51 protein-coding genes and 1 tRNA gene (2 of these 52 only partly in view) are annotated in these 56,773 nt (G+C 62.9%); 26 read left to right on the plus strand and 26 right to left on the minus strand.

The window, feature by feature from the left end:
* On the minus strand, positions 1-1,820 hold the 5' portion of the coding sequence (locus ACYU81_RS08580; RefSeq protein ID WP_460987214.1) for a lytic transglycosylase domain-containing protein. Its footprint begins 220 nt before the window's first position; 1,820 of the gene's 2,040 nt are visible here — the first part of the coding sequence; its start codon is at positions 1,818-1,820; its stop codon lies beyond the left edge, outside the window.
* 154 nt (positions 1,821-1,974) lie between these two features.
* Here ACYU81_RS08580 and dapA point away from each other — a divergent pair, with 154 nt between their 5' ends.
* From dapA to recA, 6 genes are all read left to right on the plus strand, one after another.
* Positions 1,975-2,853: a 4-hydroxy-tetrahydrodipicolinate synthase gene (gene dapA / locus ACYU81_RS08585; RefSeq protein ID WP_460987216.1), complete on the plus strand. Its 879-nt coding sequence runs from the start codon at positions 1,975-1,977 to the stop codon at positions 2,851-2,853.
* Between the two features lie 45 nt (positions 2,854-2,898).
* On the plus strand, positions 2,899-3,381 hold the full coding sequence (smpB, locus tag ACYU81_RS08590; RefSeq protein ID WP_196225111.1) for an SsrA-binding protein SmpB: 483 nt from the start codon (positions 2,899-2,901) through the stop codon (positions 3,379-3,381).
* A 17-nt stretch (positions 3,382-3,398) separates the two neighbouring features.
* Complete coding sequence (locus ACYU81_RS08595; RefSeq protein ID WP_460987218.1) at positions 3,399-3,989, plus strand: DUF2062 domain-containing protein; 591 nt, start codon at positions 3,399-3,401, stop codon at positions 3,987-3,989.
* Positions 3,990-4,032: 43 nt separating this feature from the next.
* Complete coding sequence (locus ACYU81_RS08600; RefSeq protein ID WP_460987220.1) at positions 4,033-6,456, plus strand: hybrid sensor histidine kinase/response regulator; 2,424 nt, start codon at positions 4,033-4,035, stop codon at positions 6,454-6,456.
* Between the two features lie 80 nt (positions 6,457-6,536).
* Positions 6,537-6,893, plus strand: a complete 357-nt coding sequence (locus tag ACYU81_RS08605) for a response regulator (RefSeq protein WP_460987221.1) — start codon at positions 6,537-6,539, stop codon at positions 6,891-6,893.
* A 102-nt stretch (positions 6,894-6,995) separates the two neighbouring features.
* A complete protein-coding gene (gene recA, locus ACYU81_RS08610) occupies positions 6,996-8,069 on the plus strand; it encodes a recombinase RecA (protein ID WP_449470841.1) in 1,074 nt (357 codons plus the stop codon).
* A 163-nt stretch (positions 8,070-8,232) separates the two neighbouring features.
* Here recA and ACYU81_RS08615 read toward each other — a convergent pair whose 3' ends face one another.
* The gene (locus ACYU81_RS08615) at positions 8,233-9,603 is read right to left on the minus strand and encodes a sulfotransferase domain-containing protein (protein WP_460987223.1); all 1,371 of its coding nucleotides are present in this window, start codon (positions 9,601-9,603) and stop codon (positions 8,233-8,235) included.
* 160 nt (positions 9,604-9,763) lie between these two features.
* Here ACYU81_RS08615 and ACYU81_RS08620 point away from each other — a divergent pair, with 160 nt between their 5' ends.
* The 4 genes from ACYU81_RS08620 to ACYU81_RS08635 all read left to right on the plus strand — a co-directional run bounded on the left by ACYU81_RS08620 (position 9,764) and on the right by ACYU81_RS08635 (position 16,335).
* Entirely contained in the window at positions 9,764-10,579 is an 816-nt protein-coding gene (locus ACYU81_RS08620; protein ID WP_460987225.1) for an ImuA family protein, read from the plus strand.
* Positions 10,476-12,071 carry a Y-family DNA polymerase gene (locus ACYU81_RS08625; protein WP_460988146.1) on the plus strand — a complete coding sequence of 532 codons (1,596 nt, stop codon included), beginning with the start codon at positions 10,476-10,478 and terminating at the stop codon, positions 12,069-12,071. Before ACYU81_RS08620 ends, ACYU81_RS08625 begins: the two co-directional genes overlap by 104 nt.
* The gene (locus ACYU81_RS08630) at positions 12,068-15,682 is read left to right on the plus strand and encodes an error-prone DNA polymerase (RefSeq protein ID WP_460987227.1); all 3,615 of its coding nucleotides are present in this window, start codon (positions 12,068-12,070) and stop codon (positions 15,680-15,682) included. Before ACYU81_RS08625 ends, ACYU81_RS08630 begins: the two co-directional genes overlap by 4 nt.
* Before the next feature lie 191 nt (positions 15,683-15,873).
* Positions 15,874-16,335: a GFA family protein gene (locus ACYU81_RS08635; RefSeq protein ID WP_460987228.1), complete on the plus strand. Its 462-nt coding sequence runs from the start codon at positions 15,874-15,876 to the stop codon at positions 16,333-16,335.
* Here ACYU81_RS08635 and ACYU81_RS08640 read toward each other — a convergent pair.
* Entirely contained in the window at positions 16,329-20,543 is a 4,215-nt protein-coding gene (locus ACYU81_RS08640) for a translocation/assembly module TamB domain-containing protein (RefSeq protein ID WP_460987229.1), read from the minus strand. The genes ACYU81_RS08635 and ACYU81_RS08640 overlap by 7 nt on opposite strands.
* Positions 20,543-22,645, minus strand: coding sequence for an autotransporter assembly complex protein TamA (locus ACYU81_RS08645; protein ID WP_460987231.1), 2,103 nt, complete (start codon positions 22,643-22,645; stop codon positions 20,543-20,545). The genes ACYU81_RS08640 and ACYU81_RS08645 overlap by 1 nt, the downstream gene beginning before the upstream one ends.
* Positions 22,646-22,774: 129 nt before the next feature.
* Here ACYU81_RS08645 and recJ point away from each other — a divergent pair, with 129 nt between their 5' ends.
* The 5 genes from recJ (at position 22,775) to ACYU81_RS08670 (ending at position 26,989) form a co-directional block, all read left to right on the plus strand.
* Positions 22,775-24,541 carry a single-stranded-DNA-specific exonuclease RecJ gene (gene recJ, locus ACYU81_RS08650; RefSeq protein ID WP_460987232.1) on the plus strand — a complete coding sequence of 589 codons (1,767 nt, stop codon included), beginning with the start codon at positions 22,775-22,777 and terminating at the stop codon, positions 24,539-24,541.
* Positions 24,542-24,641: 100 nt separating this feature from the next.
* Positions 24,642-24,716, plus strand: a tRNA-Glu gene (locus tag ACYU81_RS08655).
* 105 nt (positions 24,717-24,821) lie between these two features.
* Positions 24,822-25,589 carry a histidine phosphatase family protein gene (locus ACYU81_RS08660; protein ID WP_449470854.1) on the plus strand — a complete coding sequence of 256 codons (768 nt, stop codon included), beginning with the start codon at positions 24,822-24,824 and terminating at the stop codon, positions 25,587-25,589.
* Complete coding sequence (locus ACYU81_RS08665; RefSeq protein WP_460987234.1) at positions 25,586-26,476, plus strand: NAD(P)H-hydrate dehydratase; 891 nt, start codon at positions 25,586-25,588, stop codon at positions 26,474-26,476. The genes ACYU81_RS08660 and ACYU81_RS08665 overlap by 4 nt, the downstream gene beginning before the upstream one ends.
* 45 nt (positions 26,477-26,521) lie before the next feature.
* On the plus strand, positions 26,522-26,989 hold the full coding sequence (locus ACYU81_RS08670; protein ID WP_449470858.1) for an MgtC/SapB family protein: 468 nt from the start codon (positions 26,522-26,524) through the stop codon (positions 26,987-26,989).
* A 9-nt stretch (positions 26,990-26,998) separates the two neighbouring features.
* On the opposite strand, the gene rlmN is transcribed toward ACYU81_RS08670, so the two are convergent.
* A complete protein-coding gene (gene rlmN, locus ACYU81_RS08675) occupies positions 26,999-28,258 on the minus strand; it encodes a dual-specificity RNA methyltransferase RlmN (protein WP_449470859.1) in 1,260 nt (419 codons plus the stop codon).
* Between the two features lie 58 nt (positions 28,259-28,316).
* The gene (locus ACYU81_RS08680; RefSeq protein WP_460987237.1) at positions 28,317-28,787 is read right to left on the minus strand and encodes a hypothetical protein; all 471 of its coding nucleotides are present in this window, start codon (positions 28,785-28,787) and stop codon (positions 28,317-28,319) included.
* Here ACYU81_RS08680 and ACYU81_RS08685 point away from each other — a divergent pair.
* From ACYU81_RS08685 to ACYU81_RS08695, 3 genes are all read left to right on the plus strand, one after another.
* Positions 28,786-28,959, plus strand: coding sequence for a hypothetical protein (locus ACYU81_RS08685; RefSeq protein WP_196225143.1), 174 nt, complete (start codon positions 28,786-28,788; stop codon positions 28,957-28,959). The two genes, ACYU81_RS08680 and ACYU81_RS08685, sit on opposite strands and share 2 nt — an antisense overlap.
* A complete protein-coding gene (dnaN, locus tag ACYU81_RS08690; RefSeq protein WP_449470860.1) occupies positions 28,956-30,068 on the plus strand; it encodes a DNA polymerase III subunit beta in 1,113 nt (370 codons plus the stop codon). The genes ACYU81_RS08685 and dnaN overlap by 4 nt, the downstream gene beginning before the upstream one ends.
* 181 nt (positions 30,069-30,249) lie before the next feature.
* Positions 30,250-32,859: an EAL domain-containing protein gene (locus ACYU81_RS08695; RefSeq protein ID WP_460988147.1), complete on the plus strand. Its 2,610-nt coding sequence runs from the start codon at positions 30,250-30,252 to the stop codon at positions 32,857-32,859.
* 88 nt (positions 32,860-32,947) lie between these two features.
* On the opposite strand, the gene ACYU81_RS08700 is transcribed toward ACYU81_RS08695, so the two are convergent.
* Positions 32,948-33,367 (minus strand): response regulator, encoded by a 420-nt coding sequence (locus tag ACYU81_RS08700; RefSeq protein ID WP_460987239.1) that lies wholly within the window; start codon positions 33,365-33,367, stop codon positions 32,948-32,950.
* Positions 33,368-33,432: 65 nt separating this feature from the next.
* Positions 33,433-35,901 carry a TonB-dependent receptor gene (locus ACYU81_RS08705; protein WP_460988148.1) on the minus strand — a complete coding sequence of 823 codons (2,469 nt, stop codon included), beginning with the start codon at positions 35,899-35,901 and terminating at the stop codon, positions 33,433-33,435.
* A gap of 197 nt (positions 35,902-36,098) precedes the next feature.
* Here ACYU81_RS08705 and pip point away from each other — a divergent pair, with 197 nt between their 5' ends.
* The gene (gene pip, locus ACYU81_RS08710; RefSeq protein ID WP_460987240.1) at positions 36,099-37,040 is read left to right on the plus strand and encodes a prolyl aminopeptidase; all 942 of its coding nucleotides are present in this window, start codon (positions 36,099-36,101) and stop codon (positions 37,038-37,040) included.
* Between the two features lie 46 nt (positions 37,041-37,086).
* On the opposite strand, the gene ACYU81_RS08715 is transcribed toward pip, so the two are convergent.
* From ACYU81_RS08715 to uvrB, 5 genes are all read right to left on the minus strand, one after another.
* Positions 37,087-37,482, minus strand: a complete 396-nt coding sequence (locus ACYU81_RS08715; protein WP_460987242.1) for a hypothetical protein — start codon at positions 37,480-37,482, stop codon at positions 37,087-37,089.
* An 88-nt stretch (positions 37,483-37,570) separates the two neighbouring features.
* The gene (locus ACYU81_RS08720) at positions 37,571-38,149 is read right to left on the minus strand and encodes a hypothetical protein (protein ID WP_460987243.1); all 579 of its coding nucleotides are present in this window, start codon (positions 38,147-38,149) and stop codon (positions 37,571-37,573) included.
* Between the two features lie 13 nt (positions 38,150-38,162).
* Complete coding sequence (locus ACYU81_RS08725; protein WP_460987244.1) at positions 38,163-38,717, minus strand: demethoxyubiquinone hydroxylase family protein; 555 nt, start codon at positions 38,715-38,717, stop codon at positions 38,163-38,165.
* Positions 38,714-39,199 carry a disulfide bond formation protein B gene (locus tag ACYU81_RS08730; RefSeq protein WP_460987245.1) on the minus strand — a complete coding sequence of 162 codons (486 nt, stop codon included), beginning with the start codon at positions 39,197-39,199 and terminating at the stop codon, positions 38,714-38,716. Before ACYU81_RS08730 ends, ACYU81_RS08725 begins: the two co-directional genes overlap by 4 nt.
* 47 nt (positions 39,200-39,246) lie before the next feature.
* Complete coding sequence (gene uvrB, locus ACYU81_RS08735; protein WP_449474576.1) at positions 39,247-41,430, minus strand: excinuclease ABC subunit UvrB; 2,184 nt, start codon at positions 41,428-41,430, stop codon at positions 39,247-39,249.
* 55 nt (positions 41,431-41,485) lie between these two features.
* On the opposite strand from uvrB, the gene ACYU81_RS08740 reads away from it, so the two are divergent.
* The 5 genes from ACYU81_RS08740 (at position 41,486) to ACYU81_RS08760 (ending at position 44,419) form a co-directional block, all read left to right on the plus strand.
* Positions 41,486-42,328, plus strand: coding sequence for an acid phosphatase (locus ACYU81_RS08740; protein ID WP_460987247.1), 843 nt, complete (start codon positions 41,486-41,488; stop codon positions 42,326-42,328).
* Between the two features lie 88 nt (positions 42,329-42,416).
* Positions 42,417-42,953, plus strand: coding sequence for a DUF3617 domain-containing protein (locus tag ACYU81_RS08745; RefSeq protein ID WP_460987248.1), 537 nt, complete (start codon positions 42,417-42,419; stop codon positions 42,951-42,953).
* A gap of 4 nt (positions 42,954-42,957) precedes the next feature.
* Positions 42,958-43,236, plus strand: coding sequence for an HNH endonuclease (locus tag ACYU81_RS08750; protein WP_460988149.1), 279 nt, complete (start codon positions 42,958-42,960; stop codon positions 43,234-43,236).
* Positions 43,237-43,314: 78 nt separating this feature from the next.
* The gene (locus ACYU81_RS08755; protein ID WP_460987249.1) at positions 43,315-43,815 is read left to right on the plus strand and encodes a DUF3617 domain-containing protein; all 501 of its coding nucleotides are present in this window, start codon (positions 43,315-43,317) and stop codon (positions 43,813-43,815) included.
* Between the two features lie 130 nt (positions 43,816-43,945).
* Positions 43,946-44,419 carry a hypothetical protein gene (locus ACYU81_RS08760; RefSeq protein WP_460987251.1) on the plus strand — a complete coding sequence of 158 codons (474 nt, stop codon included), beginning with the start codon at positions 43,946-43,948 and terminating at the stop codon, positions 44,417-44,419.
* 1 nt (position 44,420) lies between these two features.
* Here the strand turns inward: ACYU81_RS08760 and ACYU81_RS08765 are convergent, their stop codons facing one another.
* The 8 genes from ACYU81_RS08765 to ACYU81_RS08800 all read right to left on the minus strand — a co-directional run bounded on the left by ACYU81_RS08765 (position 44,421) and on the right by ACYU81_RS08800 (position 50,675).
* Positions 44,421-45,641, minus strand: coding sequence for an MBL fold metallo-hydrolase (locus ACYU81_RS08765; protein ID WP_460988150.1), 1,221 nt, complete (start codon positions 45,639-45,641; stop codon positions 44,421-44,423).
* Positions 45,642-45,720: 79 nt separating this feature from the next.
* Positions 45,721-46,032 (minus strand): hypothetical protein, encoded by a 312-nt coding sequence (locus tag ACYU81_RS08770; protein ID WP_460987252.1) that lies wholly within the window; start codon positions 46,030-46,032, stop codon positions 45,721-45,723.
* Positions 46,032-46,928 (minus strand): iron-containing redox enzyme family protein, encoded by an 897-nt coding sequence (locus ACYU81_RS08775; protein WP_460987253.1) that lies wholly within the window; start codon positions 46,926-46,928, stop codon positions 46,032-46,034. The genes ACYU81_RS08770 and ACYU81_RS08775 overlap by 1 nt, the downstream gene beginning before the upstream one ends.
* Positions 46,929-47,063: 135 nt before the next feature.
* Entirely contained in the window at positions 47,064-48,104 is a 1,041-nt protein-coding gene (locus tag ACYU81_RS08780) for an ATP-dependent DNA ligase (RefSeq protein WP_460987255.1), read from the minus strand.
* Positions 48,101-48,889 carry an exodeoxyribonuclease III gene (gene xth, locus ACYU81_RS08785; RefSeq protein ID WP_460987256.1) on the minus strand — a complete coding sequence of 263 codons (789 nt, stop codon included), beginning with the start codon at positions 48,887-48,889 and terminating at the stop codon, positions 48,101-48,103. The genes ACYU81_RS08780 and xth overlap by 4 nt, the downstream gene beginning before the upstream one ends.
* A 59-nt stretch (positions 48,890-48,948) precedes the next feature.
* A complete protein-coding gene (locus ACYU81_RS08790) occupies positions 48,949-49,554 on the minus strand; it encodes an alpha-ketoglutarate-dependent dioxygenase AlkB (RefSeq protein WP_460987257.1) in 606 nt (201 codons plus the stop codon).
* Positions 49,551-49,841: a hypothetical protein gene (locus tag ACYU81_RS08795; RefSeq protein WP_460987258.1), complete on the minus strand. Its 291-nt coding sequence runs from the start codon at positions 49,839-49,841 to the stop codon at positions 49,551-49,553. Before ACYU81_RS08795 ends, ACYU81_RS08790 begins: the two co-directional genes overlap by 4 nt.
* A gap of 15 nt (positions 49,842-49,856) precedes the next feature.
* On the minus strand, positions 49,857-50,675 hold the full coding sequence (locus tag ACYU81_RS08800) for an alpha/beta fold hydrolase (RefSeq protein ID WP_460987259.1): 819 nt from the start codon (positions 50,673-50,675) through the stop codon (positions 49,857-49,859).
* Between the two features lie 169 nt (positions 50,676-50,844).
* Between ACYU81_RS08800 and ACYU81_RS08805 the strand changes: the two genes are divergently transcribed.
* A complete protein-coding gene (locus ACYU81_RS08805) occupies positions 50,845-51,462 on the plus strand; it encodes a hypothetical protein (RefSeq protein WP_196225163.1) in 618 nt (205 codons plus the stop codon).
* A gap of 85 nt (positions 51,463-51,547) precedes the next feature.
* Here the strand turns inward: ACYU81_RS08805 and katG are convergent, their stop codons facing one another.
* Complete coding sequence (gene katG / locus ACYU81_RS08810) at positions 51,548-53,767, minus strand: catalase/peroxidase HPI (RefSeq protein WP_460987260.1); 2,220 nt, start codon at positions 53,765-53,767, stop codon at positions 51,548-51,550.
* A gap of 313 nt (positions 53,768-54,080) precedes the next feature.
* Between katG and ACYU81_RS08815 the strand changes: the two genes are divergently transcribed.
* Entirely contained in the window at positions 54,081-54,881 is an 801-nt protein-coding gene (locus tag ACYU81_RS08815) for a DUF2189 domain-containing protein (protein WP_460987261.1), read from the plus strand.
* A gap of 51 nt (positions 54,882-54,932) precedes the next feature.
* Here the strand turns inward: ACYU81_RS08815 and ACYU81_RS08820 are convergent, their stop codons facing one another.
* The 4 genes in view from ACYU81_RS08820 to ACYU81_RS08835 are tightly spaced (at most 5 nt apart) and all read right to left on the minus strand, a layout consistent with a single transcriptional unit that may run on beyond the window.
* Positions 54,933-55,607 carry a c-type cytochrome gene (locus tag ACYU81_RS08820; RefSeq protein WP_460987262.1) on the minus strand — a complete coding sequence of 225 codons (675 nt, stop codon included), beginning with the start codon at positions 55,605-55,607 and terminating at the stop codon, positions 54,933-54,935.
* Between the two features lie 4 nt (positions 55,608-55,611).
* Positions 55,612-55,965: a cytochrome C oxidase subunit IV family protein gene (locus ACYU81_RS08825; RefSeq protein ID WP_449470896.1), complete on the minus strand. Its 354-nt coding sequence runs from the start codon at positions 55,963-55,965 to the stop codon at positions 55,612-55,614.
* A gap of 5 nt (positions 55,966-55,970) precedes the next feature.
* Complete coding sequence (locus tag ACYU81_RS08830) at positions 55,971-56,681, minus strand: heme-copper oxidase subunit III family protein (protein WP_460987263.1); 711 nt, start codon at positions 56,679-56,681, stop codon at positions 55,971-55,973.
* Positions 56,678-56,773 carry the 3' portion of a cytochrome c oxidase subunit 3 family protein gene (locus ACYU81_RS08835; protein WP_460987265.1) on the minus strand. Its footprint extends 504 nt past the window's final position, so 96 of the gene's 600 nt are visible here — the last part of the coding sequence; the start codon falls outside the window, past its right edge — the gene reads right to left on this strand; the stop codon is at positions 56,678-56,680. Before ACYU81_RS08835 ends, ACYU81_RS08830 begins: the two co-directional genes overlap by 4 nt.

The raw sequence follows: 56,773 nt of genomic DNA on the forward strand, positions 1-56,773 counted from the left end.
CCGGGGCCGGCATTATAGGCCGCGACGGCCAGCGGATAGCTGCCGCCATAATAGTTGAGCATGCGCTGGAAATAGGATGATCCGAGCATGATGTTGTAACTCGGGTCGTTGAGCGAGCCGGGATCATAGCCGAGGCCGAGCTTGCCCGCCTGTTCCCGCGCGGTGCCGGGCATCAGTTGCATCAGACCGCGCGCGCCCGCATGGCTGACGATCTGCCGGTCAAACTGGCTTTCCTGCCGCGCGATGGCATGCACCATCGTCCAGTTGGATTGCGCGGTGGGCGGCACGGGCACGCGGGGGAAAGCGCTTTCGCCATAGCCGGTGAGGCCGCTCGACACGGCGCGGCGGCCGACCATCACGCCCATGTCGGGCCTGCCGATGCTCTTGGCGAGTTCGGCGGCGAGATAATGATCGCTGTCGCTGTCGGCATTATTGGCGATGGCGCGGGCGAATTTGCTCTGATCTTCCCAATAGCCCATCTGCCCCAGCGCCTTCACGGCGCGGACGACCGAGCGATTGTTGAAGGACGTGCGATCGGCGGCGGAAATCTCCACGGCCCGTTCAACGAGGGCAGGTGCGGGCACCGGCTTTCCGACGCGTTCCAGGGCAAGTTGGCCGTAGAATTGATCCGGGAACACCGAAGCCTGGGCGAAATAGCTGGTCGCGGTGGCCGTATCACCGGCTGCCAGTGCTGCGCGGCCCGCCCAATAATAGCCCTTCGACTGGGTCTGGGGGGATTTGGCAGCCGTTGCGTAGCGGCGGAACATCGCCGCCGCGTCCGATGGGCGGTTCAGATTGTAGAAGGCGGTCGATCCCGCCAGCCAGGCGAGGCTGGTATAGTCGTCACGCTCGCCAATCGGGCGGCTGGAAACGTCGGTGCCGGGCGCATAGGCGTCGTCGAGCTTGCTGGCGATGCCATAGGCGAAGCTCCACTGGCTGTCGTTGGCGGCGGCGCGCGCCTGGCCGAGCAATGTTTCATACCATTTTTCCGCATTGCCCGGGCGGAAGGTCAGTTGGGGACGGTTGGCGAGATATTGGCGTGCGGCGATCCAATTGCCCGTGTTCAACAGCCAGGTCGCCTTGTCCGCGACGAAGCCAGCGTCGGATATGCCGACCGGCTCCGCGACTTGCATCCGGGCGGCGGCGTCCGGCGCCTTCTGGCGGAAGGCGATGCGCGCTTCGTAGACCGGCCGTCGCGTGGGCGTCACATAAGCGAGCATCCGTTGCGCCCCGGCGATGTCGCCGCCCCACAGCAGCACGTCGGCGCGCTGGTCATGGTCCGCACTCGTCCAGCTGCTGCCGAAGAGCGATAGCAGCCGAGCCTCGTCATCCGGCGAAAGTGTGCCGCCGACCCATGCGCTGCGTGCGGCGATGCGCGCTTCGGGCATGCGGCCCATCTGCATCATCGCCAGCGCATTGCGCGCATGGCCGGTGGCGGTGCGCGCGGGGAAGCGGGCGAAGAAGGCTGTAACCTGACGCGGATCATAGCTGTTGGGATTGATGCCGGTTTCCGCCAGCCGCCGCATCCGGTCCTCCCCCGGCCAACCCGGATTGGCGAGGATGAAGCTGGCATAGGAGGAGAAGCCCAGGCCGTCGCTCTGCTGCAACGCGCGCCACTGGCTGATCGTCGCGGAGATGGACGGATCGGACGCCACGCCGATTCGGCTGCTGACCTGATTCCAGGGCGACGGCTGAGGCGATGACTGAGTCGACGCGGACAGTTGCTGGACCACCGCGCCAGCCGGATAGGGCGACGCGACGGGGGCTTCAGTCTGGGCGCTGGCGCCGGCGGTAAAAAGAAGAAGAGCGATCAAGGGCATGCGGACCATTGCTGTTTCGAGGTGGCGAGCTGACAGCCTACTGGACATCATCGCAATTCCATCCTTATCAGGCCCTGAATGACGCGCTATAGCGCGCCGACGCCTACACTCGACAGTGTGCCCCGGAATGCCGGTGAATTGAAGGAGTTTATTGATGTTTTCCGGGTCGATTCCGGCACTGGTCACCCCATTTCGCGACGGAAGCGTGGATGAGGCCGCGTTTCGCGCCCTTGTGGACTGGCAGATCGAGGAGGGCAGCAGCGCTTTGGTGCCATGCGGCACCACCGGCGAAAGCGCGACCATGACGGTCGAGGAGCATAATCGCGTCGTTGCGATCTGTGTCGATCAGGCTGCGGGCCGGGTGCCGGTGATCGCGGGCTGCGGGTCCAACGACACGCGAATCGCTCTGGAGCATATGTTCGCGGCGCAGGCGTCTGGCGCGGACGCGGCGCTGGTGGTCGCGCCTTATTATAACAAGCCGAACCAGGAAGGCGTCTATCAGCATTTCGCCTATCTGGCCGAGCGCTGTCAGCTGCCGATCGTCCTTTACAATGTGCCGAGCCGCACGATCACCGACATTGGCGTGCCAGTGATCCACCGCCTGACGGAAGAATATCAGACGATCGTGGGCATAAAGGACGCCACCGGGAATCTGGGGCGGGTCACCGCGCAGCGGCTCGCCTGCCGCGATGATTTCTGCCAGCTGTCCGGCAATGACGAAACCGCGCTGGGATTCAAAGCCATGGGGGGCAAGGGCTGCATCTCCGTCACGGCCAATGTCGCGCCGCGTCTCTGCGCGGAGTTCCAGGCGGCTTGCGCGTCGGGTGACTGGGCTGGTGCACTGGCGTTACAGGACCGGCTCTACCCGCTGCACGACGCATTGTTCAGCGATTCTTCACCTGGGCCGGTTAAATATGCGCTCAGCCGCGTGCGGTCCGACATGCCGGGTGAGCTGCGGCTGCCGATCACCTGGCCTTCGGAATCGAGCCGCGCCGCTGTCGATCGGGCTTTGGAAATTGCGGGTCTCGTCTAAATGGGCTGCGGCCTTATATGGTGAAGTGAGTTAGTTAAGAGTCCCATGGCCCGCCCCCGTCCCGAATTGTTCGACAAAAAGAAGATCGTCGCCGAGAACCGGCGCGCGCGTTTTGAATATTTCCTTGAGGATGTGTTCGAAGCGGGCATCGCGCTGCAAGGCACGGAGGTGAAATCGCTCCGTTTCGGCGAGGGCAACATCGCCGAGAGCTATGCCGAGGTGAAGGGCGATCAGGTGTGGCTGGTCAACAGCAACATCCCCGAATTCAGCCACGGTAATCGCTATAATCATGAGCCCAAGCGGCCCCGCAAGCTGTTGCTGCACGAGCGGGAGATCGCGCGCATGCATGGTGCGGTCGAGCGCAAGGGCATGACGCTCGTCCCCTTGAGCGTCTATTTCAACAGCCGGGGCAAGGCGAAGGTCGAACTGGCTCTGGCCAAGGGCAAGAAGACGCACGACAAGCGTGAAACGATCAAGGAACGCGACTGGAAGCGCGATCAGCAGCGCATCATGAAGGACCATCGCTGATGGGTCCGAAGGCGAGCATGGGCCGTCTTGCCCGCTGGTGGCACGCCAACGCGCCGACCCGTGAATCGCTGGAAGACAACCGCTTCATCGCCCCCGTGGCGCATCGTGTGCTGGAACCCTCGCTGTGGCGCTTCACCCGCCGGTCGGTGCCGCGAGGCGTGGCATTGGGGCTGCTGGTGGGGATATTCCTGCTGATCCCTGGCGTGCAGATTGCGGGCGCGGCGCTACTGGCGCTGCCTTTCCGGGCCAATATTCCGCTGGCGGCAGCCATGACGTTTCTTTCCAATCCGGCGACGACACCGCTGTTCCTGATGGCGTCCGTCTATGTGGGTAACTGGTTCCTGGGCCGCAGCGCGGACGCCTCCGGCTTCATGGCGCTGGTCGATAAGCATGCATCCATCCGCGAATGGTGCGGCTGGCTCTTTTCCGAAGCGGCGCCCGCCATGCTGTTTGGGCTGGCGTTGATTTCGATCGCGTTCGCGGTGGTGGGATATTTCCTTGCCGACTGGATCTGGCGCCATCGGATGGGCCGGAAATGGCATGCGCGTAAATTGAGGATTGGCAAGGCACCCGAAAGCAGCGCATTGGAAGAAGTCGCCCGCGTCTGACGTCGGCGAATAGTCCAGGCGTTTTCAGGGGGAAGGCCGGCCGATGGCCTCGCGCGTCAAAAGGGATGAGGAAGCGTGGACGGGCGATCGCCCTTCCCGGCTGTCCCTGCCGCTGCTGATACTGGCGGCGCTGCTTTCGGCGGTTCTCGTCATCTATGCGACCGGCAACCCGGCTATGGCCACAGGGTTTGGCGCCATGATCCTTGCCATCGCCGCGCTGCTCAGCTGGTATCGGCGTATTTTCCCGGAAGAGGCGGCAGACGGCGAGGCGGTGCCGGATTGGACGGTAGCGCGCGCCGCAGCGGATGCGTCCAACATGGCGATTGCCGTGACCGACCGGGCAGGGCGGCTTGTTTGCGCCAGCGACCTGTTCGGCGAATGGTTTCCCGGATTTCCGACGCCCCCCAATCTCACCGCTGAGCCTGGCCTGACGGAAAGCCTGAGCACCGCCGCCCGCGCGGCCTGGCGCGATGGAGAGGCGCGGGTCGAAGGCGTGGCGCAGGGCGCTCTCCGGCTGGATGTCGATCTGTGCCGCACCGGCCGGTCGGAAGATTATCTGCTGTGGCGCTTTACTCCGGTTCGCCAGCCCAACGCGCTGGATGATGTGCACCGCCTGCTGACCGGGGACGCGGGGCGGCAGATGGGCGAGGCCGGGATCATGGCGGTGATGATCGGCGGTGAAGGGCGTATTCGCGCGGCGAACGGGGCTTTCCTGCTGCGTGCCGCTGGCCGGATCGACGCCAATATCACCGGCCGTGACTTTGCCGCCCATATGCGCGTCGATGACAAGGGGCGGCTATTTCTGGCGCGTGAGGAGTCGGGCGGGTTGCCGCTGCGGTTGTTGCAGGTCCCTTTGCGTCGGACGGCTCAGCCTGCTGGTAGCCAAGTGGGCCAGGATGGTCCGATGCTGCTGCTGCTGATCGATGAGCCAGCGGGCAGCGCGGGCGGTACATCGGCGCTTTCCTATATCGAAACGCTGCTGTCCCTGCTGCCCTTCGGCCTCGCCATGGCGGATCGCGATGGTCGGGTGCTGTTCCTCAACAATGCCTTCTCCCGCGCGGCGGGACTCAAGCGTAGCGAACGGCCGAGCTATCCCGGTGATCTGGTCGTGCGCGAGGATCAGGCAGCGGTTGCCGACGCCGTGCGCCGCTTTGCCGTTGGCCCGCAAATGTCAGGCGATATCGCCATCAGGCTGCGCAACGAACCGGAGGAGCCGACGGCGCTGAGCCTGGCGGGCGTCCGGGGCCTTGGCGAGGCGGCGGTGCTGCTCAGCCTCAAGGATAATAGTGAGGAAAGCAAGCTCAAGCGGCAGGTCGCGCAGGCGACCAAAATGCAGGCGATCGGCCAGTTGGCGGGCGGCGTCGCGCATGACTTCAACAATATCCTGACCGCGATCATCGGCCATTGCGACCTGATGCTGATGCGCCATACGCCGGGCGACAGCGACTATGACGATATTCAGCAGATCAAGTCGAACAGCAATCGCGCGGCCGGGCTGACGCGCCAGCTGCTCGCCTTTTCGCGGCAACAGACACTGCGTCCGCAGGTGCTGCAACTGCCCGACATCGTTGCCGACGTCTCCAACCTCTTGAAGCGCCTGCTGGGTGAGAGCGTGAAGCTGGAGGTGAGCCACGGCCGCAACCTGGGCGCGGTGCGCGCTGATCCGGGGCAGCTGGAGCAGGTGATCGTTAACCTGGCGGTGAACGCGCGGGACGCGATGCCGGAAGGCGGCATCCTCAATATCCAGACCTATGCGGTTCCGGCCGGCAAGGTACGCGAGATGCGGCAGGAGATATTGCCTGCCGCCGATTATACCGCGCTGCGGGTGTCGGACATGGGGCTTGGCATCCCGCCCGACATTCTTTCCAAGATATTCGAGCCCTTCTTCACTACCAAGGAACTGGGTAAGGGCACGGGGCTCGGCCTCTCCACCGTCTATGGCATCGTCAAGCAGTCGGGCGGCTATATCTTCGCCGAGTCTGAAATTGGCCGGGGGGCGAGTTTCGTTATCTACCTGCCCGTCTATCAGGGCGCGGACATGGAGCAGGCGATCCCCGCCAAGCTGCCCATCAAGCGCAGCGAGACATGGGGCACGGGCACGGTATTGGTGGTCGAGGACGAGGATATGGTCCGCGCCGTCGCCGAACGCGCCCTTTCGCGTCAGGGCTACAAGGTGCTGACCGCCAATGATGGCGAGCAGGGGCTGGAGGTGCTGGCGAGCGGTGAGAAGATCGACCTGCTGATTTCCGACGTGGTCATGCCCAATATGGATGGCCCGTCCATGGTCGCGCGGGCACGGGATACGCATCCCGACCTTCCCGTGCTGTTTATGTCGGGCTATGCCGAGGAGCAACTACGCAAGTCGATCGACCTTGCCAATGTCGCCTTCCTGCCAAAACCCTTTTCCGTCAGTCAGTTGGCGGAGGCCGCGCGTGACGCGCTGGCCATGGGCGCAGGGGTGGAATGAACTTCTTGAACGATCAGGCGTTTATGCTGGTCCGCGCGCCGATGATAAGATAGCGAGCGTAACGAAATAGGGGATCGCACATGTCGGACGGCAAGACCATCCTGGTGGTCGAGGATGAAGCGATGATCGGCATGATGCTGGAAGATTATCTCGAAACATTGGGATATCGCCTATATGCCATTGCCGTGTCGGTGGACGAGGCGTGCGACCATGCGCGCAAGGGCGGCTTCGACGCGGCATTGGTGGACTGCAATCTGCAGGGTGAGAAAAGCTGGCCGGTCGCGGACCTGCTGGCGCAAAGCGGCATCCCCTTTATTTTCGCGACAGGCGGCATGGCTGATGACGTGCCATCAGGACATTCGGATCGGCCCACTTTGGCAAAACCTTATACGATTGGCGCCGTTGAGCGGGCGCTGACGAAGGTTCTTTCCGCCTAAATAGGAAATTTCCGTTCCCCTCTTGTTCTTTGAGAACAAAGGGGATACATGGTGGCCAAGGCGCCACTTAATCGGCGCTTCCGCTTGACAGGGGATAGGCCGATGACAGCAATGCTCTCACTCATCGATTCCAAGAAGACAGGGACAATGGACAGACAGAAAGCATTGGAAGCGGCCCTTTCCCAGATTGACCGCGCCTTCGGTAAAGGTTCGGCCATGAAGCTGGGCAGCCGCGAGAAGATCGAGATCGAGGCGATTTCGACGGGATCGCTGGGGCTCGACATCGCGCTTGGCATTGGCGGTTTGCCACGCGGCCGCATCATCGAAATCTATGGCCCGGAAAGCTCAGGCAAGACCACGCTGGCGCTGCATGCCATTGCAGAGGCGCAGAAGACCGGCGGCGTTGCGGCTTTCGTCGATGCCGAGCATGCCCTCGACCCCGCTTATGCCAAGAAGCTGGGCGTCGATATTGACGAGTTGATCGTGTCCCAGCCCGATACCGGTGAACAGGCGCTGGAAATCGTCGATACGCTGGTGCGGTCGAACGCCATCGACGTGCTGGTGATCGACTCCGTCGCGGCGCTGGTGCCCCGTGCGGAAATCGAAGGTGAGATGGGCGATAGCCATGTCGGCCTGCAGGCGCGCCTGATGAGCCAGGCGCTGCGCAAGCTTACCGGCTCGATCTCTCGTTCTAAGTGTCTGGTGATCTTCATCAACCAGGTGCGCATGAAGATTGGCGTCATGTACGGCAATCCGGAAACGACGACGGGCGGCAACGCGCTCAAATTCTATGCGTCGGTTCGCCTCGACATCCGCCGTACTGGCCAGATCAAGGATCGCGACGATATCGTCGGCAACGCGACCCGCGTGAAGGTGGTGAAGAACAAGGTGGCGCCGCCGTTCAAGCAGGTGGAATTCGACATAATGTATGGCGAGGGGATTTCGAAGATCGGCGAGATACTCGATCTGGGCGTCAAAGCTGGCGTGGTCGAAAAGTCGGGCGCCTGGTTCTCCTACGACTCCGTCCGCATTGGCCAGGGTCGTGAGAATGCCAAGACCTTCCTCAAGGAAAATCCCGAAATGGCGGAGCGCCTGGAAAAGGTGATCCGGGGCAAGACCGAAGAGGTTGCCGAAGGAATGATGACCGGACCCGAAGCGGAGGATGATGGCGAATAAGCACGGCTAATGCCTGCGGCCGGATCAGCCGCAGGATAGCCGCGCGGCTCTGCTCGCCTTTCGTTTCACGCACTGAAAAGGCCCGCCCGCGCATTTTCGCGGGGCGGGCCTTTTACCGTTATAGAAGGGCGAGGCTTGCTCAACAGGGCCAGATGAACATTGATCAGCGGCTAGGGCTCACCATTCCTGCCGGTTTGAGGTCGGAGGGCGGATTTTTGGCGTGGGTCCGCTGGCGCCTTTTGCTCTGCTCGACGGCGAGCTTTTTCTTGAGCCGTACGCCCTGAAGACCCCAGTCTCCGAAATGTACGGCAGCCAGGAATATGAGGAGGCCGTTCATGAACAAGGCGATGGTGAGAGGCAGCGCGAGAAAGACGTCGAGTATTTGTTCGGTCGGCGTTTCCACAGGCCCCACCCGGTCGATCCCGAACAGGGCGAGGCCGTCTTCAAGGGAATGACCATCCCATTCTCGCCGGAAAAGCCATTCGCCTACCTCTATCGCCAGAATGGTCGGGGCGATGAGCATGGCGGCGAGGCCGATCATGACCATCGCTTCGCTCAAGAGCTGTACGCCAAGAGAGGGGAGGCGGCGCTTGGTTACAGGATCATGCACCTGCCTTTCGGGCGCTGCGGATTGCGATATCTCGATCGGTCTCACAGTGGATGACGAAGGCGGGTCCGAAAATCCGTATCGATCCAGCTTGGCCAACATTCGGGGGTTCAACTGAGACTTGCAGCTATCCTCGATGAATTTCTGCTGCTCTATCGTCAGCTCCTGCCGGAAGCTGTCGGATTGCCCCTTTCTGATCCGCAGGGCATCTGAATCCGATCTGTCATATTCATGGCCGGGAATGCCCTGGGCGAGTTCCAGTGCCTTGAGCTTTTCGAAGGATGAGTTTTCCACCGCATATCCAAGAGCACGGCTATTGACCGGCTCATCCAGAAAACTGAGCATCGTTTCGACTTCTACCTCCGTTTGAAGCAGTAGATCCTCATAATATATGATGTGATGATCATGCCGTTCGAGGCCATTGGCCCAGCTATTCATATATTTAATATAGTGCGGCAGGCCCCTATTCTCATCCATGAGAAAATCATCAACGCTGCCTTGAAACGACATCTTGTGCCGAGTCACATGGTGATAGTCGGAAATGAGTACGGCCCGCGGATCCCGGATCAGGAATATGATGGGAAGGCGGCCGGGCAGGGTTGGTTTGAAGCGCAGATGAGTGGAAGGGATCAGGGGGAAAGAGGCCTCCTCTGATCTCCGGACAAAGGCCGGTATGCCGCGCACCGGATCCAAGTCGAAATTGGGAGCAAAGGTGAACATGCTCTGGGTCGTAATGGGCGGATATGCACGCGACGCGAGGAAATATTGCGCCAGGATAAACCTGAGCCAGGTCCTGCCCGACTTCGGGTAGGAGGCGAGGAGCGCAGTCGCAGCGCTGGAAACAAGACGCAGGCTGCGAGCCGAAGCGATACGGCGCGCCAGAATGAAGGGCGCATGAGCCAGCGAAGCGATGTGGGGCGTGTCCATCAACACAGATTAGCTTGGCAGAAAGCCGGGTGTGAAACTTTTCCGGATGATGGCCAATGTGTGTAAGAAGCTGAAACCATCCTCCCTTTTTTTCTGATGGCAGCCAAGTTGATTGACAGGGGGTGCGCTATCGCCGAAAAGAACATATAGAGAACATTCTATGGTGGATTCGGTGAACAGGCTTGCAGCCCTCAGGCGGCACATTGCATCACTGGAAGGGATTCCGGCCGTCAAAACAGATGCGCGTATTGCGACCGGACATGCGGCTTTTGATCAGGCATTGCAGGGTGGCCTTGCCAGGGGTCGGGTGCATGAATTGTTCGGGAATGCTGAAGATGAGGGCGCCACTGCCGGTCTTTCCCTGATCCTTGCCCATCTTGCGGCGCGTGAGGCTCCTCTGTTCTGGTTGCGCCTTCCAGATGGAACGGCGGGACAACCTTATGGCCCGGGGCTTTCCGCGCTTGGAATAGATCCAGCCCATTTGCTGATCGGCGTGATGAAGGATGAGGCGCTGCTGCTGCGCGCGGCGGTCGATGCGTTGCGATGCCCGGCGCTGGGCGCGCTGGTCATCGAATTGCGCGGGCGCGCGCCGCTGCTGGACTTGACCGCGAGCCGCCGTCTGGCGCTGGCGGCGGAGACGTCGGGGGTTACCGCCTTCGTGCTGCGGATTGGTGGCGATCCGGTGCCGAGCGCGGCGGAGACACGGTGGCGGGTGGAGGCTGCTCCATCCGTGCCGTTGCCGGGCAATGCGCCGGGCATGAGCGCCTTCTCGCTTCACCTGTTGCGCCGCCGTTCGGGGGCAGACGGCATGACATGGCGGATGGTGTGGAATGCCGAGCGGGGAGATTTTGGAGAAGAGTGCGATGAACGCCATGAGCATGGATGGGCAAGCGGAGGACACGCTGACGAGGCGGCGCTACCTGGCGCTGTGGTTCCCCTTCCTGCCGGTCGATCGGCTGCGCATCGCGCGGCCTGACCTGTGGCAGGTGCAGGCCGGCGCCGCGCCGGTCGCCATCGTGGAGGCCGTGCGCGGGGCCATGCGCCTTGTGACGCCGGATGCCGATGCGCTGGCGCTGGGCCTGAACGCGGGCATGACGCTGGCCGATGCGCGGGCGCAAGAGCCTGACCTTGTCAGCTTCGAAGCGGATCATCATGCTGATCAGGATTGGCTGGAGCGGCTATGCGATGGGTGCGCGCGCTATACGCCTGCGGCCGCGATCGATCCGCTGCATGGGCTGATGTTGGACATCACCGGCTGCGCGCATCTGTGGGGCGGGGAGGACGCCTTGGCGCGCGAGGCGGTGGAGCGGTTCGAGCGGCACGGCATGGAGGTGCGCCATGCGATAGCGGGCACGCCGGAGGGCGCGCATGCATTGTGCCGCTTTTCCGCAGGGCCAGCGCCTGATGAGGAGGCCGCGCTGCGCCGCTTGCCGGTCGAGGCGTTGGAGCTGGAGCAGGAGAGCGGGGTGGCGTTGCGGCGCGCGGGGCTGCGCACCATCGGCGATCTTGCTGCCCGGCCTCCAGCGGCGCTGGCCGCGCGCTTTGGCGAGGAGGCGGTCGATGTGTTGCACCGCCTGCTAGGGCTGGGCCATCGCCCGCTTAGCCCCCGCCGCCCGCGTCCTGTCCTGCGGATCGAGCGCCGCTTCGCAGAGCCTGTAGGCAGCACCGCCTATGCTTTGCAGCGGGTCGAGGAGATGGCGGCCGAAGCGGGCGAGCGGCTGACCGAGCGGGGCGAGGGCGGGCGGCGGTTCGAACTGTTGTTCTTCCGCACCGATGGTCTCGCCTTTCCGCTGCGGGTGGAAACCGGCCTGCCGGTGCGGGATGCGCCTGCGATCATGCGGCTGGTGCGGGAGCGGATCGGCAGCCTGTCCGATCCGCTCGATCCCGGCTTCGGCTTCGACATGCTGCGCCTTACCGTGCCGCAGACCGAGCCGATGGCCGCGACCCAGTTGGCGCTGGAAGGGGGAGAGGCGCGTCGCGAGGAAGCGGTCGCGGCGCTGGTCGACCGGCTGTCCGTCCGCGCTGGCCGCAACCGCATCCAGCGATTGGAGCCGCGCGACAGCCATATTCCCGAGCAGGCGCAGCTTGCGCTGCCTGCGATCGAAAGCCGCACACCGTCCAGTTGGCCGCGTCAAGGAGAACCCGGCGATCCGCCGATGCGCCCCATTCATCTGTTCGACCCACCCCAGCCGATCGAGGTGGTGGCGGAGGTGCCAGACGGCCCGCCCCATCATTTCCGCTGGCGACGCAGCGCGCATGAAGTGACCCGCTATGAAGGGCCGGAACGGATCGCGCCCGAATGGTGGAAGGCGAAGGACGGTGCGCTGGCGGGCGAAAGCACAGGCATGACGCGCGACTATTACCGGATCGAGGATGCGCGCGGCCGCCGCTACTGGATTTTCCGCCATGGCCTTTACGGCACGGAGGCGCGGCATCCCGGCTGGTACATCCACGGCCTGTTCGCATGAAGCGCGGCAAGGGGCCTGATCCGTCCAAGCCCAAGTCGATGGATCGGCGGGAATTGGATGCGGTGGAAGCGGTGCGGGAAAGCGCGCGGATAAAGGAAGCACGACCTCCTCCGCCGCGCAGGGCTGGGTCCGCTTTTGCAGAGTTGGTGGCCGCCACCAACTTTTCCTTCCTGCGAGGCGCGTCCCATGCCTCGGACATGGTGGGGCAGGCGATCGACCTCGGCCTAAAAGGACTGGGAATCGCCGACCGCAACACGGTCGCGGGCGTGGTGCGGGCATGGTCTGCGCTCAAGCGCGCCCCCGAAAAGGCGCGGACCCGCTTGCTGGAAGCAAAGAAGGAGGCTGGGCAGCCGCTGGAACTGACTGAGGAAGAGGAGCAATCGTGCCAAACCGACCTCAAACTTGTTGTCGGCGCACGACTGGTCTTTTCCGATGGCACTCCGGACATCGTCGCATATCCCTCGACCCGGCGTGGCTGGGGGGAACTGACCAAGCTGCTGACGGTGGGTAATTTGCGATCGATGAAGGGCAACTGCATCCTCACCTATGAGGATCTGACCGCCTATCTCGATGATCTGCTGTTGATCGTCCTGCCGTCCTCCACCGCCACAAAGCAGGCGGCCCATCGAAAGCCGGTGGAGTATGAGTATGACGACAGGCCCTCCAAGGAGGCGATCCGGCAAGGGCATTTGAGCCTGGTGCCGCCGCCGCGTCCTGCCGATCTTAAATCCTATCTTCGGCGGCTGGCCCGATTGGCGCCAGGCCGGATCTGGCTGGGTGCGGCGCTATGCCGGGATGGCCGGGACGCGCGCCGGATCGCGGGCTTCAAGTGGCTTAGCGCACGCACCGGCGTGCCGCTGATCGCGACCATGGACGTGCTGTATGCCAAGCCTGACGAGCGGCCCTTGCAGGATGTGCTAAGCTGCATCCGCGAAGGCGTGACGATCGGCAAGGCTGGACGTTTGCTGGAGGCCAATGCCGAGCGGCACATGCATGCGCCCGAGGAGATGGCGCGGTTGTTTCGCGACTGCCCTGAAGCTCTGGCCGAAAGCATGCGCTTGCTTGGCAAAGTGCGTTTCAGGCTGGATCAGCTATCCTATGAATACCCCCATGAGCCTGTGCCCGAAGGTTGGACGGCGCAGCAATGGCTGGAGGAACTGACCGTATCGGCCGCCCATGCGCGCTATGGCCCGCATATTCCGGCCAAGGTGCGCAAGTTGCTGGATGACGAGTTCGAGCTTATTCGCGAGCGCAATTATGCTTATTATTTCTTGACGGTTTACGACATCGTCGCCTTTGCCAGAATGAAGGGCATATTATGCCAAGGGCGTGGATCGGCAGCCAATTCCATGGTCTGTTTTTTGCTGGGAGTCACTTCGGTCGATCCGGAACGGCATGAACTGCTCTTTTCCCGCTTCGTGTCGGAAGAGCGGGACGAGCCACCGGATATCGACGTCGATTTCGAGCATGAGCGGCGCGAAGAGGTGATGCAATATATCTACGATCGCTATGGCCGCCATCGTGCCGGGATCGCCGCGACCGTTATCCATTACCGATCACGCAGCGCTGTAAGGGAGGCGGCCAAGGTATTGGGGCTTAGCGAAGATGTGGTGGCGCGCCTGTCGAGTACGGTATGGGGCAGCTATTCGGGCGATTTTCCTGAAGCGCGGATAACCGAGGCGGGCTTTGACCTTCACAATCCGCAGATCGTGCGGTTGCGGGCAGTGGTAGATCAATTGCTTGACGCACCTTTTCCCCGGCATCTGTCGCAGCATGTCGGCGGTTTCGTGCTGACCCAGAACCGGCTCGATGAAACCGTGCCGCTTCATCATGCGGCGATGGCGGATCGCAGTTTCATCGAATGGGACAAGGATGACATCGATGCGCTGGGATTGATGAAGGTCGACATTCTGGCGCTGGGCATGTTGAGTTGCATCCGCAAGGCTTATGATCTGATGAGGCTCCATAGGCTGGGCGATCATGATCTGAATATTGACCTTAAATCAGATGACCCGGCCGTTTATGACATGCTGGAAAAGGGCGACAGCATCGGCGTGTTCCAAGTGGAAAGCCGGGCGCAGATCAACATGCTGCCGCGTTTGCGCCCCCGATCCATTTATGACCTGACGGTGCAAGTGGCGATCGTGCGGCCTGGGCCGATCGAAGGCGACATGGTGCATCCCTATCTGCGGCGGAGATGTGGGGAAGAGGCGGTGGAATTTCCCGCGCCCGATCCTGCATATGGGTCCTACGACGAACTTAAGTTGCTGCTAGGCAAAACCTACGGCGTCCCCCTGTTCCAGGAACAGGCGATGAAGCTCGCCATCGTCGCTGCTGAATTTACGCCATCGGAGGCTAACCAGCTGCGGCGGTCGATGGCGACGTTCCGCCATGTGGGTGGCATGGACAAGTTCAAGGAGAAGATGATCGGCGGCATGGTGCGGCGGGGGTATGAACGCGATTTCGCCGAGCGTTGCTATAGCCAGATCGAGGGGTTCGGCAGCTATGGCTTTCCCGAAAGCCATGCTCTTTCCTTTGCGCGGCTGGTCTATGTGTCGGCGTGGATCAAATGCCACCAGCCTGCCGTCTTTGCCTGTGCGCTGCTGAATTCTCAGCCGATGGGCTTTTATGCCCCGGCGCAGATTGTGCGGGATGCGCGGGAGCATGGCGTCGCCGTGCATGATGTGGATGTGAATATGAGCGGGTGGGACAATGCGCTCGAACCGCTGCTGCGGTCGCGCAATAGGAGGCGGGGTGAAGGGGAGGGTCGGGCGTTGGCGCTGCGGCTGGGCTTTCGCCAGATCGATGGTTTTCGCGAGGCTTGGGCTGCGCAGATGGTCGAGGCGCGGGAGGGGGGTCTGTTCACCAGCCTGGAGGATCTGGCGCGGCGGGCTGGGTTACCTGCGCGGGCGCTGCGCTTACTGGCGGATGCGGACGCTTGCCGGTCTCTCGGGCAGGACCGGCGGGCGGCGCTGTGGGAAGCGCGGCGCACGCCGTCCAATGAACTGCCCCTGTTTGCTGCTGCGCGAAAGCGGGACCAGAAGGCGGCGGGAGAATTGGGGGAGGAGCCGGATGCGATGTTGCCCGCCATGCCGCTCGCTGAACAGGTCGCGGCCGATTACCAGATGACGCGCCTGTCGCTCAAAGGGCACCCGATGCAGTTCCTGCGGCCGGTCTTTGCTGCTGAAGGGGTGCTGAGTTGCGCGCAGACGACGGCCGCGAAGAACGGGACGAAGGTGCGGACAGCGGGTGTGGTGCTGGTGCGGCAGCGACCGGGTAAGGGCAATGCGGTTTTCATCACGATAGAAGATGAGACGGGCGTCACCAACATCCTGCTCTGGGCGCGCCTGTTCGAAATGCAACGGCGACCGGTCATGGCGTCGCGGCTGATGCTGGTCGAAGGTGAGGTGCAACGGAGCAAGGAAGGCGTCGTCCACCTGATGGCGAGCCGGGTGCATGATCGCACCGCGGAGCTATCGCGCCTGTCGGATACGCATAGGCCACAGATCGCCTTGTCGAGGGCGGATGAGTTTGTGCATCCTCAGCATCCCCGGACGTCCAGCCATCCGCGCAATGTGCGGATATTACCGAGGTCTCGGGACTTTCATTGAGGGTGAGGATAAGAGCAAAATCCTCCCTGCGCAGAGCGTGGAGAGGGGGACCGCCGCGCAGCGGTGGTGGAGGGCAACTGGCATGACCTGCGGCGCCTACGGGCGCTCCCCTCCACCAGCCTGCGGCTGGTCCCCCTCCCCATCTGTCGATGGGGAGGATAAACTTTCATCCCGAAGCCAAGGAGAATCCCATGTCCATTCCCGATCTCCCCATCGAAGGCGGTTGTCGGTGCGGGCGTGTGCGTTTCCGGTTGAGCGAAGCGCCTTGGGGTGAGGCGGCTTGTCATTGTACCGGGTGCCAGAAGATGACCGGCAGCGCCTTTTCCACCACGATCATCATGCCTTCGGGCGGCTTTGAACTGATTGCGGGAGAGACTGTGATCGGTGGGCTGCATGGCGAAGACGTGCACCATCATCATTGCGACTGGTGCAAGAGCTGGGTCTTTACCAAGCCCGCCGCCGACATGGGCTTCGTCAATGTGCGGGCAACCATGCTGGACGATGCCAGCTGGTTCGCGCCGTGGATGGAGACGCAGACGGCGGAGAAGTTGCCTTGGGCGCAGACCGGGGCGGTGGTCAGCTTTGAACGCTTCCCCGGAATGGGCGAATATGAAGGGCTGATCGCCCGCTACCGCGCCGAGCGGCTTCAATAATCCTTCGAATAGCGCAGGTTCGCTGATGATCCGGCGTTGGTGCCGGTCTTCGACAGCAGGCTGAGCGTCTTTGACAGGGAGATTTCCAGCTGAGTGGCGGTGAAGCCCTTGGGATCGGTGATCACCTCCACATAGATATTGTTGGAAATGTGCTGACCCACAGCCAGCGATGCGCCGCGCCCCGTATCCTTGTCGCCGCCGACGATGCCGATGCGGTCGACCCCTGAGGCGTTCTGCAACTTGCCCATGGGGTTGAGGCCGCCGCCACCGCCGCGCAGGCCGTTGAGCGCGGCGGCGAGCTGGATCGCCTGCGTCGCGGACAGGTTCGCGACATTGTCGCCGAACAGGATGCGTGCCAATATCTCGTCCTGAGGCAGGGTGGGTGTCGAAATGAAGCTGATGTCCGGCTTCTGCGCCGTGCCGCCGACGGCGATGCCTGCCGCCACCGTGTTTATCCGGGTTTCGGCGCGGATCGCCAGCACCGGGTTCATCATCGGCCCGTTGAAGGTGATGATCCCCTGTTCAAGGTCGAACTGATGGCCTGAGAAGCTGTAGCGGCCGCGTATCACCTCGATCTTGCCGACTACGCTTGGGGCCTTGGTGGTGCCGGTCACCCGCATGTTGGTCTTCCATTCGGAATCGAGACCCATGCCGGTCAGGTAGATTTCATTGTCCGCGCGGACGCGGATGTCGAGCTTCCAGTCGGCGGGCTTGGCAGCCGCCTGCCGGGACGCGACGCGCTGGTCGAGCAGGTCGGTGCCCTCGCCCTTACGCCGAACGCCCTGAAGCTGGCGGATGTCGGCGCCGCCCTGCCAGGCGATTCGGTAGCGGGTTTCGGGAAGCGATAGGTTGCCCTTGATCAGTCCGCCGTCTGCCACGCTGTTCGTTACGTTGATCGTGCCGGTGACGACGCTGGTGATCGCTTCGCTGCGCGCGATGCGGGCGCGGTCCAGCTTGACGGCGATGTTCATGGGGTAGCCGCTTTCGGCCGCGAGACCGACCGAGCCGCTCGCCTGCACGGTGCCGTCGCCAGCGCGGCCGGAAAAGTCGCGTATCTCCAGCCGGTCGTTGGTGAAGCGGCCATCGAGACGCATTTGTGTCAGGCGCGTGCCGAATGTTTCATTCTCGTAGGTCAGCGCGTTGGCGCGGACGAGGCCGTTAAGGCGCGGCGCGGTGAGGCGGCCGCTGAAATCTGCTGCGACGGCGATGGGGCCGGTCAGTTGCTGGTCAGCGAGCCCCGCGAAGGAGAAGAGCACGTCGGCAGGCCCGGCATAGCGTATGCCGCCGCCGAGGGGGGCGGATTGGAGCTGCTCTGTCCAGCTTGATCCAGAGCCGGGAGGCGCGAGGGTGGCGATGAAGCGCCCTAATGGCGCGTTGCCGCGCCGGATGAGTCCGCGCAGGTCGCCGCCGCGGTTCGAGAGGCGGCCTTCGATCGCCATGGAGACCGGATCGGAGACGGCGGACAGGCTGGAGCGGCGGAAATCACTGATTGCTAAGCGCGTCGTGGCGTTGGGGAAGGCGTTGCGGCTCTGGTTGAAGTCGATCGCGCCGGTCGCCTTGCCGCTGATGCCAAGGCCGGGGCTGGCGATGTTCATGATGGCGAGATCGAAATCCTTGAATCGCGCCTGGAGGGCGGTCTGGTTGCCGAAGCGCCCGGCGAGATCAACCCGTCCTTGAGGCAGGACTAGGGTCGCCGGTTCCAGCCGGTAGCCTTGCGGTTCGATGCGGATGATCGCGGGCTGGGCGAAGCGGAAGGGGATGTTGCTTGCCTTGCCTTCCAGCGCGACGGCGTAGAGGTTGGGGCGGAGCGCCGCATTGACGGCGATCGAGAAGGGCACGCCCGTCGATCCGTCGGCAACCAGCTGCGCGCGGCCCCGACCGCCTTGATAATTGATCCGGGCGCGGCTTTTTCGCACGACATAGTCACCATAGGCAGCGTTCGCCATTTGGATATCCGCGATGATACGCGGCTGGTCGGTGAGGATGATGTCCGCCGTCGCGATCGCTCGGCCGATCACCACATCGGCTTCGCCGGGCAGGCGGGCGTTGCTGGCCGTGGCGTTGACGGCGATACCCTGAGCCTTCCCTACGGCTGCCAGTTGCGCGGCGCCGGTTATGCCAGAGCCATTCATGGCAAGCTGTCCGGCAAACGGTCCAGCGGCGGTCTGCTGGAGGCGTCCGTTCATATCGACGCCCGCGAAGCGCGCGCGCGTGATGTCGATCGTGAGCGGACCTTGAGCCGTGCGGATCAGCATATTGGCGAAGAAGGGGCCATAGGCGGAGCCGCCGGTTGCCTCCAGCCGGTAGCCGCCAGCCTCGCCATTCAGTTTTGCGACGACATTGGAGAGCTGCACGCCGACATTGGGCCGGGCGGCGCGCAGGACCGCTTGAGGCCTCTCCATTGTTCCGCGCACGCTGAGCGCCAGCGGGCCATATTGGTTCGACGTGGCGGAGGCGTCGAAGGTGATGGCGCCATTGGTGTCGTAGCTGCCCGATCCGGAATGGACGCGGAAATTGGGTGCCGCGCCCTTCAGGTCCGCAAGGGTGAACTTGCCTTCCGGCGTCATGCCGATGCGGCCCGATGCGACGGCATTGCCGCCCAGGAAATCGCGCACGGAGGCGCTTTCCCAGCGCGCCGTGCGGACGCCGAACTTGCCCGCAAAGCCCCAGCCGCCCTTCGGTCCGGGCACTAGCTTCACATCGGTGTTGAGGTTGACGATGCCTACGCCGTCGATCTTGTAGTCGTTTACTCGCCCCTTGAGCGCCCCCCGGTAGATGGCGTTGTCCAGGTCGGCGAGCACGATGGCGGTGGCGTCCACCCGGTCGCTGTCGATCTTGAGGTTGTCGCTGATCAGCTTGCCAGAAGCATAGGCGAAGTCGCCCTTGACGCGCAGGTTCTGAAGGAGCCCGCCCGCTGCGGCGTTAAGGCCGGTGACCCGCCGCGCGGTCGCGTTGACGGGGATGCGGATGCGATCGGCGTCAATCACCGCCCGGCCACTGGCTTTCAGCCCTTCAATGCCGGTCTGGTCGAAGGCGAGCATTGCGGCGCTCAGATCATAATCGATGAACGGCGTCGCCATCGGGCCGTCAAGGATGATCGAGGCGCGTACATCCTTTCCCCGCACCTTTTCCATGATCGCGCCGGGGGTCAGTAGCGCGGCGTCGATCTTGAGGCCGCTGAACTGGCTCTTGCCGAGGTCGATGAGGCCTTGCGCGGTGGCGGCGAGTGCTCTGGAGCGCAGCGTGCCCTTCAGCTTCACGCGCCGCTCGTTAAGCCCGGCGAAGAGATCGAAATCGAGGGCCGGAGCAGTCAGCCGGTCCACGGTTCCGGCAAAGACGAGGCCGGGGCGCACCGGACCTTTGGCGGTGAAGTTGCCGTCTCGCGCGGCGAGCGCGATGTTCGCAAGCTGCCCCTTGGGCGAGGTCGCAACGATGCGGCCGTTCCACGCCTGCCATGTGCCGCGACCATCGAGCGTTGCGGTCAGGCCATCCGTGAGCCCGCTCATCTTTGCGATGACGCCACCCTTTGGAGCGGTCAGCGAGCCCTTCATGGCGAGACGGTTCTGCGCGGGTACGGCGTCAATCGAGGCCTGGAGCCGGTCGCCGCTGTCCACGACGGCATTGGCGCTAAGCTGCGCGCGGCCATCGGCGATGTGGGTCACGCCGTCGATGGCAATCTCGCGCTTTTGGCCGATCACGGGTTTCGCCAGCACGAACTTGGCGATCTTCAGCCGATCGACATCGATGTTGAGGTCGGGGAGGATCGGCGCGTTGGGGTCGCTTTTCGTGACGTTGAATTGGGGGCTGCGGGCCAGCACGACCAGCGGGCTTTCCAGCAGCCGCACGGAAATATGATTGTTGAGGTAGCGGAAGGGGCTCCACACGACATGGACACGCGGGGATACGGCGAAAGGCCCTTTGGGATCACGCAGGACAAGATCGTGGATGACCATGTCGCTGTAGACCGATCCCTCGATACGGCCGACCTCGATCGCCATGCCGGATTCCAGCTTCAGCGCCGCGATCTGGCGGATCAGGAATTTCTTGCCTGGCTGGGTGTTCAGGAAAAGCAGCAATCCAGCGCCTAGCACGACGAGGCCAAGGATCAGGGCGGTGACACCCAGCACGATCTTTTGCCATAGCGGCCGTCCTTCCCGGATGACCACGGTCTGGCTTTCCGGAGCGGAAGGAGGCGTGTCTTCGGCCATCAAAAAGCCTGCCCAATGCCGATATAGAGGGTGAACTTGGACTCGCCGGGCTGCCGGTTGATTGGCATGGCTATGTCTGCTCGGAAGGGGCCAAAGTCAGTATAGAAGCGGCCGCCCAAGCCTACGCCATAGCGAATGTCGGAGAATTTCGGGATGGCGCTTTCATAGACCTGTCCCGCATCGACGAAGGCGACCACGCCATAATTGCCGAAGCGGTAGCGGCCTTCGACGGCGAACTCGTTGACGGATCGGCCGCCGATCGGGTCGTCATTGACGTCCTTTGGCCCCAGTTCCTGATAGCCAAAGCCGCGCACCGATCCGCCGCCGCCTGCATAGATCCGGCGCGAGGGCGCGATCTGGTCGCGTGATGCACCGCTGATCGTGCCAAGCCGCGTCCTAGCCGCGATCACCAGCGCATCGGAAACCGGATAATAGCCGCTAAGGTCGAAGGTCCCGCGGACATAGGGTGACAGATTGCCCTGCAACGATGCTTCGGGCGACAGGCGCAGATTGGCGCGGAAACCCCTGGTCGGATTGAGCAGATCGTTCGACCGGTCATAGCCAAGCTGGACCGGCAGCGAGCCGATGAAATAGGTCAGCCGCCGCTTTTCCGCCGTGGCGGGATCGACCGTCGTCTGCTCGTTCGACAGCAGGATTTCGGCGCCATAAGTGTAGGTCCAGCGTTTCTGGAAGATCGGCGTCGACTGGCGCGACCAGCTGATGTTGAGGCCCGCCGTAAAGGCTTCATAGGCATCATAATTTTGGTGGTTGAGCAGGGCGCCAGCCTGGAAGGTCTTGTCCCGCTTCCCCGCGTTGGAGCGGCGGAAGGTGCCGGAGACGCCCTGTTCCTGCGTACCCGCGATCACCTTCGCGATCAGCGCGCCTTCTGGCGGGAAGAGGTTGCGGTGCGTCCATGTGCCTTCGGCGCGGAAGCCTTGCCCCGTGCCATAGCCAAGCTCGCCCGCCAGCGTGCGGGGCGGACCTGCCTCCTGATCGACATGCAGGTCGACATATTCGGTGCCATCGGGGCCGGGCTCGTTCGTGCGCACCGGATCGACCGCGACGCTGGAGAAGAGGCCCGTCGCGACGAGGGCGCGGCGCAGGTCATCCACCTTGCGGCTGTCATATAGCTCGCCGGGTTTGAAGCGGCTGATGACCTTCATATGGTCAGCGCCAAAGGCCTGCTTGCGGCCCGAGGTTGTGATCCCACGGAACGACCCGCGTGGGCCGACCTCGACCGGCAGGGTGTAGTCGCCCGTGATGGTCGCCGGATCGAGCAATATGTCCCGTTCGCCGACCTTGGCGAAGGGATAGCCATTTTCGGGCAGCTTGACCCCGACATTGGCCTCCGCGCTTTCGACATCGGCGGCCACGATATAGTCGCCGGTCTTGAGCGGCAGGCTGTCGCGGACAAGGCTGGGCGGCACCGTTGGTCCAGCGTTGATGACGATGTCGCCGATCTTGTACCGCTTGCCCGGAGTGACGGACAATACTGCCTTTAGGGTGCCATCGCCCGTCTGGTCGAGCGAGGCGAGGGCGGTCGCGTCGTAATAGCCCTGCGAATAGAGCAGCCGCACGGCGAGCGCTTCATCCTCATGCGCGCGCGCCTGCACCATGGCGGCGGTTTCGGCGCGCCCTTTGCCATCGACCAGTGCTGACTCGCCCCGGAACTCATCTTCAAGGCCGGTCTTGCCGAAACCGTCCATCTCCACGGTATAGCGGATCTCGGGCGTCTTTTCGTGCGGACTGTCGCTTGCCACCTGAGGCGGCACGGTTACGCTGTCGAGCGGTGCCAAGGGCTGTACCAGTTCCGCTTCCGCTGGGGGTTCGGTGGCGGGCGGCAGTTCGGCGGGCGCGCTGGCCTGCGGCATTTGCTGATCGATCCAGCTGTCTATCGACGGTAGCGGAGTAGAAGGGTTGGCAGGGTCGCTTTCGCCAGCCTTGGGCAATCGCGCTTCGAATTCGTCGTCGGGCAGTATTGGCGGCTCCTGCCCGGCAGCAACCGTGCCTGCGGATGTCTGGGCCTGCAGCGGCAAGGGTGACGCAGCGATCATCAGAACGCCCAAGGCACGCCGGGCGCGTTTCGCCTGCCTGAAACCCATGTAAATTCAGCTGCCCCTTTCCATCCGCCGCGCACGCGGGGAAGACGAATACGCGCAAGGGCTTGTTTCGGTTCCGCCGTCGGCCGTGAACCGCTTCCCTCGAGCGTCGGCCCGGTTTAGGGATCAGAAATGACCATAGCGCTGAATGTATCCCGCTCTATCCTTGGACAACCGTGGCGCTGGCGGGGCGCAGGCGCGGATGCGCGCGAGCCGGGCTATCTGCCCGACGACCTGGTTACGCAGTTGCTGCTGGCCCGTGGCTGTCCGCGCGAAGCCGTGGAAGCGCATCGTAATCCGACCATCCGACACTTTATGCCCGATCCCAGCTTGTTCCGCGACATGGACAGCGCTGCCGAACGGCTGGCGGATGCGGTGCAGAGCGGCGAGCATGTCCGTATCTTCGGCGACTATGACGTGGACGGCGCAACCAGCGCGGCCTTGCTGATCCGCCTGCTGCGCGATCTTGGGCTGTCCGCGCGGCCTTATATTCCTGACCGGTTGATGGAAGGCTATGGCCCCTCGGGCGAGGCGCTGGTGCGGCTGGCCGGGGAAGGGGCAACGCTGATCGTCACCGTCGACTGCGGCGCGCAGGCGTTCGAGGCGCTTGCCATGGCGAAGGCTGTGGGCGTCGATGTCGTGGTGGTCGATCATCATAAATGCGCCGCCGCGCTTCCCGAGGCGTTCGCGCTCGTGAACCCCAACCGGCTTGACGAGGTTGAGGAGGCGGCCGCTCATGGCCATCTGGCGGCGGTGGGGGTCGCATTTCTCTTGGGCGCCGCGCTTATCCGCGTGTTGCGCAAGCGGGGATGGTTCGCGGCTCGCGCCGAGCCTGCCCTGATGGAATTGCTCGACATCGTGGCGCTCGGCACTGTGGCAGACGTCGCACAACTCAAGGGGCTTAACCGCGCCTTTGTCGCACAGGGCCTCAAGGTCATGGCAAAGCGCCGCAACATCGGCATCTCCGCGCTGATCGACGCGAGCCGCCTTAGCCGTGCGCCATTATGCCATGATCTGGGATTTGCGCTCGGTCCCCGCATCAATGCTGGCGGGCGGGTAGGCAAGGCCGACCTGGGCGTGCGCCTGCTGACGACGGAAGACCCGATCGAGGCCGCGAGCATCGCTGCCGAGTTGGACCAGTTCAACGAGGAACGTCGCGTGATCGAGGCGGCGGTACAGGTCGAGGCAGAGGAACTGCTCGCGGCGCAGGGCAACCGGGCCGTGGCGCTGATCGCTGGAGCTGGCTGGCATCCCGGCGTGATCGGCATCGTCGCCGGACGCATCAAGGAAAAGGCGGGGCGTCCCGCGATCGTCGTGGCGATTGATGATGCGGGTACGGGCAAGGGCTCCGGCCGTTCGATCTCCGGCGTTGATCTTGGCGCAGCTGTGCTGGCGGCCAAGGACAGCGGCTTGCTTGTTGCCGGTGGCGGCCACGCCATGGCGGCAGGGCTGACCGTCGCTTCCGACAAGCTGGACGCGCTGGCTGATTTCCTGGACGAAAGGCTCGCCGCCGCCGTCGCCCGCGCCCGCGATGACCGCGCATTGTTGATCGACGCCGTGCTTGCCCCGGCGGGCGTCAATCCGGACTTCGTGGCCGCGATCGAGGCAGGCGGCCCCTATGGCGCTGGCTGGCCATCCCCGCTCATCGCGGCTGGACCGATGCGCGTCATCAAGGCCGATGTCGTCGGCAATGGCCATCTGCGCGCCGTCATGGCGGGAGACGATGGCCGCTCCATCAAGACCATCGCCTTCCGCCAGGCGGAGAGTGAGTTGGGGCAAGCTATCCTTGGCGCACCGCGCGACCGCCGCCTGTGGGTCGCGGGCCGTGCAAAGATCGACGATTGGGGCAGCCGGCCCGCCGCTGAACTGCATCTGGAAGATGCCGCCTGGGTCGATTGAAAGAAGTGGTCGTTTTCCTGCCCCAAAGGGGTTGACCGCCGCAAGCTCCCCCCCTAAAGCCGCCCTCGCTTCGCAGCGCCGCCCAAGCGGTTCTGCATGTGGCCCCTTCGTCTAGCGGTTAGGACGCGGCCCTTTCACGGCTGAAACACGGGTTCGATTCCCGTAGGGGTCACCATTTTCCAAGCGCAGCCTTCATCATAAGCCGCGTTCCGCCGGGATCAAAGCGGCGACGCGGCCGTTCTTCATGCCTTAGCAACCGGCATGGAAGGCAGCAGGACTCGTGGCGTCACTTCATTGGCCGAGCCAGCTCATCATCGTACGTCATGGCCAGAGCGCCGGAAATGTGGCGCGCGACGCCGCCACCGAAGCCCAGTCCGATCGCATAGCCTTGTCCGTGCGGGATGCGGACGTTCCGTTAAGTGGATTGGGCCGTGAGCAGGCGCAGGCGCTAGGCCATTGGTTCGGCAGCGAGGAGGAAGATCAAAGGCCGGAGGTTCTGTTGTCGTCCCCCTATCTGCGGGCGTTTCAGACCGCGCAGATTTTCCGCGAGGTTGGCGGAGCCGCCGCCGAGGAACCGATCTGCTTCGATGAACGGCTGCGCGAAAAGGAATTCGGCATTTTGGACGGGCTGACGACGACGGGCATCCGCAATCTGGAGGCCGACCAGTATGAATTCCGCCAGATGCTCGGAAAATTCTATCACCGGCCGCCGGGCGGAGAGAGCTGGTGCGACGTCATCCTGCGGCTCCGATCGGTGATGGACACCATATCATTGCACTATGCCGGACGGCGCGTGATGATCTTCACGCATCAGGTCGTGGTGTTGTGCCTTCGCTATATCATCGAAGGGTTGAATGAAGCGGAAATACTGGCGATCGACCGGGCTGGCGATGTCGCGAACTGCGCGATCAGCGACTATGTTTATGACCCTTCCCACGGGCGCAATGGCGGGCTGGTACTGCGCCGTTACAATGTGACCGCGCCGATGGAGGAAGAGGAAACCCCTGTCACACGCGAACCCGATGCCATCGCCGGAGCACGGGGATGACGCCAGAGACTCTCGATAGCGCATGGTTGCGGACGCACCCCCTCCCGATTCCCGACCATGACTCCGACAAGGATGGGCGGGGTCGTGTGTTGGTCGTCGGTGGCGCGGAATTCGTGCCCGGTGCGCTGCGCCTGACGGGCGAGGCGGCACTGCGGGCAGGTGCTGGCAAGTTGCAGATGGCGACTGTCCGTTCTGCCGCCATGTCGCTGGGCGTGCTGGTTCCCGAAGCCGCGATGACGGCGCTGCCTGCGGAGGAGAATGGCGAGATCGCCGCCGGAGCAGCTGAGCGTCTGGCGCCGCAGCTCGCCCGCTGTGACGCGCTGGTTCTGGGGCCGGGCATGAGCGTGAGTTCCCAGACGGGTGAACTGGTCGCTGCCATATTGGCCGCCACCGATCCGCCGGTCACCATCGTCCTCGACGCCGCGGCGCTGACCTCTGCGCGCGAGTTGCGATCCACCGTCGCCGGGCATGAGGGGCATATCATCTTGACGCCTCATCATGGCGAGATGGCTATCCTGACCGGGCAAAGCGTCGAGGCCGTGTCGGCCGATCCCGCGAAGATCGCGCTACAAGCGGCGGCGGAATTTCAGGCGGTGGTCATCCTGAAGGGCGACCGCAGCGTGGTCGCGGCTCCGGACAGTGCCTGCCTGTTGCATGAGGGCGGTTGCGTCGGCCTAGCCACCGGCGGCTCGGGCGATGTGCTGGCCGGGATCGTCGGCGGTTTGGCGGCGCGCGGCGCGGAGCCGTTGCGGGCGGCCGCCTGGGGCAGCTGGCTGCACGGCCGGGCAGGGCGCGAACTCGCCCGCACCATGGGGCCTGTCGGATTTCTGGCGCGCGAATTGCTACCGCTGATCCCCGGCCTGCTGGAAGAGCCCGGCAACAGCTAACTGCATCGTTCCGCATCCGAATTCATCTTTGTGCGTTTCGGGTGGATGAGCGACAATTTTTCGGTGCTGCCGCATCTGGTCCCTATCGTCATCGCCTACTGTCTGGCTCTGCCTATCGGCTGGAACCGGGAGCGAGCGGAACGCAGCGCTGGCCTGCGCACCTTTCCGCTGGTCGCCGTCGCGAGCTGTGGCTTTGTCCAGACGGTGGAAGGAATGATGGCGCAGGACCCGGCGGCGCTTGCCCGGGTGTTGGAAGGCGTGATCGCGGGCATCGGATTTCTGGGCGGTGGTGCGATCCTGCAACAGAAACATTCGGTCAGGGGCACCGCAACGGCAGCCAGCCTTTGGATCACGGGTGCGATCGGGCTTGCAGCCGGGCTTGCAAAATATGATGTCGCGGTGGTGCTTACCGGCCTTACCCTGCTGACCTTCTGGGTCATGGCGCCATTGAAGCCCGCCGAGAATGAACGGGGCGATGAAGAGAAGATCAGTGAGCCAGAAACGCCGCGCTGATGGCGCTGCTTACCCCAGCGCTGCCTGCTTTTCCGCCGCCAGCCGGTCCAGTTCCGCCCGGCTCTTCTTCTCGCTCGCCGACTTGAGTTGCCCGCAGGCGGCCATGATGTCCCGTCCGCGCGGCGTGCGTACCGGGGCGGAGATGCCGCCTTCGAACACGATCTCGGAAAAGCGCTTGATCCGCTCGGGCGTCGAGCATTCATAGTCGGTGCCCGGCCATGGGTTGAAGGGGATCAGGTTGACCTTGGCAGGCAGCTTGTAGTGACGCAGCAGACGAACCAGTTCGCGCGCGTCCTCGTCGCTGTCATTCTTGTCCTTGATCATCACATATTCGAACGTGATGCGGCGCGCATTATTCGCGTTCGGATAGTCGGCGCAGGCTTGCAACAGCTGTTCGATCCCGAATTTCTTGTTGAGCGGCACCAGTTCGTCACGCACATCCTTGGTCACGCCATGGAGTGACACGGCAAGGTTGACGCCAATCTCTTCCCCCGCGCGCGCCATCATCGGCACTACGCCGGAGGTGGAGAGGGTGATCCGCCGCTTCGACAGAGCGAGGCCGTCGCCGTCCATGACGACCTTCAACGCATCGCGCACATGGTCGAAATTATAGAGCGGCTCGCCCATGCCCATCATCACGATGTTGGTCAGCATCCGCCCATCGGGGCTATATTGCGAGCTATCGTCCGCTTCGTCATCATTGGCGGACGCCATGCTGCCCTTGGGCCATTCGCCCAGCGCATCGCGGGCCAGCATGACCTGCCCGACGATCTCACCAGGCGTCAGGTTGCGCACGAGGCGCATCGTGCCCGTATGGCAGAAACGGCAGTTGAGCGTGCAGCCCACCTGGCTCGATACGCAGAGCGTTCCTCGGTCGGCATCCGGGATGAACACCATCTCATAATCCTGCCCGTCGTCCGACCGGAGCAGCCATTTGCGGGTGCCGTCGCTCGACACCTGCGCTTCGACGACCTCGGGACGCCCGACGATGAAGCGCTCCGCCATCCAGCCGCGCATCGGCTTGGCAAGGTCGGTCATCGCATCGAAATCGGTCTCGCCGCGATGATAGAGCCAGTGGAATAGTTGCTTCGACCGCAACTTTGCCTGCTTTGCATCGAGACCTGCTTCCTCCAGCGCGCTTTTGATCTGCGGGCGCGACAGGCCCATCAGATCGGTGCGCCCATCTTCACGGGGCGTCACCGCGCGCGGGACGGGCACAGGGTCGATAGCGCCGGGAATCGGCATCAGGGGGCTGGCGGATGAATGCATGGCAGCGCCCATAGCGGATTTTTCGAAAATTATAAAGGGAGCGTCGAGCGCCCGCCTGTCACCGCAGCCGTGCGCAGCCCAGAGCCGCCGCGTCGATCGCTGTTGCGGCGCCGCGCAGTGTGTAGGTGTCCGCGAAACCGCGCCCATTTGCGCCCTGCGTCTGTACGCTCATGCTGCCTGCTGATCGCATGGCCGCAATGATGGCCGCGTCCGCGCGAGGATCGGGCGCCCACGCGTCAGCCTGTCCCGCGACCAGCGGGAAGCGCCTGTCCCCAACATTCAGGATAACGGGAGAATCGTCTGCCCGCACCCGGCTCAGCCGGAAATGTACCTGTCCGCGTACGCGCTGGCGGGGCCAGTTGCCAACGGCGGCGAAACCATTGCCAGCGCGGCTCACGGGTTTGGAGATGGCATAGCAACGCGGTGCCGCCGGGTCACGGAACGCCCCCCAAGCCTCGAACATGCCGAGCGAGTCCCTTGCGAATGCCGGCGTCGCGATCAGCAGGAGCAGGAGCAAGGCGTGCTTCATGACGCTGGCAAAGCCCATCATGTCCTCTTTTGCAACCCTTGCCGTCACGAAACGATCAGCAGGTGCTTGCCGCCGCCGCAACAGTGGTTATGAAGGATCATCCATCATTGTCGCCCGGATTCGACCGCATCCGGGCTTTGCGCAGAAAAGAAACGGACAAACAGGGACATGAAGGCCACCATCGAACGCGCCACGCTCCTCAAGAGCCTCAGCCACGTCCAGTCGGTGGTCGAGCGGCGCAATACGATTCCGATCCTGTCCAACGTGCTGATCGAAGCGTCTGCCGATGGCGCGATCAAGCTGATGGCGACCGACCTCGACCTCCAGATCGTCGAAAGCGTGTCCGCGCAGGTGGAACAGCCCGGCGCGACGACCATTTCGGCCCACACCCTGTTCGACATCGCCCGCAAGCTGCCCGAAGGGTCGCAGGTGTCGCTGCAAGCGGCGGAAGGCAAGATGCTGATCCAGGCGGGCCGCGCGCGATTCAACCTGTCGACCCTGCCGCGCGATGACTTCCCGGTGATCGCGGAAGGCGACCTGCCGACCAGCTTCGAACTGCCCGCAGAGACGCTGAAGCAAATCATCGACAAGACGCGCTTTGCCATCTCGACCGAAGAGACGCGCTATTATCTGAACGGTATTTATTTCCACGTGTCGGATGATGGTCAGCCGGTCCTGAAGGCCGCGGCCACCGATGGGCACCGCCTCGCTCGCGTCACCGTGCCGCGTCCCGATGGCGCCGATGGCATGCCGGGCATCATCATTCCACGCAAGTGCATCGGCGAGCTGCGCAAGCTGCTCGACGAGGTCGAAGGTTCGGTGCAGATCACCCTCTCGGCGAGCAAGATCCGTTTCGGGCTTGGCAGCGCGATCCTGACCAGCAAACTGATCGACGGCACCTTCCCCGATTATAGCCGCGTCATTCCCACCGCGAACGACAAGCTGCTCAAGATCGACCCGCGCAGCTTCGAGGAGGGTGTGGACCGCGTCGCCACGATCGCGACGGAAAAGACTCGGGCGGTCAAGATGACGCTCGATCGCGACAAGATCACCCTGTCGGTCACCAGCCCCGAAAACGGCACGGCGGCCGAAGAAGTGCCGGGTGCGTTTCAGGGCGAGGGCTTCGATATTGGCTTCAACGCGCGCTATCTGCTCGACATTCTGGGCCAGATTGACAGCGAGACGGTCGAACTGCACCTTGCCGACGCGGCAGCGCCAACGCTCATTCGGGAAAATGATCGCAGTCCTGCGCTCTATGTCCTGATGCCGATGCGCGTTTAGTCGGGAACGGGGTGAGCGGTCCTGCGGGACCGCATGCCTCATCCTGCTCAGTCTGTTTTGGCCTCTGTTGAACGAATATTGAGGCAGTATTGGCGTCGCGAGAGGGGCCTTCCCTCTCCCGTCACGCTTTGCCAGCCGACCGGGTAAGTTTCTTTCAACATCTGTGCGTTACGCACGGCATATGGCCCCGTCGCGCACCAAGCTGAACGATACATCGTATCGACCCGCCGATCTTGCGGTCGCGCTGGGTCTGGCTGAGGGCGGGACGCAGGCGTCGGCCTTCTGGATATCCGGAGCCTTCGCCCATATCGCCCGCCTCTGGCCGCTGGTGCTGCTGGGCAAGCTGTGCACCATCACGCTGCTCCATGTGCCACTGTTCACCTTTGACAACATTCTCCATTTCATCACATTCCTGGCGATGTTGTTGATAGATGGCATGCTGATCGCCGCTCCGCGCGCGGAACGATTTCAGAATCTACGGCCGCATGTGCAGAAATGGCTGATGTTGCCGATGGTATTGCTGTCGAGCATGAGCTTCAGCATGTTGCTGGGACCAGCGCAATTTGCAGGACCATTGTCGATTTCTCTCGCGGCAGAAGTCGCGATGGCGTTGATCGCCGTGTCGATATTCGGCGACCGGCGGTTGCTGGGCGTCAGTTATTTTCTGGGCACATTGATCGTTTCAGCGTTTCAGGAAGCGGGCTTTGCGCAACTGGGTTTGTTGGTGAGTTGCATCGCGGTCATGATGATCGCCGCAGTGCGCCAGGCAACGTCTGATTTCGAACGGGCAATCGCGCAACATCAACAGGACCTTCGCGCGCAACGATCCGACCGCCTGTTGCAGGAATATGAACAGTCGGGGCAGGGCTGGTTCTGGGAAACCGACCGGCAAGGCTGCTTAACCTACCTATCAGAAACGCTCGCGCGAACACTGGATATCGCGGAGGATGAACTTGTCGGCCAGTTGATCACCGAGATTGTCTCTGCGGGTGATCATAAAAATGGCGGGGGTGAGCGCACGCTCGGCTTCCATTTATCGACCCGCACCGGCTTTTCGGACATCCATGTTCGAGCCGCGGCTACCCGCGACGAGCGCTGGTGGTCGATATCCGGCCAGCCGGTTTTCAACGAATTTGGCCAGTTCCACGGCTTCCGCGGGAGCGGCGCCGACCTTACCGAAATCCGCCGGAGCCAGGCGGAGGTGAAGCGGCTTGCCCAGTTCGATTCGCTGACTGGCCTTGCCAATCGCGTACAGATGCTGCGGGCGCTGGAAGATGCCCTGGCTGGCTCCCCCGGCAAGTCGGGCGATTGCGCGCTGCTGATGCTGGACCTGGATCGCTTCAAGACCGTCAACGATACGCTCGGCCACCCCGCCGGGGACGCGCTGCTGCGGCAGGTGAGCCAGCGTCTTCAACGTGTCGCGGGCGATCGCGGGCTTGTAGGGCGGCAGGGCGGTGACGAATTCAAGGTGCTGCTGCCCGGCAGACATGATCGTGCGCTGCTGTCCCAACTATCTACGATGATCATCAACACGCTGTCGCAACCTTATATGATTGAGGGGAAGGCGGTCGTCATCGGCGTGTCCATCGGGATTTCCTGTTGCCCGCATGATGGCGACACGGCCGATGCGCTGATCCGCAACGCTGATCTCGCGCTCTATGCTGCAAAAGGCGACGGGCGCGGCGTCCATCGTTTCTATTCGTCCGAAATGCACGCCGATGCAGAGGGGCGTCGGCAGTTGGAGGAGGATCTTCGCCACGCGCTGGCTTCGGATGGGCTGCACCTTGTCTACCAGCCGGTCGTGTCTTCAAGGACGGAGCGGGTCACCGGCTATGAAGCGCTGCTTCGCTGGACTCATCCCGTACGTGGCGAGATTTCGCCATCCATTTTCGTGCCCATCGCCGAGGAGACAGGACTTATCGGCCCGATCGGTGACTGGGTACTGCGCACCGCCTGCCGCGACGCTTCGGATTGGGACGAAGATATTCGCGTCGCCGTCAATGTCTCGCCGATCCAGTTCGCCAATCCAGGATTGCCCGCGACGGTCATGAGTGCGCTTGCCGCTTCCCAACTCGCGCCCCAGCGGCTGGAGTTGGAGATCACCGAAAGCGTGTTCCTGAATGACAATGACGGAACGGATTCGATGTTCGCCCGGCTCAAGGGGATTGGCGTCCGTCTGGCGCTCGACGATTTCGGCACCGGATACTCCTCGCTCGGTTATTTGAAGAAGGCGCCCTTCGACAAGATCAAGATCGACCAGAGCTTTGTGCGCGGCGCGGTGATGACCGGCAGCCGCAACAGCGCGATCATCAAGGCAATCGTCAGTCTGGCCGAGGCGCTGGGCATGGACACCACGGCGGAGGGCGCGGAGACGCAGGACGAACTGGCGCTGATCCGCGATCTGGGGTGCAGCCATATACAGGGCTATGTCTATGGCCGCCCGCTTATTGTCAGCGATGTGCTGGCCCGGCACCGTGCACACGGCACGGTGGCGCTGGTGGAGGGTTTCCAGTCCAGCCGCCCTGAGCGCAAGACGATGCTGCGGACGATCGCGGTGCGTGCCGATGGTCACGCCTATACCGGGCGCATCCGCAATATCTCCTCGACTGGCGCGATGATCGAGGGGCTGTGGCATGTGCCCCAGGGCACCCAGTTGTCGATCGAGTTCAGTGACAGTCAGAATGTGAGCGCCGTGGTTCGCTGGTCCCGCGAGGATCGGATGGGCGTTGAATTTACCAGCGCCATCGATATTGCCGCCGCCTGCGCCCTGCCTCGGTCATTGGCATCCTGACCTGACCCGGTTCGGCCGGCGACACCCGCAAGCGCATAAAAAAGGAGCTGCCCGATGACAGCTCCTTTTGTTGTACGTGGCGGATGTTTCAGGCGGCGATCGCTACCTGTTCGGCCTGAACAAGGCCACGCGCGACGTCCTTGACCAATGCGATGAAGCGTCCGGCTTCCCGAGCGATCATCGCCTTGTTGAAGCAGGCGGCCGCACCCCGGTCGAGCGCTTCGGCCATGATCGGCGCTCCGTCGCGCATCAGGCTGGACAGCATGATGACGGGGCAGGGATCGATGTCCATGATCTCGTCAAGGATGCTGAGCCCATCCCGGCCCGGCATGGCGACGTCCATCGTCACCACATCGGGCTTTTCCATGCGGATGAGGTCGATCGCCTCTTCGCCGTTGCGGGCGATGCCCACGACATCGAACCGGCAATGGCGTTCCAGCAGCGTTTCGATCATGGCGCGAATGGTCAGCGAGTCATCGACCACCACGATCCGTATCGGCTTTGCCATGCATTCCTCCGCCCCTTGTTTTCAAAGGTCATAACGGACGGAAAATGGAGAGTTTTAGGCAGGAGTCAGAAGAACAGCTTGCGGAAGGAAATGCTGATCGTGCGGCCCAGCGGATCGAGATAGCCCTGCTGGTAGCGCAGCGGGGTTCCTCCGGTCGCGTCCGTCACATCGCGGCGCGTGTTGAAGATATTGTTGATCCCGATCGATACCCGCGATCCCCGCAGAAAGGGATGATTCTTCACAAGCGAAGGCATCTGCCCCAGATTGGCGAATAGTCGCAGGTTAACGGTCGCCAGACTTCCGAAATCGAGCCGCGAAGTGCCGCCCAGCGCGCCATCTACATGGGTGCCGCTTTCCCAATCGAAGCTCAGCCGCGCGCCAACGCCGTTGTTGGTGTAGCCGACGCGTGCCTCCACCTCATGCCGTGGCTGGCCGCCCGATGATCCTGTCGCGTCGCCATTCAACAGATCGAGTTCCGGCACGCCCGGTGCGATCAGGATGCTCTCGGTAAAATGCCATGTGTGGTAGAGGCTGAAGCTGAGGCGCCCGCCGCCGCCTCCACGTCCGCCGCCCGGCCCGCCAAAACCGCCGCCCGGCCGTCCGCCGCCTCCGGGGCCGCCAAAGCCGCCCTCACCGCGCGGTCGGTCTCCGCCCTCCTGTCCGTGAGGCGGCGGAGCGCCATCCTGACCCGCTTGCGCGCCACGCTCTCCGCCCCGTCCGCCGCGATTGCCGAACAGTGCGCGCATATCCTGCAGTTCCTTGGGCCGATCCTCAGGCTTTGCACCGGCGGCGCGCCAAGCCTCTGCCAACTTCTGGATGCGCGACTTCAGCGGGAAGGAGAGGTCGAAGCCCCAGCGCAGTTGTTCGCTTTGCGAGCGCAGATAATTGATCGGCGTCGCATCGATTTCGGTCAGCAAACCGCCAACGCGAGTGAAGCGGCCCTCGAAAGCATCCAAGATTGCTGGCGTAGGCTCGGGGAAAGCCGCGATCGGATTACTCGTCCGGCTGTTGAGGTAGGTCGCTGTCAGGGTCAGGTTGGGCTTGTCGAAAGGCTTCACCGTTGCGCTCAGCCGGAACTGGTCGCGCACGCTTTCCTTCAATTGGGCGTTGCCCCCCGTCACCCGCGTGACGAAGACGGTCTGGCCGCTTTGATAATCAAAGACGGGTACATTCTCCGTCCTGACTTCAGGATCGCTTAGCTGGTTCCCCGTCGGCGCGGCCCGGTCCTGGTTCGCGGACACCAGCAGTTGCACTGCCGGGATCGGCCGCCAGCGCAGGCCGTAGCCAAGCGTGGAGAGCGTGCCGAAGTCCGAAAGCTCTTGCGCCGCCGCATTCACATTGACGCCGATATCGCCGACCGCGCCCAGGACGCCTCTCGCCTTGCTGGTGATCGGCACATCGAGAGTGACCTGCCCGCTGGCGATCTGCCGGTCATAGTCGATGTCCTGTTCGAACCCGTTTCGGATCGACCAGCCCTCAAACCCATTGGCCGACGCCCCCACCCGGACGGAGCTTGTGACGGCACCCGCAGGCAGGTCAAAGACGGGGCCTGATAGGAGCAGGTCGCCCGTCACCGCCTGCGACCGCGCGCTCGCCCGGTCGGTCGACGCCGATCGATCCGTTCGCGTGCGCGTATCCGACACGTCGCCATTGCCAGTGAAGGACCATTGCCACCCCTTGCCGAGCAGCCCGTTGAAGGTCAGGCCCAGATGGCCGGTCGTTCCGCGAATCTGCTGATCGAGCCGGTTGTCCCGCAGAAATTCGGCATAGAGCGGCCCGTTGCCGATCGGCGCTGCAAGTGCGGCGGCAGACAGCCCCTGAAGCGAGTCATTGTCCGACAGCTCGACCCGGCCGTTAACGGTCATCGATACGCCGCCCAGCGCGCGCGCGTAGGTGGCGTTCGCGGACACGCTCTCGGTCGCCGGGCTCAACGTGCGAAAGCGGGTGATGTCGATCATCGCCGGACTGATCGCCGTCCGTTCGATCCCGCGTTCGCTTTCCAGTAGTGAAGCAGCGGCATTATATTTGACGTTCAACGTAAAGCGATTGTCGCCCCGGATGCGCAGCAGGCCCGCCTCGGCCGACCCGCTTTCCCGTCCGCCATCGGTGGTCGTGGCCGCGCGCAGATCGGCCAGCTCCGCCCGAAAACGCTGGCGCAGGACGATGTTCGCCACCTTTTGCGTTGGTGCATAGCCATAGGACAAGGCGACCTGTTCCGGCAGGATATCGACGCGCGCCACGGCCTCGGACGGGATATCCTGGATTTCGGAAAAGCTGGAAATGCGCTTCCCGTTCAGCAGCACGACCGGGGTCCCGTTCGTCTGTGCCGACAATTCGGTGATCATTTCCGAAATGGAGGTGACGCCCAGAGCGCGGATGTCGGCGGAGGAAAGCTGCTGCTCAGGCTTGATATTGCCCAGCACCGCGCCCCGCTGCGGCTGGCCGGTGACGATGATCTCGTCGCCTTCGTCCATCTGCGCAGGCGGCTCCTGAGCTGAAGTCTGCGCCATCAGCGCAGCGGGCGATGCGCCCATCATGAAAAACAGCATCAGCGAAGCCGGTCGGCGCACGAACATACCCCTTTTGGAAAAAGCGAACTCTTGATGGTCCGTCACTAGGGGCGAACTGTCTCAAAATCTTGGCAAGGCCAAGGCTAATTTGTCGCAAAATGTAGCAGACGCCTTCACGCGCTGCGGTTCCCTTCGCTCATCGGCTCGCCTAGGCTGAGGGCATGCGCACTTTGTACCCTGCCATCGACCCATACGCTCACGGCCACCTCGACGTTGGCGATAATCATTCCGTCTATTGGGAGCGCGTCGGGACGCCGGGGGCAAAGCCCGCGGTCTTCCTCCACGGCGGGCCGGGCGGCGGCATCTCGCCCGATCACCGCCGCTTGTTCGATCCGGATCGCTACGACATTTTACTCTTCGACCAGCGCGGTTGCGGCCGTTCGACGCCGCATGCTTCGCTGGAAGCGAATACGACCTGGCATCTCGTAGCGGACATCGAGCGGTTGCGGGAGTTGATGGGCGTTGATCAATTGCTTGTCTTCGGCGGTAGCTGGGGATCGGCGCTGGCGCTTGCCTATGCGCAGAGCCATCCCGCCCATGTCAGCGAATTGATCCTGCGCGGCATCTTCACGCTCCGCGAGCAGGAGGTCGATTGGTATTATCAGGAAGGTGCCAGCCGCATCTATCCAGATAAGTGGGAACGCTTCCTTGCGCCCATAGCGGAGGAGGATCGTGGCGACTTGCTTCATGCCTATCACCGCATCCTGACGGGTGAGGATCGTGCGGCGCAAGTCGGGGCGGCCAAGGCGTGGAGCGTATGGGAAGGCGAAACCATCCGTTTGTTGCCGGACGCTGCACTGTCAGCCACGCATGAGGATGATGCGTTCGCACTCGCCTTCGCACGGATCGAAAATCATTATTTCGTGCATCGCGGCTGGCTGGAGGAAGGCCAGCTCATCCGTGATGCGGGCAAGCTCCGCGACATTCCCGGCGTGATCGTTCAGGGCCGCTACGACATGGCCTGTCCCGCCGAGACCGCCTGGGCGCTGCACAAGGCATGGCCTGAAGCACGGTTCGAGATGATCGAGGGCGCCGGGCACGCCTATAATGAACCCGGCATCCTCGACGCCCTGATCCGCGCTACGGATAGTTTCGCAATCTGAAATTCAGATGGTGAAGGGGGATGGGCGATCGTCGAGGATCAAAAGCTCAAGGCTCGCCCTTGGACTCCTGCATCCGCCGTTCGGCAAACCATTGCTCCAGCATCTTGGCGGTGCAGCCGGTAAAGCCGTTGCTCCCGATCGCCGAGCAGCTGCCGGGCAGATTTTGGCGCTGTACCTCTTCCATCGTGGCCACTTGGCTACCCCAGCCCGGCCCACCGGACGGGGCGGGCTTTTCGCGCAATTTCTTCGGGATGCGGTAGCGTTCGGACTCGGGCTTGCGCGCGCAGACGACGATCTCGTCGCCTTCGCCTTTGGGACAGGGGTCGTTCCCATAGACTATCAGGTTGAACACGCGCTGTGGCGGCTCGGCCTTGGCTGGGGCGAGTAAGGCTATGGGTGCAAGCGCCGCCATGGCGAGGAAGGTATGAACCGGGAAGCGCATAGGTGATATCCTCTTTTCGCCCCTGTCCCACCGACGGAGTGCCCAATTCCGCCAGCCTTACCCAGACGCCAAGCGCCCGGAGCAACCGTCAGGGCTGCGTCGGTGTAGTCGGCTGCGGAGCGGTCTGCTGCGGTTGGCTGGCCTGCGCCTTTTCCTCCGCTACGGCTCGTGCCTCGATCGCCTTGCTATCAGCATCGATGGTGGAAAGCCGCCGTGCCCGTTCGGCTTCGACCAAGTCCTTCCAGCTGGCATTGTCCGCCGCCTGCCGTTCCGCCTTGGCAAGCCTTGCCAACTGGTTGAAGCAGCCGGTGAAACCGCCGGGGCCAGTGGCAGAGCAGCTTTCCGTGCCGGTGCGGCCGACATATTCCATGGACCGTACGCGCTCGCCCCATGCCTGATTGCTTGGCTTGTTGGGATCGCCGCGCAGCGGTTCGGGGATGCGGTAGCGTTCTTCCTCGCCCTTGCGCGCGCAAACGACAATGTCGGTGCCAGCGCTTTGCGGGCACGCGTCTTCGCCATAGACGATGACCAGATTGACGCGCTCCGATCCCGTCGTACCGGCGGCGGCGGTGGGCGCCTGCTCCTGCGCGGGTCCGGCCTGCTGCGCCATGGCGGGCAGGGCGCTCGCAGCCATCAGCAATATGGCGGCTGTCGCGGTCTTCATCATCGTCCTTATCTCCTCAGATCCGCTTCGACAGCGCGATTGCAGCCCGGCATCCCAGGCGAATGACGCCCGAAAGCAGCGGATAGGCGGGTGCCTGCTCTGCTCCACGGGCGATCGCGGTTTCGCGATGTTCGACTTCTTCCGCCTGAAAATCCGTGATGGTGGCGGCAAGTTCCGGGTCATCGCCCGCCAATTCCACCAACTGCTCGCCATAATGACGGTCGATCTCCGTCTCGATCGCGGCGGTGCAGGCCATGGCGGCGCGCGGGCCGATCGCGGCCGTTACTGCGCCCAGGGCAAAGCCCGCGACGTTCCAGATGGGTCGAAGCGCGGTCGGCCTGACGCCGCGCCGCGTGATCATTGCGTCGAATATCTTGCGATGCCGTTCTTCCTGCGCCGCCATGCCCGCGATGACGCGCGCGTCGGGGTGGCGATCGCCAAGGACGGCAAGCTGCCCGGCATAAATGCGCGTCGCGCCGAACTCACCCGCCTGATCGACGCGCAGCATCGCCGCGCGATCATCGGCCGTCACCCTCCGGCCGGGGCGGGGAAACTCCCTGGGCGCGTTCATGCCTCTTTCCTCGACTTGATCAGCAGGGCCAAGATGGCGAGCGCGCTGGCTCCAGACAAGAGCGCGTTGAAGCCTGCGAGCGAAATGCCGAAGAGTGTCCAGGGGGCGACGTCGCAACGGGTGATCGGGGTCGCCATGATCTGGTTCAATATGTCCGCCGGGTTGCCCGCCGTAGGAGAGGTGGAGCAGGCGGTCAGTCCCTGCCACCAGCCATATTCGACCCCCGCATGAAAGAGGCCAATGCCGCCGCTGATTCCGATCGCCAGCCCGGCCAGCCCCGCGAACAGCGCACTGACGCAGGGCCGCCTTTTCACGGCGTAGGCGATCAGCGCGAGCGGGATCGCCGCCATATGCGGATAACGCTGCCACCAGCACATCTCGCACGGATGCAGGCCGCCTACATATTGCGAAGCGTAGGCGCCGCCCAGCAGCAGCAGCGGCATGGCAAGGGCGATAGCGCGGGCGAGAGGCAAGTTCTTCATGGTGCTCGCTTAAACGGCCCCGAACCTTTCGTCATGCTGAACTTGCGTCAGCGCCCGAACTTCCGCTGTGTCTTGCCGTAACGCAGCTTGCGCGTCCCCGGCTTGCCTTCGGTCGCCCGCCCACGCGGCGCCGCGACCTGCTCGTTGGCGGGCAGGCCCAGCTCCTCCGCCTCCAGCTTGCGGATTTCGTCGCGGATGCGGCCTGCTTCCTCGAATTCGAGGTCGGCTGCGGCCGCGCGCATCTTCTTTTCCAGATCCTCGATATAGGCGCGGAGGTTATGGCCGACGAGGTGTGGGCGGTCGTCCAGCCCGGTATCGACCGTGACCTGATCCTTGCTCGCGACATGGGCGATGATGTCGCCGATGTTGCGCTTGATCGTGGTCGGCGTGATGCCATGTTCCAAATTATACGCCTGCTGCTTTTCACGGCGACGGCTGGTCTCGTTGAGCGCGCGCTCCATGCTGCCGGTGATGCGATCGGCGTAGAGGATGACACGCCCATCCACGTTGCGCGCGGCGCGGCCAATGGTCTGGATTAGCGATGTTTCCGATCGCAGGAAGCCTTCCTTGTCCGCGTCGAGGATCGCGACCAAGCCACATTCCGGAATGTCGAGACCTTCGCGCAGCAGGTTGATGCCGATCAGCACGTCGTAGACGCCCAGCCGCAGGTCGCGGATCAACTCGATACGCTCCAGCGTCTCTACGTCGCTGTGCATGTAGCGGACCTTGATCCCCGCCTCATGCATGAACTCGGTCAAATCCTCGGCCATCCGCTTGGTGAGCGTGGTGACGAGGGTGCGATAGCCCTGCGCCGCGACCTTGCGGCATTCGTTGATCAGGTCGTCCACCTGATCCTCAACCGGCTTGATCTCGACCGGCGGGTCGATGAGGCCGGTGGGGCGAATGACCTGTTCGGAGAAGGCGCCGCCGGTCTGCTCCATTTCCCACGGCCCCGGCGTCGCGGACACGCTCACCGTCTGCGGCCGCATCGCGTCCCACTCGTTGAAGCGCAGCGGCCGGTTGTCGATGCAGCTCGGCAAGCGAAATCCATATTCGGCCAGCGTGATCTTCCGCCTATGGTCGCCCCGCGCCATCGCGCCGATCTGCGGCACCGTCTGATGGCTTTCATCCACGAACAGAAGCGCGTTTTCCGGGAGATATTCGAACAAGGTCGGCGGCGGCTCGCCGGGCAGGCGGCCGGTCAGGAAGCGGGAATAATTCTCGATCCCCGCGCAGGAGCCCGTCGCGGCGATCATTTCCAGATCGAAATTGGTCCGCTGCTCCAGCCGCTGCGCTTCCAGCAGCTTGCCCTCGGCCTGCAATTCTTTCAGCCGCTCGGTCAGTTCGAAACGGATCGCCTCCATCGCCTGCTTCAGCGTTGGCCCCGGCGTGACATGGTGGCTGTTGGGGAAGACCTTCACATATTCGAGGGTCGCGATCTTCTTGCCCGTCAGCGGATCGAATTCGACAATCTCCTCGATCTCATTGCCAAAGAAGCTGACGCGCCAGGCGGTATCCTCATAGTGGGAAGGGAAAATCTCCAGATTATCCCCCTTCACCCGGAAATTGCCGCGCGCGAAGGCGGCATCGTTGCGCTTGTACTGGAGCGCCACCAGCTTGCGGATAATCTCCCGCTGATCCTCGATCCCGCCCTTCTTCATCGAAAAGGTCATGGCCGAATAGGTCTCGACCGAGCCGATGCCATAGAGACAGGATACCGAAGCGACGATGATCACATCGTCCCGCTCCAGCAGCGCACGGGTGGCGGAGTGGCGCATCCGGTCGATCGCCTCGTTAACGCTCGACTCCTTCTCGATATAGGTGTCGGATCGCGCCACATAGGCTTCGGGCTGATAATAGTCGTAATAGCTGACGAAATATTCGACCGCATTCTCCGGAAAGAAGCTCTTGAACTCACCGTAAAGCTGCGCTGCGAGAATCTTGTTGGGAGCAAGGATCAGCGCGGGCCGCTGCATCGCCTCGATCACCTTGGCCATGGTGAAGGTCTTGCCAGAGCCGGTGACACCCAACAGCACCTGATCCTTTTCACCCGCCCTTGCCTGTTCGACCAGTTCGGCGATGGCGGTGGGCTGGTCGCCCGATGGTTCATAGTCGGAAACCAGCTTGAACGGCCTGCCGCCCTCGCTCTTTTCCGGGCGTGCAGGACGGTGGGGGACGAAGCCTTCGCCGGTCTCGGGCTCGTCCAGCGTGGTGCGAATCTGAATGGACATGCGGGGCAATATGGGCATGGTCCCGCACCACAGCAATGTGGGGCAGGCATCCCACATGACGATAGTGGAGGACCCGATGCGCAAGGCCATTTTCCTGTTTACCACGCTGGCCATGTTGCAGGCATGCGCGACGACGACCGGTGGAGCCGGTTCGGCGCAGACGCCGCCATCGGCCATGCAGGGAAAGAACCCACTGGGCAGCGGTTATCTTGGCGGCGGCGCGCTTCCTGACAGCCTGTTGCTCTCCCCGCCACCGCCAGCCGCAGGATCAGTGGCCGAGGCGCGCGATAGGGAAGGGGCAGCCGCAGCGGTCGCGATGCAGGGTAGCGCACGTTGGGATTTCGCCAAGGCCGATGCCGACCTGCGCCCCGGCCATGCGGCGACCGCCTTTTCCTGCGCGGCGGGCTTCCTGATCGATCAGGCCCATGCACCCGCGCTGACGCGCCTCCTGACCCGTGCGATGGGGGACCTCGGCATGTCCACCGCCGACGTCAAGAAGCGATACATGCGTCCGCGCCCCTTCATGGATAATGGCAAGCCAAGCTGTACGCCGGATTGGGAAAAGTTTCTGCGCCGTGATGGCTCCTATCCCTCGGGTCACAGCGCCATCGGCTATGGCTATGGCCTTATCCTGGCAGAAGTGATGCCCGATCGCGCGGCAAGGCTGGTGGCGCGCGGTCGAGCCTTTGGGGACAGCCGCCGCATTTGCAATGTGCACTGGCTGAGCGATATCGAGGAAGGACGCGTTATCGCCTCCGCCACCGTGATGCGTCTCAACGCCGAACCCGCATTTGCCGCAGACCTCGCCGCCGCGCGCAAGGAAGTCGCCGCGTTGCGCGGTAAACCCTCGGAAACCGCGCCCGATTGCGCGCAGGAAGCTGCGGCGCTGGCTCAATAGCCCGCAGGACCATTTTTCATTCTATGCCTGTCCTGATATGCTGATGGTTAGACAGGCCGGGTCATTCCGGCATCAACGGGGGAAGATCATGCTTAAAGCCTTGGCCGTCATTATTCCTGCCACGCTGTTGCTCGCCAGCTGCGGCGACAAGCCTTCTGGCGAACCGCAGACGCGCGAGGAAGTGAAAGCCCAAGTTCAGAAGGTGCAGCTGAAGCCCGGCCAGTGGGAAGGCGCCTATACGCTCGAGGATATCGACATGCCGAACATGCCCGGCGGTGGCGATCAGATGAAAGAGCAGATGAAGAAGATGATGAGCCGCACCTTGATCAAATATTGCGTCTCTCCCGAAGAAGCGGCGAACCCCAGCGGCAAGATGTTCTCGGGCCAGGAAAACAAGGATTGCACATACAAGGGCTTCGACGTCAGCGGCGGGTCGGTGAAGGGCGAGATCGCCTGCAAGTCGGAAAATGGCACGATGAATGCCGTCATGTCTGGCGACTACGCGCCGGAAAGCTATGAAATGCACATGGACATGAAGATGAGCGGCGCGCCCAACGGCATGAACATGAGCATGAAGGCGAAGACCACGGGCAAGTGGATTGGCGCGGACTGCGTAGCATCCTGATATGATGGAGGGCGCGGAGGGCTTTTGCTGGCTCTGCGCGCGTCCTTTAAGCAAACGGGTTGAATGGCATCATCCGGTGCCGAAAAGCCGAGGCGGGCGCGAAACGGTGCCCGTCCATCCAATCTGTCATCGGGCCATCCATGCGCAGCTCAGCAATGTGGAGCCTGCCCGAACGCGGGGCGATCCCGCCGCCCTTCGCGCGCATCCCGGCATCGCCCGCTTTCTCGGCTGGGTCGCGGCCAAGCCGCCCGACTTCCACGCGCCGACCTACAGGAAACGCTAGCGTCGCTTTTTTCTCTTGCGCTTCGCCGCGCGCCAAGCGAGCCTCTGCCCGTTCCGTAAGAGAACAGGGGAAGAGGATATGCGAAAGACGATAATCGCGGCGTTGCCGCTGGCGATGACGCTTGGCTTGGCCGGATGCGGCAATGAGGCGCCTGCACCCGAAGCGGTCGAAGCGCCCATCGTGATCAAGGGGGGGGAATGGACGATCACCCGCAAGACCACGGGCTACAACACGCCGACTGTCACGCCCGAACAATATCAGGTCGCGCTGAAGCAGGTTGACGAGGAAAAGCTGTGCATCGCCGTCGATGCCAAGGGGACACCCGATGCCGATGCTCTGGCAGGGGATGAGGGCAAGGATTGCACCTATAAGGACAAGCTGCTGCGCAAAGGGCGGTTGATCGCGACCTTGGCCTGCAAGTCAGGCGGGGCGACATCGGAAATCGTGCTGGAGGGCAACTACACCGCCGATACGCTGACGCTGGGCAGCACCATGACGAAGACCGCCGCAGGTAGCCCCGTATTGCGCACCACCCATGACGTAACCGGCAAACGCACCGGAGAGTGCAGCAAGGCCTGAACAGCCTGTCTTAAGAAACCCTCCGCTGCCTGCCAGCGGAGGGTCTCCTGTCCGGAATCTCCAATGCTGACGACGGGATTCTGTGCCATTGTCGCGCCCGGCATCCATCAGAATGTCGGAGAGTCGAGACATGCTCTTTCATCTTTCGATTGCCGCGCATGATCCAAAGCATGTTGCGGAGGTTATCGCTGAAATGTGGCGCGGCGAGGCGCTCTATTTCCCGCCCGTGACGCCGGGCAGCTGGATCGCCATGGCTGGCGATGACCGAGGCACCGCCATAGAGGTCTATCCGATCGACACCGTCTTGCGCGAAGAGGAAGGCGACGCCGATAGCTTCGGGGAGCGGACTGGCGAAACCCGTTACACCGCAACACATGCCGCGCTGGCCACGCCCCTGTCCCGCGAAGAGATCATGGCGATCGCGCGCCGGGAAGGCTGGCCCGCCAAATATCGCAAGCGTGGCGGCGCCTTCGGCGTGATCGAATTGTGGATCGAAGGACGGCAGATGATGGAGATGCTGACCGCCGAGATGCAGGCCGAATATCTGGCGGCGATGACGGCGGACAATTGGCGCGCGATGCTGGAAGCAGGCCCTCCCGCCTGACCTATTGCAATGCGCGGATGGCGCGTTGGTCGCATCGTTTTGGACTATGCGGCACGGCGGAATAGGCGGGCACCTGGATGGACTGGCCGATCTGCAACGGTGCAAAGTGCCGCCGCTCTATGCCTTCGCATTTCAAGAAAAGCTCCAGCATGCGGGGCGGTGTGTCCCATTTTTCATAAGATAGCCGGAATGTGCCCCAATGGATGGGGATGGCAGTCGATGCCTTGAGCTTTTCGAACACCTCGACCGCGCGCTGCGGCCCGATGTGGGAGTCCGCCTCCATCTGCCCCGGCCAGAAGCGGAAGGCGCCGATCGGGATCATCGCGAGGCGGATCGGGCCGAACCGCGCCGCTTCGGTGGGCCATGCCATGTCGCCAGCCCCCGTGTCGCCCGCGAAGAAGATGTTGCCCGCGCGCGTTTCGATGAGGAAACTCGACCATAATGCGCGGTTGCGATCAGTGCCCCACCGGCTGCTCCAATGATGATTGCGCAGCACATGGACGCGATAGTCTGGGCAATGTTCGTAATTTTCACACTGGATGACGGTTTGCGTTCCCAGATTGTTGAGGGCAGCCCCCGTCACGGATTGGCCCCAATCCAGCGCGATCGCCGGAATGCCCTTGTCCTTCAGGATGCGCTCATTGCCCAGGCTGACGATGATCTTGGGCCGATCTCGTTCCCACAGCTTCTTGAGCGTGGGTATGTCCATATGGTCATAATGATTGTGGCTGACGATGATCAGGTCGATCCTCGGCAGATCATCCATCCGGATTCCCGGCTGCGCGACCCGCTTTGGTCCTAAAGGTGGGAAGGGGCTCGCATAGTCGGACCAGGTGGGGTCGGTAAGGATATTGACCCCCGCTGCCTGCACCAGCACCGTGGCATGGCCGACCCATGTCGCCACCATGCCGCGCGGCGCGGCGAAGGCTGGCGGGCGCGTCGGCTTTACTGCGACCGTCAGCGGCCATTCGGGGCGCTCGTCCTGCCCCGTCAGCCAGCGGAGGAGAAAGCCCCGGCGGTTCGTCCCCGGAGGACCGGAAAACTCGATCTCGCCATCGGGATTGAAGAAGTGCTCGCCGTCATAATGGCGGCTGACCGGCCCGTCATAATAGATGCGGTCGAGAAAGGGCGGGATGATCGTGATCGCCAGACACAAGGCGATTACGAGAAACAGTAGCCCGATGCCCGCTCCGCGAAAGACTTTTCCGATGATGCGGCCCATGCCGTCTCCTGCTTCGATCACGATGCAGGGTCATAGCCGCGATATGGCGCGGGACAAGAGTTGCTTGTCCCTCGCGCCCTCAATGCCGCATATGCCGAAGCCAAGGCAGCAAGCGTCCTTGAAGGTCCTGCGCCTCGCTATCCTCTCCTTCCAGCAAAGGGATGGCATAGGTCTCAAGATCGTCCTTCAGGAGGCTCACGCTACGGCTGGGATGATGCAAATCTACCACCGCGCCATCGGGCATATGGATGGCTAGCGCGGCCATGCCGTCGCTGATGCTGGCGTGGGGGCCATCGACTTCATAATCCTCCGCCAGCAGCAGATCGACCATCATGCCAGCCAGCAGCGGGTCGTCCTCAACAATCAGGATGCGGCCGTTGGATCGCGCCATCATCCTTGCTCCAAGCCAAAATGGCTACGGTAGCGGTTGAAGCAGCGCTCGCCACAGCTAAGGCGCATCAACGCGCCTTCCGCGATTGCGACGGCTCGGCGAGGGTCCTCCGCCACCAGCGGCTTGATCGCCAGCTCGTTCCAGTCGCGGCTATGTTTGACGTCCAGCACCGCATGCAGATCAAAATATCGTCGCTCCGACTGGCTGAGCCCAATTCGTCGCAAGGCGCGCGCGGTGTGCGCCGATCGGCCCGGCGCGGTCAGTTCGATCGCGCCCAACGCGCCGACGCTGTGCCAGGCATAGCAGCGCTGCGTCGCCATCGCGGTCATCGCGTTAGCCAGCGCCAGGCTTTCCCAGACAGTCGTCTCGATAGTCGGCGTCAGTTCCAACGTCGTGACCAATTGCGCCAGCATGGGGCCATGCATGCCCTTTTCCTGGCCGCGCCCCATCTCGTCCCAATAGTTGCGCGCAAGTTCCAGCTTGGCGGACTCGGGGAGCTTCACCTGCGTCAGGGCGACGAGATCGTCAAAGCCAGCCTCGCCCGCCGCTTCCTGCGTCAGAAACCAGCGGATTTCATCGCGCGACGCACGGTCCGCGAGCCAGGGAAACAGCGCGTCATGCTGGCCGGGGCCAGTCCGCTCCAGCGCCTCGAACCATTGGATGAAGCCTTCGGGATCGGTCGGCACCTCTGCCGCCCGGTCGCGCACCGTTGCGCGCAGCTCTTCCATGAAGCCATGTTCCAACCGCAGCATGGCTTCATCCTGACGGAACCGGCTTTCCCAATCCTCCGGGTAGGAGGGGGCAAGACGTTGCCGGTTCCAATGACTGAGGCGTTCCTGAAAACTCTGTTGAAGAAATTGCGATGCGCACTCGGGTGCGACGAAGCGGGTAGCCACGGAAAATACTCTCCTGATTGTACCCCTGTTCAATTCGGGGGAGAGCGCGGCGTTCCCTCAAAAATGCCTAACAGGGATCAGTATGAGAGCGTTTACTGGGACAAAAGCGGGTCGACCGGGGTTTTGGCAGTTCACTCAACGGCCAAGCAATTGATCGATCTCGGCCGGGCGCAGCTCCATCTGCAACTGATCACATGTGCATTGGTGCGGCGCCTTGTCGGGCCGCCAGCGCAAAAAGCGCGTGCCATGGCGAAAGCGCCCGCCGGTCACCTGATCATAGATCACTTCCACAACCAGTTTCGGAGCTAGAGGCTCCCAGACGCTTTCCTCGCCCTTGTTCCAGCGGCTTGGCCCACCCGGCGCCTTGCCGGTGAAGCCGGAGCCTCCCGCAATCGGCTCAAGGCGTTGCAACAGAAGAGGCCGCTCATCCGCCTTGAACCCGGAGGTGAAGCCCACATGGTTGAGCTTGCCCGCCTCATCATACAGGCCCAGCAGCAAGGATGCAGCGCCGTGCCCATCAGCCGTGCGGCGGAAACCACCAACCACACAGTCGGCGCTGCGATAATTCTTCATCTTCATTATCGCGCGTTCCCCGGATCGATAGGGAAGGTCTAGTTGTTTGGCGATGATCCCGTCGAGTGCGCCGCCGCTGCCTTCCAGCCAGCGGTCGGCATCCTCTATCCGCTCGCTGGCAGGGGACAGGAGCAGCGTCTCGGTCCCATTCTTCCCGTGAAAGCGCTCCAGCGCCTTTCGCCGTTCCCGCAACGGCGCGTGCATGAGGTCGCTGCTGCCCAGCGCGAGACAGTCGAATAGCATCAGCTGCGCCGGGGTTTCGCGGGACAGGCGCGCTATCCTGCTTTCCGCCGGATGCAGCCGCTGCTGCAACGCATCGAAGGACAGCGCACCGTTCAGTGGCAGGATCAACTCGCCGTCCAGCACATAGCGGCGCTCGGTCGTTGCGAGCAGTGCATCCATGATCTCCGGAAAGAAACGCGCGAGCGACTTGCTGGATTTGGATCGGATGTCGGCCTGCGAGCCATCGCGGCCCACGACCGCGCGGAAGCCATCCCATTTGGGCTCATATTGCCATCCCGGCGGTTTGGGCAGTTCGGACACAAGCCGAGCCTCCATCGGCAGCGGCAGGGCTAATCCCTTGGGATCCTTGGCCTGCGTCATGGCTCCGCTCCGCCCAGGTCGAGCGTGATGATGACCGGGGCATGATCGCTCGTCTTTTCCCAGGCGCGGGGCCGGGTATCGACCTCCGCGCTGACCAGCTTGGCAGAGGCCACGGGGTTCAGCAGCGCATGATCGATCCGTAGACCGGCATTGCGCTCAAAGGCGCCACGCCAATATTTCCAGAAGCTGTAGATCACATCATCGGGATGCAGCTGCCGGATCGCGTCGCTCCATCCCTGATCGAGGAGGCGCTGGTAGGCGGCGCGAACCTCCGGCGCGAACAGGGCATCGTCGCGCCACCGGTCGGGCGCATACACGTCAAGGTCGGTCGGCATCACATTATAGTCGCCCGCGACGATCACCGGCGCGTCCACGTCGATGAGCGAGGCCATATGCGCGTGCAGCCGATCGAACCAGCGGAGCTTGAAGTCGAACTTGGGGCCGGGATGGGGGTTGCCGTTGGGAAGATAGAGGCAGGCTATCAGGATCCCGTTCACCGCCGCTTCGATATAGCGGCTCTGCACATCATCCGGATCGCCGGGCAATCCGCGCCGGGTTTCATGGATGGCGCCAACCCGGCTCAGGATAGCGACGCCATTCCACCGGCTCTGCCCGTGCCAAACTGCGTCATATCCCGCGTCCCGGATGGCGCGCTCGGGAAAATTCTCCTGCGGAGCCTTCAACTCCTGCAAGCATATAATGTCGGGCTCAGCCTGCTCCAGCCACCGCAGCAGCACCGGTAGGCGCCCGTTCACGCCATTCACATTATAGGTCGCGATCCTCATGGCTTTCACAAGACGTTTCGCGACCCGATTGGTTCGAGGGTTTCCAAAAACTCGTCCAATCAAAAGGCCGCCCGGGTGGTTCCGGCGCGCGCCATCTCAGCGCCCTTGGCGGACAGCGAACGGAAAGTGATTGACCAGCGGGGTGCGTCCACGCCCGCGATGCTATGCTCCCATTCATGCCGGGCTTCACCGGACAGATGATAGATGGATCGAGCGGCAACGGGGACGGATAGGCGGTCGAACCCCTTCGCCGTGCGTCTGCGAAAGCGCAATGTCGTGGGACTGCCCAATGAAATCCCGACAACATGTTCGAAGACCGGCCGGTCCCTGTGCCAGCCTATGCCCGCCCGTGGATCGTATCGGATCAACAATGCCTGCACCAGGTCGGCATCTGCCACGCCCGCAAACCGGGCAGCGCGCGCCTTGATTGGTTGAAGCCATGGCGGAACAGGGTCGCTTGGGCCGAAGTGGCCATTGTCAAAATCATAAGTCCACCCGAGCGATAGCGTCAGCCGCTTGCCGGTCCATCCTTGAAAGCGGAACGGCGACAGAGGCAGCGCGTCCATCTTCATGATGAGCATCGCTTCCTCATCGCGGGTCAGCATATCCTCGCGATAATCCAGTCCGGGGATCAGGGGCGCGTCGAACAGGCTTGGCTGGGTCATTTTCTCCGCCGGGCGAGACGTCGTCGATTGCGGCCAACGGCCTTGCGATAATGGGCAATGGAACCGCGCATCGCGGCATCGGGGCTGGTGCCCAGATCGCCGGTCATCGCCCTCCATTGCAGCACGCCTATCGCTTCGATCTTCTCCGCGATCATGAGATGCGCTTCGCGCGCTGCGGCTGGGTTGCCTGCCAGCAGCCTGGGTATCCTGAGGCCGATCACCGTCCAGACTTCCAGCCCCAGCTGCCAGCTGTTCCTGAAAAGGCTGAACGGGTTCGTCTTCTGCATGACGGCGCGCTGCAGTTATTGCGCGAGGAAGCTCAGCAGATCGGCGTTCAACCGATCCGGCGCAGTGGCGAACAGGCCATGCGGTTCGCCATCATATTCGATGAGCTGCGCCCCCGGTATCGCAGCGGCCGCCGCTCGCCCGGTCGGATCGATCGGCACCGTCTTGTCGCTCGTCCCGTGGATGATCAGCGTCGGTATGGTGAACGCGCCCAGGTCGGGCCGGAAATCGGTTCGGCCAAAGGCGTGGATGCAATCGATCGTCGCCTTGGGGCTCGCCATGATCGCCAGCATGAAGGTCCAATCGAGCAGCGCGCTGCTGACGGGTTTGGAAACGAGGCCAATGCCGTAGAAGGTCTTGGCGAAGCTCTGCAGGAAAGCGAAACGGTCTTCGCGCACCTGCGCCTGCATCTGGTCCAGTGCCGATTCATCGACACCGTCGGGATTGCTGTCATCTTTCAGAAGATACGGCACGACAGAGCTGATCAGCGCTACCCGGTCCACCTTCGCCGAACCATGGCGCGACAGGTATCGGGCGATTTCGCCGCCTCCCATGGAAAATCCGACCAGGGAGACCTTGGCCGCGCCCACCCTATCAATGACGGCGGCGAGATCATCCGCGAAAACATCGTAATTATAGCCATCGGCGGGATGACCCGATTGCCCGAAACCGCGACGATCGTAAGTGATCACGCGATATCCCGACTCCAGCAGCGCAAGCGTTTGATATTCCCACATGTCGCCGGTCAGGGGCCAGCCGTGGATCAGGATCACCGGGTGGCCCGACCCCATGTCCTTCACATGGATGACATGACCTTCGCGGGTTTCGATATGCATGGGAGCCACTCCTGACAGGGGAGTGAGGGCAACCGGTGGCGCGGCGCATCGTTCCCTCCGCTTCCATTTCTTCGTCTTCGTCTTGCGGGAACAAAGCTCATTCACCCCGGTTAACAGCATCTGGCGGCGGGCGTCATAAGCGGCCTTAAAAACAGGCCAAGGAGATGTCATGGTGACGCTCACTCCGCTGGAGATCGGCCTTGGGCTGGTCGTCCTTGTTCTTCTGGCCGGATTAGCCGTGCTGATCATGCGCAACCGGCAGCATGCCAATCTGCGATCGAAATTCGGGTCTGAATATGACCGCACTGTCGAGGAGGCGGGCAGCTCCCGCAAGGCGGAAGCAGAATTGCAGGAACGGGAAAAGCGCGTGGCCAGCTTTTCGCTGCGCCGCCTTTCCCCGCAGCAAACCGACATGTTCACCGATGGCTGGATGAAGGTCCAGAACCAGTTCGTTGATGATCCTCAAGGTGCGGTGTCGCGCGCTGACGTGCTGCTGACCGAAGTAATGGAGGCGCGCGGCTATCCCATCGTCGATTTCGACAGGCGTTCAGCCGACTTGTCCGTTTATCACCCGGAAGTCGTGCAGAATTATCGCTCGGCCCATGACATCGCCATACGTCACGCCCGCGGAGAAGCCGATACCGAGGATCTGCGTCAGGCGATGATCCATTATCGCGCTCTCTTCGAAGAACTGGTGCACGAACCTGGCGAACCTGACGGCATGTCCCACATGACGCGGCCCAGCCGCTTTGGCGACACGGATTATGGCCGCCGCGACCTTCACTGAGGTTAGATGAAATTGGCCGCCGCAGCTTCCTCATGAAAGCTGCGGCGGCCTTGTGTTCAGGCGGTGGCGGTTAGTACCGATCGTTTCAGTCGAACCGGTCGGCGTCCATCACCTTGACCCATGCCGCGACGAAGTCATCGACGAACTTGCGCCCTGCATCGGCCGACGCATAGACTTCCGACAGCGCGCGAAGCTGTGAGTTCGATCCAAAGACCAGATCAACCCGCGTGCCGGTCCACTTCGGTTCGCCAGAGCTGCGGCAGCTGCCGACGAACACGTCGCCCTTGTCGCTTTCCGCCTTCCACGCCGTACCCATGTCGAGCAGGTTGACGAAGAAGTCGTTGGTAAGCTGTCCCGGCCGGTCGGTGAAGACGCCGTGCTGCGATCCGCCATGATTGACGCCCAGCACCCGCAATCCACCGACCAGCACCGTCATCTGAGGCGCGCTGAGCCTCAGCAGGTTGGCACGGTCGATCAGCAGTTCCTCCACCGGCACGCGATAGCTGACTGGCAGATAGTTGCGGAACCCGTCCACCTTCGGTTCCAGCACGGCGAAGCCTTCGACATCGGTCTGCTCCTGCGATGCGTCGGTCCGGCCCGGCGTGAAGGGCACGGTCACGTCATGCCCCGCATCCTTCGCCGCCTTTTCGATGCCGACAGAGCCACCCAAAACGATGAGGTCGGCGATGCTGACCTTCTTGCCACCGGAAGCTGTGCCATCGAACCTAGCCTTGATACCTTCCAGCACACCCAGCACGCGGGCCAGCTGATGGGGCTGGTTCACCTCCCAATCCTTTTGCGGCGCTAGGCGGATGCGTCCGCCATTGGCGCCGCCTCGCTTGTCCGATCCCCGGAAAGTGGATGCCGACGCCCATGCCGTCTGCACCAGTTCCGATACGGTCAGCCCGGACGACGCGATCTCCTGCTTCAGCGCTGCAATGTCCGCCTGCTCGATCGGGGCATAGTCCGCAGCCGGGATCGGATCCTGCCAGATCAGGTCTTCGGCGGGGACATCGCTTCCCAGATAGCGGCTCTTTGGTCCCATGTCGCGATGGCACAGCTTGAACCAGGCGCGCGAGAAGGCATCGGCGAAAGCGTCCGGATCATTGCGGAAGCGTTCGGCGATCTTGCGATATTCGGGGTCCTCCCGGAACGCCATGTCCGCCGTGGTCATCATCGTCGGCAGCCGCCTGTCGGGGCTGTGTGCGCCGGGCGCCATGTCTTCCGGCTTCTGGTTGATGGGCTGCCACTGATGCGCGCCCGCCGGGCTCTTCACCAGCTCATAATCATAATCGAGCAGCATGTGGAAGAAGCTCATGTCCCACTGGATCGGGGTTGGCGTCCATGCGCCCTCGATGCCGCTCGTGATCGTATGATCGCCCATGCCGCTTTCATGCCCGCTCTGCCAGCCGAGCCCCTGCTGCGCGATGTCCGCGCCTTCGGGTTCAGCCCCGATCTTCGAAGCGTCGCCCGCGCCATGCGCCTTGCCGAAGGTGTGGCCGCCAGCGGTCAGCGCCAGCGTTTCTTCGTCATTCATGCCCATGCGCGCAAAGGTTTCGCGGATGTCGCGCGCAGATTGGAGCGGATCGGGATTGCCGCCCGGCCCTTCCGGATTGACGTAGATGAGGCCCATCTGGATCGCCGCGAGGGGATTTTCCAGCGCCATTTCCTTGTCGGGCTGGATGCGGGTCTGGTTGTCGGGATTGCCGACCCACTGTTCTTCCGTGCCCCAGTAGATATCCTTCTCCGGTTCCCACACATCCTCGCGCCCGCCGCCGAAGCCGAAGACGGGACCGCCCATCGACTCAATGGCGACGTTGCCGGTCAGGATCATCAGGTCGGCCCAAGACAGCTTACGGCCATATTTCTGCTTGATCGGCCAGAGCAGGCGGCGTGCCTTGTCCAGATTGGCATTGTCGGGCCAGCTGTTGAGCGGCGCGAAACGCTGCCCGCCCGAGGAAGCGCCGCCGCGTCCGTCGCCAGTGCGGTACGTGCCCGCGCTATGCCAGGCCATGCGGATGAAGAAGGGGCCATAGTGCCCATAATCAGCGGGCCACCAGGGCTGGCTGTCGGTCATCAGGGCATGCAGGTCTTTCTTGACCGCTTCCAGGTCGAGCGATGCGAATTCCTTCGCATAGTCGAAGGACTCGCCCATCGGATTGGCATGTGCGCCATCTTGGTGGAGGATTTCGAGGGACAATTGATTGGGCCACCAGTCGCGGTTGGTGCGTCCGAGCAGTGACCGCAGCGCGGCTGGCTCCTTCATCGGGCAGCCCAGCGGGCTTTCACCAGTTTTCGCGTCCATGATTTCGGCTCCTTTTGAGTACAGAGGGCAGGCTAAACCCGGCCTGCTAGCTAAGGAAGCGATTAAGATTGGTCATGATGATCGATAAAAGCGATCACTGAAGGCTCGTCAGGACGGCTCCCAGGGCAAGGATAGGCTGCTTTTTGGTTCCGCTCCATTACGCTTTGGTGTAGTCTGCCGGGGTTGGCCATGAGGCGTCCCTCATGCCGAGACGATGCGCTGCGCAGGTCAAAAGGCTGCCCCCGTCACCGGTCCCGACTGAGGATTGAAGGTTGAGCGTCCGTCATGGTGACTTCGCGAAGGGAGAGCGACCATGGCGATTACGCATCCAGCTGATCTGGCTTCCAATCGGGACGATTATGAAATCCGCAAGATCGGCTTTGATGATCTGCGTATCTCGCTGCGACAGGGCTGGGAAGATTTTCAGGCCAAGCGCGGCGATCTGGTGTTCATTGGGCTGATCTATCCGGTTGTCGTGCTGTTCGCCATTCTGATCGCGAGCCGCGTGTCGATCCTGCCGCTGCTGTTTCCGCTGCTCGCGGGCTCCGTCCTGTTCAGCCCAGCCTTGGCCAGCGGCTTTTATGAACTCGCCCGGCGCCGGGAACATGGACTGGATTCCCGCTGGCGCCATTTCCTGGACGTGGTCCGGGGGCCGTCAGCGCCTTCGCTGTTCGATCTGACCAGCATTACGGCTTTGCTGTTCCTGGGATGGCTGGCCGCCGCCTGGTTCATCTATAATTCGACCGTCGGCAGGTTCGGACCTGAAGTCGTCTCATCCTTAGGAGCCTTTGTGAATGCGGTGTTCGGAACCGCCGAAGGTTGGCAGATGATCATCGTCGGCAATCTTGTCGGCCTGTGTTTTGCCATCATCACGCTGGCGGTCAGCGTCGTGTCCTTCCCGATGATCATCGATAAAAAGGTCAGTTGGGGCAACGCGCTGCGGACTTCGGTTCGGGTGGCTCGGGCCAGTCCCGTGACCGTAGCAGCCTGGGGGCTGATCGTGGTGGGGCTACTGATCCTGGGCGCATTGCCGGGGCTCGTCGGACTGGCCGTCGTGCTGCCGCTGCTGGGATATTCGACTTGGCATCTCTACACGCGCGCGGTCGTGCGCTGAGGTTGCGCTGACGACACCTGCTCCACTTTTCGGGAGCGGGTGTCGGACAGGTCATTGACCGGCTTGGGCGGCCGGTTTCGGCAAGGGTGGCGCTCCGCCTCCCAACGTCGCCAGATATTTGATGACAGCCGCCCGATCTTCCGGACGGCGAAGCCCTGCAAAGCTCATCTTCGTTCCCGGCACATCCCGCATTGGCGAGACGAGGAACGCGAATAGCTGGTCGTAGGTCCAACTGCCCCCATGCGCTTTCATCGCAGGGGAATAGGCAAAGCCCGCATGGCTGGCGACCGGCCGCCCTACCACGCCCCACAGATTAGGCCCGATGCGGTTTGGTCCTCCCTGGCCAAAGTCGTGGCAACTGGCGCAAAGCTGCGTCTTCGCCTTGCCAGCATTCGCATCCGCGCTGGCGAGCAATGTGCCAAGGTCGACTGGCGCCGCCGCAGGGGTAGCGGCGGCGGCAGAGGATGGCGCGGGCGACTTGCCGCGCATATCCCGGTGATAGGCGATCAGCCGGTTGCCCTCGCCCGGGTCGCCAAGGCTGGATGGCCAGTCCCGCTGCACCGACGCCATGTCCACGCGCGGCGGCATGTCGTCGGCGGGCTTGTAGGCGAGGGAGCCTGCATTGGCATTTGGATAAAGCCGCCCGGCAAACCAATTGAAGCTCCAGAGCGCGCCCGTGGCACCCACGACGCACAGCCCCGTCACCAGCCAGCGCATCCGGTTCATGGCTTCATCCTCCCCCACCCATGAAGATCGCGCGCGTCCAATAGGCATAATCCGCCTCGATCGTCATGATCCGCACCAGCACCAGCAGCAGCAGCGGCGGCACGAGGATCGCGTAGATCAGCGACAGCCTTTCCCAGGCGAGATGCATGAAAATGGACAGGATCAGCCCGGCCTTCAGCAGCATGAACAGGATGATCAGCGTCCAGCGGACGATCCCCTGCACATGCATATAATCGACCATATAGGACATGGCGCTGAGGACGAAAAGATAGCCCCAGACCTTCAGGTAGAGGCTGATCGGATGATGCTGCCCTTCATGGACTATGGAGCTATCGCTGCCGGGTATCTCATGCTTCATGGACATCACCAAAGGTAGAAGAAGGCGAAGATAAAGACCCAGACGAGGTCGACGAAATGCCAGTAAAGTCCAGCGATCTCTACCGCGCTATAGTCGCCCGCCCTGTCATAATGCCCGCGCGCCACCTTGGACGCGATGATCAGCAGCAGGATGACGCCGCAGGTCACATGCAAACCGTGAAAGCCGGTGATCATGAAGAAACTTGCGCCAAATTGCGGCGCGCCCATCGGATTGCTCCAGGGGCGCACGCCTTCCTCGAAGATCAGCTTGCTCCATTCGAACGCTTGCATCGAGAGGAAAGTCAGGCCGAACAGCGCCGTCACCAGCATGAGGATAGCTGTCTTTCGCCGGTCGCGCCGGTAACCGAAATTGACCGCCATCGCCATGGTGCCGCTGGAACTGATAAGCGCGAATGTCATGATCGCGATCAGGACCAGCGGAATGTCGTGCCCGCCGATATTGAGCGCGAAGACTTCCGCTGTATTGGGCCATGGCTCCACGGCCGACGCTCGCATCGTCATGTAACCTGTCAGGAAGCAGGAAAATATGAATGTGTCCGAGAGCAGGAAGATCCACATCATCGCCTTGCCCCAATGGGTGTGGCGGAAGACTTCCTGATCGGCGGACCAGTCGGCGACAATCTCCCGCAAAGCGGGAGTGATAATCTCCTTGTCTCTTCCGTCGGGCACCGTGTGAGCCATGGTGATGGACCTCATGTCGATACGAGCAGGGCGGCGATCAAAATCCAGATGAAGAGCAGGAAATGCCAGTAGACCGCGCACAGGCGAATATGGCCGGGGTCCCGCTC

The organism is Sphingobium sp. TomTYG75 (assembly GCF_054771635.1).

Coding starts and splice junctions, on each gene's coding strand:
- recJ (WP_460987232.1), top strand. CDS start 22,775: ATGACCATAGCGCTGAATGTATCCCGCTCTATCCTTGGACAACCGTGG.
- ACYU81_RS08730 (WP_460987245.1), bottom strand. CDS start 39,199: ATGAAGAACTTGCCTCTCGCCCGCGCTATCGCCCTTGCCATGCCGCTG.
- ACYU81_RS08605 (WP_460987221.1), top strand. CDS start 6,537: ATGTCGGACGGCAAGACCATCCTGGTGGTCGAGGATGAAGCGATGATC.
- ACYU81_RS08695 (WP_460988147.1), top strand. CDS start 30,250: ATGGCCCCGTCGCGCACCAAGCTGAACGATACATCGTATCGACCCGCC.
- ACYU81_RS08620 (WP_460987225.1), top strand. CDS start 9,764: ATGGTGGATTCGGTGAACAGGCTTGCAGCCCTCAGGCGGCACATTGCA.
- ACYU81_RS08635 (WP_460987228.1), top strand. CDS start 15,874: ATGTCCATTCCCGATCTCCCCATCGAAGGCGGTTGTCGGTGCGGGCGT.
- ACYU81_RS08800 (WP_460987259.1), bottom strand. CDS start 50,675: ATGCATATCGAAACCCGCGAAGGTCATGTCATCCATGTGAAGGACATG.
- ACYU81_RS08705 (WP_460988148.1), bottom strand. CDS start 35,901: ATGGGCGCATCGCCCGCTGCGCTGATGGCGCAGACTTCAGCTCAGGAG.
- ACYU81_RS08755 (WP_460987249.1), top strand. CDS start 43,315: ATGCGAAAGACGATAATCGCGGCGTTGCCGCTGGCGATGACGCTTGGC.
- ACYU81_RS08595 (WP_460987218.1), top strand. CDS start 3,399: ATGGGCCGTCTTGCCCGCTGGTGGCACGCCAACGCGCCGACCCGTGAA.
- smpB (WP_196225111.1), top strand. CDS start 2,899: ATGGCCCGCCCCCGTCCCGAATTGTTCGACAAAAAGAAGATCGTCGCC.
- dapA (WP_460987216.1), top strand. CDS start 1,975: ATGTTTTCCGGGTCGATTCCGGCACTGGTCACCCCATTTCGCGACGGA.
- ACYU81_RS08795 (WP_460987258.1), bottom strand. CDS start 49,841: ATGCAGAAGACGAACCCGTTCAGCCTTTTCAGGAACAGCTGGCAGCTG.
- katG (WP_460987260.1), bottom strand. CDS start 53,767: ATGGACGCGAAAACTGGTGAAAGCCCGCTGGGCTGCCCGATGAAGGAG.
- ACYU81_RS08825 (WP_449470896.1), bottom strand. CDS start 55,965: ATGAAGCATGAGATACCCGGCAGCGATAGCTCCATAGTCCATGAAGGG.
- ACYU81_RS08615 (WP_460987223.1), bottom strand. CDS start 9,603: ATGGACACGCCCCACATCGCTTCGCTGGCTCATGCGCCCTTCATTCTG.
- ACYU81_RS08750 (WP_460988149.1), top strand. CDS start 42,958: ATGGAGGGCGCGGAGGGCTTTTGCTGGCTCTGCGCGCGTCCTTTAAGC.
- pip (WP_460987240.1), top strand. CDS start 36,099: ATGCGCACTTTGTACCCTGCCATCGACCCATACGCTCACGGCCACCTC.
- ACYU81_RS08715 (WP_460987242.1), bottom strand. CDS start 37,482: ATGCGCTTCCCGGTTCATACCTTCCTCGCCATGGCGGCGCTTGCACCC.
- ACYU81_RS08670 (WP_449470858.1), top strand. CDS start 26,522: ATGAGCGACAATTTTTCGGTGCTGCCGCATCTGGTCCCTATCGTCATC.
- ACYU81_RS08680 (WP_460987237.1), bottom strand. CDS start 28,787: ATGAAGCACGCCTTGCTCCTGCTCCTGCTGATCGCGACGCCGGCATTC.
- dnaN (WP_449470860.1), top strand. CDS start 28,956: ATGAAGGCCACCATCGAACGCGCCACGCTCCTCAAGAGCCTCAGCCAC.
- ACYU81_RS08780 (WP_460987255.1), bottom strand. CDS start 48,104: ATGACGCAGGCCAAGGATCCCAAGGGATTAGCCCTGCCGCTGCCGATG.
- ACYU81_RS08745 (WP_460987248.1), top strand. CDS start 42,417: ATGCTTAAAGCCTTGGCCGTCATTATTCCTGCCACGCTGTTGCTCGCC.
- ACYU81_RS08640 (WP_460987229.1), bottom strand. CDS start 20,543: ATGGCCGAAGACACGCCTCCTTCCGCTCCGGAAAGCCAGACCGTGGTC.
- ACYU81_RS08625 (WP_460988146.1), top strand. CDS start 10,476: ATGAGCATGGATGGGCAAGCGGAGGACACGCTGACGAGGCGGCGCTAC.
- uvrB (WP_449474576.1), bottom strand. CDS start 41,430: ATGTCCATTCAGATTCGCACCACGCTGGACGAGCCCGAGACCGGCGAA.
- ACYU81_RS08760 (WP_460987251.1), top strand. CDS start 43,946: ATGCTCTTTCATCTTTCGATTGCCGCGCATGATCCAAAGCATGTTGCG.
- ACYU81_RS08815 (WP_460987261.1), top strand. CDS start 54,081: ATGGCGATTACGCATCCAGCTGATCTGGCTTCCAATCGGGACGATTAT.
- ACYU81_RS08770 (WP_460987252.1), bottom strand. CDS start 46,032: ATGGCGCGATCCAACGGCCGCATCCTGATTGTTGAGGACGACCCGCTG.
- rlmN (WP_449470859.1), bottom strand. CDS start 28,258: ATGCATTCATCCGCCAGCCCCCTGATGCCGATTCCCGGCGCTATCGAC.
- ACYU81_RS08700 (WP_460987239.1), bottom strand. CDS start 33,367: ATGGCAAAGCCGATACGGATCGTGGTGGTCGATGACTCGCTGACCATT.
- ACYU81_RS08645 (WP_460987231.1), bottom strand. CDS start 22,645: ATGGGTTTCAGGCAGGCGAAACGCGCCCGGCGTGCCTTGGGCGTTCTG.
- ACYU81_RS08725 (WP_460987244.1), bottom strand. CDS start 38,717: ATGAACGCGCCCAGGGAGTTTCCCCGCCCCGGCCGGAGGGTGACGGCC.
- ACYU81_RS08740 (WP_460987247.1), top strand. CDS start 41,486: ATGACGATAGTGGAGGACCCGATGCGCAAGGCCATTTTCCTGTTTACC.
- recA (WP_449470841.1), top strand. CDS start 6,996: ATGACAGCAATGCTCTCACTCATCGATTCCAAGAAGACAGGGACAATG.
- ACYU81_RS08805 (WP_196225163.1), top strand. CDS start 50,845: ATGGTGACGCTCACTCCGCTGGAGATCGGCCTTGGGCTGGTCGTCCTT.
- ACYU81_RS08720 (WP_460987243.1), bottom strand. CDS start 38,149: ATGATGAAGACCGCGACAGCCGCCATATTGCTGATGGCTGCGAGCGCC.
- ACYU81_RS08665 (WP_460987234.1), top strand. CDS start 25,586: ATGACGCCAGAGACTCTCGATAGCGCATGGTTGCGGACGCACCCCCTC.
- ACYU81_RS08765 (WP_460988150.1), bottom strand. CDS start 45,641: ATGGGCCGCATCATCGGAAAAGTCTTTCGCGGAGCGGGCATCGGGCTA.
- ACYU81_RS08685 (WP_196225143.1), top strand. CDS start 28,786: ATGACGCTGGCAAAGCCCATCATGTCCTCTTTTGCAACCCTTGCCGTC.
- xth (WP_460987256.1), bottom strand. CDS start 48,889: ATGAGGATCGCGACCTATAATGTGAATGGCGTGAACGGGCGCCTACCG.
- ACYU81_RS08630 (WP_460987227.1), top strand. CDS start 12,068: ATGAAGCGCGGCAAGGGGCCTGATCCGTCCAAGCCCAAGTCGATGGAT.
- ACYU81_RS08790 (WP_460987257.1), bottom strand. CDS start 49,554: ATGACCCAGCCAAGCCTGTTCGACGCGCCCCTGATCCCCGGACTGGAT.
- ACYU81_RS08600 (WP_460987220.1), top strand. CDS start 4,033: ATGGCCTCGCGCGTCAAAAGGGATGAGGAAGCGTGGACGGGCGATCGC.
- ACYU81_RS08830 (WP_460987263.1), bottom strand. CDS start 56,681: ATGAGGTCCATCACCATGGCTCACACGGTGCCCGACGGAAGAGACAAG.
- ACYU81_RS08820 (WP_460987262.1), bottom strand. CDS start 55,607: ATGAACCGGATGCGCTGGCTGGTGACGGGGCTGTGCGTCGTGGGTGCC.